At 50.8% G+C, this 57,671-nt stretch carries 57 protein-coding genes (1 of these 57 only partly in view); 43 read left to right on the forward strand and 14 right to left on the reverse strand.

Going from position 1 to position 57,671, the window contains the following annotated elements; all coding sequences use genetic code 11:
- Nucleotides 1–40 precede the first annotated feature (40 nt).
- Nucleotides 41–436: a winged helix-turn-helix transcriptional regulator gene (locus tag BM200_RS13985; RefSeq protein WP_091186469.1), complete on the reverse strand. Its 396-nt coding sequence runs from the start codon at nt 434–436 to the stop codon at nt 41–43.
- Between the two features lie 145 nt (nt 437–581).
- Between BM200_RS13985 and BM200_RS13990 the strand changes: the two genes are divergently transcribed.
- The 3 genes from BM200_RS13990 (at nt 582) to BM200_RS14000 (ending at nt 3,052) form a co-directional block, all read left to right on the forward strand.
- Complete coding sequence (locus BM200_RS13990; protein WP_091186470.1) at nt 582–2,051, forward strand: methyl-accepting chemotaxis protein; 1,470 nt, start codon at nt 582–584, stop codon at nt 2,049–2,051.
- 174 nt (nt 2,052–2,225) lie between these two features.
- Complete coding sequence (locus BM200_RS13995) at nt 2,226–2,438, forward strand: DUF6199 family natural product biosynthesis protein (RefSeq protein ID WP_091186473.1); 213 nt, start codon at nt 2,226–2,228, stop codon at nt 2,436–2,438.
- A 20-nt stretch (nt 2,439–2,458) separates the two neighbouring features.
- Complete coding sequence (locus BM200_RS14000) at nt 2,459–3,052, forward strand: hypothetical protein (RefSeq protein ID WP_091186475.1); 594 nt, start codon at nt 2,459–2,461, stop codon at nt 3,050–3,052.
- A 42-nt stretch (nt 3,053–3,094) separates the two neighbouring features.
- On the opposite strand, the gene BM200_RS14005 is transcribed toward BM200_RS14000, so the two are convergent.
- Entirely contained in the window at nt 3,095–3,976 is an 882-nt protein-coding gene (locus tag BM200_RS14005) for an ROK family protein (RefSeq protein ID WP_091186477.1), read from the reverse strand.
- Nucleotides 3,977–3,992: 16 nt separating this feature from the next.
- Nucleotides 3,993–4,940, reverse strand: coding sequence for a mannose-6-phosphate isomerase, class I (gene manA / locus BM200_RS14010; RefSeq protein WP_091186480.1), 948 nt, complete (start codon nt 4,938–4,940; stop codon nt 3,993–3,995).
- Between the two features lie 102 nt (nt 4,941–5,042).
- On the opposite strand from manA, the gene BM200_RS14015 reads away from it, so the two are divergent.
- Nucleotides 5,043–6,080, forward strand: a complete 1,038-nt coding sequence (locus BM200_RS14015; RefSeq protein ID WP_091186481.1) for a substrate-binding domain-containing protein — start codon at nt 5,043–5,045, stop codon at nt 6,078–6,080.
- Here the strand turns inward: BM200_RS14015 and BM200_RS14020 are convergent.
- On the reverse strand, nt 6,072–6,467 hold the full coding sequence (locus BM200_RS14020; RefSeq protein WP_091186484.1) for a DUF2500 domain-containing protein: 396 nt from the start codon (nt 6,465–6,467) through the stop codon (nt 6,072–6,074). The two genes, BM200_RS14015 and BM200_RS14020, sit on opposite strands and share 9 nt — an antisense overlap.
- A gap of 186 nt (nt 6,468–6,653) precedes the next feature.
- Here BM200_RS14020 and BM200_RS14025 point away from each other — a divergent pair, with 186 nt between their 5' ends.
- The 3 genes from BM200_RS14025 (at nt 6,654) to BM200_RS14035 (ending at nt 11,482) form a co-directional block, all read left to right on the forward strand.
- The gene (locus BM200_RS14025; protein WP_091186486.1) at nt 6,654–7,250 is read left to right on the forward strand and encodes a TetR/AcrR family transcriptional regulator; all 597 of its coding nucleotides are present in this window, start codon (nt 6,654–6,656) and stop codon (nt 7,248–7,250) included.
- 106 nt (nt 7,251–7,356) lie between these two features.
- On the forward strand, nt 7,357–9,447 hold the full coding sequence (locus BM200_RS14030; RefSeq protein WP_091186489.1) for a YhgE/Pip domain-containing protein: 2,091 nt from the start codon (nt 7,357–7,359) through the stop codon (nt 9,445–9,447).
- 190 nt (nt 9,448–9,637) lie between these two features.
- Nucleotides 9,638–11,482 (forward strand): LTA synthase family protein, encoded by a 1,845-nt coding sequence (locus tag BM200_RS14035; RefSeq protein WP_091187861.1) that lies wholly within the window; start codon nt 9,638–9,640, stop codon nt 11,480–11,482.
- A gap of 45 nt (nt 11,483–11,527) precedes the next feature.
- Here BM200_RS14035 and BM200_RS14040 read toward each other — a convergent pair whose 3' ends face one another.
- Together BM200_RS14040 and BM200_RS14045 are read right to left on the reverse strand one after the other, a co-directional pair.
- The gene (locus BM200_RS14040; RefSeq protein WP_139230783.1) at nt 11,528–11,944 is read right to left on the reverse strand and encodes a hypothetical protein; all 417 of its coding nucleotides are present in this window, start codon (nt 11,942–11,944) and stop codon (nt 11,528–11,530) included.
- A 179-nt stretch (nt 11,945–12,123) separates the two neighbouring features.
- Nucleotides 12,124–12,609 carry a hypothetical protein gene (locus BM200_RS14045; RefSeq protein WP_091186493.1) on the reverse strand — a complete coding sequence of 162 codons (486 nt, stop codon included), beginning with the start codon at nt 12,607–12,609 and terminating at the stop codon, nt 12,124–12,126.
- A 200-nt stretch (nt 12,610–12,809) separates the two neighbouring features.
- Between BM200_RS14045 and BM200_RS14050 the strand changes: the two genes are divergently transcribed.
- Nucleotides 12,810–13,289, forward strand: a complete 480-nt coding sequence (locus BM200_RS14050; RefSeq protein WP_091186496.1) for a nucleoside deaminase — start codon at nt 12,810–12,812, stop codon at nt 13,287–13,289.
- A gap of 172 nt (nt 13,290–13,461) precedes the next feature.
- A complete protein-coding gene (gene yunB, locus BM200_RS14055) occupies nt 13,462–14,595 on the forward strand; it encodes a sporulation protein YunB (RefSeq protein WP_245773024.1) in 1,134 nt (377 codons plus the stop codon).
- Between the two features lie 65 nt (nt 14,596–14,660).
- Here yunB and BM200_RS14060 read toward each other — a convergent pair whose 3' ends face one another.
- Complete coding sequence (locus BM200_RS14060) at nt 14,661–15,707, reverse strand: M23 family metallopeptidase (RefSeq protein WP_245773025.1); 1,047 nt, start codon at nt 15,705–15,707, stop codon at nt 14,661–14,663.
- A 131-nt stretch (nt 15,708–15,838) separates the two neighbouring features.
- Between BM200_RS14060 and lipA the strand changes: the two genes are divergently transcribed.
- A complete protein-coding gene (gene lipA, locus BM200_RS14065; RefSeq protein ID WP_091186498.1) occupies nt 15,839–16,741 on the forward strand; it encodes a lipoyl synthase in 903 nt (300 codons plus the stop codon).
- A 35-nt stretch (nt 16,742–16,776) separates the two neighbouring features.
- Nucleotides 16,777–17,478: a YutD family protein gene (locus tag BM200_RS14070; protein WP_091186501.1), complete on the forward strand. Its 702-nt coding sequence runs from the start codon at nt 16,777–16,779 to the stop codon at nt 17,476–17,478.
- Between the two features lie 68 nt (nt 17,479–17,546).
- On the opposite strand, the gene BM200_RS14075 is transcribed toward BM200_RS14070, so the two are convergent.
- Together BM200_RS14075 and ylbJ are read right to left on the reverse strand one after the other, a co-directional pair.
- A complete protein-coding gene (locus BM200_RS14075; protein ID WP_091186504.1) occupies nt 17,547–18,335 on the reverse strand; it encodes an NAD kinase in 789 nt (262 codons plus the stop codon).
- 85 nt (nt 18,336–18,420) lie between these two features.
- A complete protein-coding gene (gene ylbJ, locus BM200_RS14080) occupies nt 18,421–19,479 on the reverse strand; it encodes a sporulation integral membrane protein YlbJ (protein ID WP_091186506.1) in 1,059 nt (352 codons plus the stop codon).
- A gap of 399 nt (nt 19,480–19,878) precedes the next feature.
- Between ylbJ and BM200_RS14085 the strand changes: the two genes are divergently transcribed.
- Nucleotides 19,879–20,262, forward strand: coding sequence for a globin domain-containing protein (locus BM200_RS14085; protein ID WP_091186508.1), 384 nt, complete (start codon nt 19,879–19,881; stop codon nt 20,260–20,262).
- 14 nt (nt 20,263–20,276) lie between these two features.
- The gene (locus BM200_RS14090) at nt 20,277–20,996 is read left to right on the forward strand and encodes a DUF2225 domain-containing protein (protein ID WP_091186510.1); all 720 of its coding nucleotides are present in this window, start codon (nt 20,277–20,279) and stop codon (nt 20,994–20,996) included.
- 16 nt (nt 20,997–21,012) lie between these two features.
- Here the strand turns inward: BM200_RS14090 and BM200_RS14095 are convergent, their stop codons facing one another.
- Entirely contained in the window at nt 21,013–21,255 is a 243-nt protein-coding gene (locus BM200_RS14095) for a hypothetical protein (RefSeq protein WP_091186512.1), read from the reverse strand.
- Nucleotides 21,252–21,440 (reverse strand): YycC family protein, encoded by a 189-nt coding sequence (locus BM200_RS14100; RefSeq protein ID WP_091186514.1) that lies wholly within the window; start codon nt 21,438–21,440, stop codon nt 21,252–21,254. The genes BM200_RS14095 and BM200_RS14100 overlap by 4 nt, the downstream gene beginning before the upstream one ends.
- 145 nt (nt 21,441–21,585) lie before the next feature.
- On the opposite strand from BM200_RS14100, the gene BM200_RS14105 reads away from it, so the two are divergent.
- From BM200_RS14105 to BM200_RS14240, 28 genes are all read left to right on the forward strand, one after another.
- Nucleotides 21,586–23,370 (forward strand): M3 family oligoendopeptidase, encoded by a 1,785-nt coding sequence (locus BM200_RS14105; protein WP_091186516.1) that lies wholly within the window; start codon nt 21,586–21,588, stop codon nt 23,368–23,370.
- A 132-nt stretch (nt 23,371–23,502) separates the two neighbouring features.
- Nucleotides 23,503–25,320: a cache domain-containing sensor histidine kinase gene (locus BM200_RS14110; protein ID WP_091186519.1), complete on the forward strand. Its 1,818-nt coding sequence runs from the start codon at nt 23,503–23,505 to the stop codon at nt 25,318–25,320.
- Nucleotides 25,321–25,339: 19 nt separating this feature from the next.
- Entirely contained in the window at nt 25,340–26,959 is a 1,620-nt protein-coding gene (locus BM200_RS14115) for a response regulator (RefSeq protein WP_091186521.1), read from the forward strand.
- Between the two features lie 196 nt (nt 26,960–27,155).
- On the forward strand, nt 27,156–28,535 hold the full coding sequence (locus tag BM200_RS14120; protein WP_091186524.1) for an ABC transporter substrate-binding protein: 1,380 nt from the start codon (nt 27,156–27,158) through the stop codon (nt 28,533–28,535).
- 88 nt (nt 28,536–28,623) lie between these two features.
- Nucleotides 28,624–29,517, forward strand: coding sequence for a carbohydrate ABC transporter permease (locus BM200_RS14125; RefSeq protein WP_091186526.1), 894 nt, complete (start codon nt 28,624–28,626; stop codon nt 29,515–29,517).
- Nucleotides 29,514–30,347 carry a carbohydrate ABC transporter permease gene (locus BM200_RS14130; protein ID WP_091186528.1) on the forward strand — a complete coding sequence of 278 codons (834 nt, stop codon included), beginning with the start codon at nt 29,514–29,516 and terminating at the stop codon, nt 30,345–30,347. Before BM200_RS14125 ends, BM200_RS14130 begins: the two co-directional genes overlap by 4 nt.
- Nucleotides 30,344–33,547, forward strand: a complete 3,204-nt coding sequence (locus BM200_RS14135; RefSeq protein WP_091186531.1) for a glycosyl hydrolase — start codon at nt 30,344–30,346, stop codon at nt 33,545–33,547. The genes BM200_RS14130 and BM200_RS14135 overlap by 4 nt, the downstream gene beginning before the upstream one ends.
- Nucleotides 33,547–34,545, forward strand: coding sequence for a glycoside hydrolase family 130 protein (locus tag BM200_RS14140; RefSeq protein ID WP_091186533.1), 999 nt, complete (start codon nt 33,547–33,549; stop codon nt 34,543–34,545). Before BM200_RS14135 ends, BM200_RS14140 begins: the two co-directional genes overlap by 1 nt.
- Nucleotides 34,546–34,799: 254 nt before the next feature.
- Entirely contained in the window at nt 34,800–35,417 is a 618-nt protein-coding gene (locus BM200_RS14145) for a CBS domain-containing protein (protein ID WP_091186535.1), read from the forward strand.
- A 6-nt stretch (nt 35,418–35,423) separates the two neighbouring features.
- The gene (locus tag BM200_RS14150; RefSeq protein WP_091186537.1) at nt 35,424–36,221 is read left to right on the forward strand and encodes a pyruvate, water dikinase regulatory protein; all 798 of its coding nucleotides are present in this window, start codon (nt 35,424–35,426) and stop codon (nt 36,219–36,221) included.
- Nucleotides 36,222–36,297: 76 nt separating this feature from the next.
- Nucleotides 36,298–37,266, forward strand: coding sequence for a class II fructose-bisphosphatase (gene glpX, locus BM200_RS14155; protein ID WP_091186539.1), 969 nt, complete (start codon nt 36,298–36,300; stop codon nt 37,264–37,266).
- 25 nt (nt 37,267–37,291) lie between these two features.
- On the forward strand, nt 37,292–37,699 hold the full coding sequence (gene ndk, locus BM200_RS14160; RefSeq protein WP_091186541.1) for a nucleoside-diphosphate kinase: 408 nt from the start codon (nt 37,292–37,294) through the stop codon (nt 37,697–37,699).
- Complete coding sequence (fsa, locus tag BM200_RS14165; RefSeq protein ID WP_091186544.1) at nt 37,696–38,340, forward strand: fructose-6-phosphate aldolase; 645 nt, start codon at nt 37,696–37,698, stop codon at nt 38,338–38,340. The genes ndk and fsa overlap by 4 nt, the downstream gene beginning before the upstream one ends.
- Nucleotides 38,341–38,558: 218 nt before the next feature.
- Complete coding sequence (locus BM200_RS14170) at nt 38,559–39,314, forward strand: YveK family protein (RefSeq protein ID WP_091186545.1); 756 nt, start codon at nt 38,559–38,561, stop codon at nt 39,312–39,314.
- 88 nt (nt 39,315–39,402) lie between these two features.
- Nucleotides 39,403–40,296 carry a UTP--glucose-1-phosphate uridylyltransferase GalU gene (gene galU, locus BM200_RS14175; RefSeq protein WP_091186548.1) on the forward strand — a complete coding sequence of 298 codons (894 nt, stop codon included), beginning with the start codon at nt 39,403–39,405 and terminating at the stop codon, nt 40,294–40,296.
- A gap of 7 nt (nt 40,297–40,303) precedes the next feature.
- The gene (locus tag BM200_RS14180) at nt 40,304–40,993 is read left to right on the forward strand and encodes a sugar transferase (protein WP_091186550.1); all 690 of its coding nucleotides are present in this window, start codon (nt 40,304–40,306) and stop codon (nt 40,991–40,993) included.
- Between the two features lie 27 nt (nt 40,994–41,020).
- Nucleotides 41,021–42,391, forward strand: coding sequence for a sugar phosphate nucleotidyltransferase (locus BM200_RS14185; protein ID WP_091186553.1), 1,371 nt, complete (start codon nt 41,021–41,023; stop codon nt 42,389–42,391).
- Between the two features lie 38 nt (nt 42,392–42,429).
- Nucleotides 42,430–43,656: a nucleotidyltransferase domain-containing protein gene (locus BM200_RS14190; RefSeq protein WP_091186556.1), complete on the forward strand. Its 1,227-nt coding sequence runs from the start codon at nt 42,430–42,432 to the stop codon at nt 43,654–43,656.
- Between the two features lie 160 nt (nt 43,657–43,816).
- Nucleotides 43,817–44,929 (forward strand): P-loop NTPase family protein, encoded by a 1,113-nt coding sequence (locus BM200_RS14195; RefSeq protein ID WP_139230784.1) that lies wholly within the window; start codon nt 43,817–43,819, stop codon nt 44,927–44,929.
- The gene (locus BM200_RS14200) at nt 44,916–46,160 is read left to right on the forward strand and encodes a TadA family conjugal transfer-associated ATPase (protein ID WP_091186560.1); all 1,245 of its coding nucleotides are present in this window, start codon (nt 44,916–44,918) and stop codon (nt 46,158–46,160) included. Before BM200_RS14195 ends, BM200_RS14200 begins: the two co-directional genes overlap by 14 nt.
- Nucleotides 46,151–47,011, forward strand: a complete 861-nt coding sequence (locus BM200_RS14205) for a type II secretion system F family protein (RefSeq protein ID WP_091186563.1) — start codon at nt 46,151–46,153, stop codon at nt 47,009–47,011. The genes BM200_RS14200 and BM200_RS14205 overlap by 10 nt, the downstream gene beginning before the upstream one ends.
- A 10-nt stretch (nt 47,012–47,021) precedes the next feature.
- Nucleotides 47,022–47,870 (forward strand): type II secretion system F family protein, encoded by an 849-nt coding sequence (locus BM200_RS14210; RefSeq protein ID WP_091186566.1) that lies wholly within the window; start codon nt 47,022–47,024, stop codon nt 47,868–47,870.
- Between the two features lie 35 nt (nt 47,871–47,905).
- The gene (locus BM200_RS14215; protein ID WP_091186569.1) at nt 47,906–48,097 is read left to right on the forward strand and encodes a Flp1 family type IVb pilin; all 192 of its coding nucleotides are present in this window, start codon (nt 47,906–47,908) and stop codon (nt 48,095–48,097) included.
- Nucleotides 48,066–48,791 carry a TadE/TadG family type IV pilus assembly protein gene (locus BM200_RS14220; protein ID WP_091186571.1) on the forward strand — a complete coding sequence of 242 codons (726 nt, stop codon included), beginning with the start codon at nt 48,066–48,068 and terminating at the stop codon, nt 48,789–48,791. Before BM200_RS14215 ends, BM200_RS14220 begins: the two co-directional genes overlap by 32 nt.
- Entirely contained in the window at nt 48,788–50,998 is a 2,211-nt protein-coding gene (locus BM200_RS14225; RefSeq protein WP_091186574.1) for a hypothetical protein, read from the forward strand. Before BM200_RS14220 ends, BM200_RS14225 begins: the two co-directional genes overlap by 4 nt.
- Complete coding sequence (locus BM200_RS14230; RefSeq protein WP_175532871.1) at nt 50,964–51,947, forward strand: TadE/TadG family type IV pilus assembly protein; 984 nt, start codon at nt 50,964–50,966, stop codon at nt 51,945–51,947. The genes BM200_RS14225 and BM200_RS14230 overlap by 35 nt, the downstream gene beginning before the upstream one ends.
- Nucleotides 51,944–52,459, forward strand: a complete 516-nt coding sequence (locus BM200_RS14235) for an A24 family peptidase (RefSeq protein ID WP_091186579.1) — start codon at nt 51,944–51,946, stop codon at nt 52,457–52,459. Before BM200_RS14230 ends, BM200_RS14235 begins: the two co-directional genes overlap by 4 nt.
- An 18-nt stretch (nt 52,460–52,477) precedes the next feature.
- Nucleotides 52,478–53,980 carry a DUF6382 domain-containing protein gene (locus BM200_RS14240; RefSeq protein ID WP_091186581.1) on the forward strand — a complete coding sequence of 501 codons (1,503 nt, stop codon included), beginning with the start codon at nt 52,478–52,480 and terminating at the stop codon, nt 53,978–53,980.
- A gap of 9 nt (nt 53,981–53,989) precedes the next feature.
- On the opposite strand, the gene BM200_RS14245 is transcribed toward BM200_RS14240, so the two are convergent.
- From BM200_RS14245 to BM200_RS14255, 3 genes are all read right to left on the reverse strand, one after another.
- Nucleotides 53,990–54,907 carry a TIGR01777 family oxidoreductase gene (locus BM200_RS14245; RefSeq protein ID WP_091187865.1) on the reverse strand — a complete coding sequence of 306 codons (918 nt, stop codon included), beginning with the start codon at nt 54,905–54,907 and terminating at the stop codon, nt 53,990–53,992.
- Between the two features lie 17 nt (nt 54,908–54,924).
- Entirely contained in the window at nt 54,925–55,422 is a 498-nt protein-coding gene (locus tag BM200_RS14250; RefSeq protein ID WP_091186583.1) for a hypothetical protein, read from the reverse strand.
- Nucleotides 55,423–55,783: 361 nt separating this feature from the next.
- On the reverse strand, nt 55,784–56,221 hold the full coding sequence (locus BM200_RS14255) for a DUF2621 domain-containing protein (protein WP_091186585.1): 438 nt from the start codon (nt 56,219–56,221) through the stop codon (nt 55,784–55,786).
- Nucleotides 56,222–56,321: 100 nt separating this feature from the next.
- On the opposite strand from BM200_RS14255, the gene BM200_RS14260 reads away from it, so the two are divergent.
- Together BM200_RS14260 and purU are read left to right on the forward strand one after the other, a co-directional pair.
- A complete protein-coding gene (locus tag BM200_RS14260) occupies nt 56,322–57,452 on the forward strand; it encodes a deoxyribonuclease IV (protein WP_091186587.1) in 1,131 nt (376 codons plus the stop codon).
- Between the two features lie 47 nt (nt 57,453–57,499).
- Nucleotides 57,500–57,671: the start of a formyltetrahydrofolate deformylase gene (gene purU / locus BM200_RS14265; protein ID WP_041613315.1), read on the forward strand. The gene runs 707 nt beyond the window's last position; only the first 172 of its 879 coding nucleotides appear in the window; it begins with the start codon at nt 57,500–57,502; the stop codon falls past the right edge of the window.

Consider the following 57,671-nt stretch of genomic DNA (forward strand, 5'->3'; position numbering starts at 1 on the left):
CCATGCGGAGTCTGCCGGTTTCTTCAGGCCTTATGGCCGCTTATTTCTCTGCTGCTTGGAGCGCCATTACATCTGTATGAGAGGTTCTGCCGAGCACCTCTTCGCCATAATGCTTGCCCCAGTTGTACATCAGCTTCAGGATGGGAACTAGGCTTTCTCCATGCGGAGTCAGCTTATATTCTACCTTTGGGGGAACAACCGGATATACGGTCCGCTCGACAAGCTGATCCTCTTCCAGCTCGCGGAGCTGGTTGGTCAGAATCTTTTGCGTAATATGGGGAATGAGCCTCTGAAGCTCGCTGAATCTCTTCGTACCGTCGATGCCCAGATGCCAGAGGATAATGAGCTTCCACTTGCCTCCGATTAACGCGAGCGTTAATTCTTTCTCGCAGTTAATCTGATCAATCTCAATTCGGGAACGAATATCTTTCGCCAAAGCTTAAGCACCTCCACCTTGCAGTCATGTCACAATAGAGTACAGGATTATCGGTTTCATGTCTATGAAAGATGATGTCGAATTTTATCGGTTTGTGGTATTATCAAAATTATTGCCTATATTATGGTAAAAAGGTGGAGAATTGATGGATTATACGGAGACCCTGCACCGAAGAAACAAACTTCTGGTAAATATTATTTGGGTGATGCTGCTCTTAGGCGTGGCCGTTGATTTTCTGACTGGCGCCGGAACGGATTCGATTATTGTTCTTGCGATCGTAGGTACATTAACCTGCGGCGCAACGACCACTCTAGTCTATAAACAGTGGCTTATCCGGTATATTATGTACTTCATTTCAACGATCGTGACCGTACTTACCTTGTTATTACTGTTAACCGGTCCGATTATTACGACTTATTTTCTTGTATATGTCAATTTGGCGATTATGACGCTTTACGGCAATTCCAAGGCCATCGGCTACTCCGGCCTAATGGGGGTTCTTCTTACGGTTTATTGCTACGTAAGTCCAGATAAAACCGAGATTTTCGGAAATAACGCCCCAACAACGATGTTTATGTATTTTGCCATGGTTGCTGTCCCGCTCTATGCGTCTACCAAATTCAGCGAGCGGCTGCAGCATAACATTATCGAGCAGGGTGAACAAGCCAAGCAGGAGAATAACAGATCGCTTGAACTGGTCAGCCAGGTCTCTTCATCGGCAGCATTACTCAATACGTTCAGCACGACCTTGAAATCCAATATGACAACGGCCGGTTCGATTTCGAAGGAAGTTACCTCAGCTTTCACAGAGATAACTTCGAGCATGGAGGCTCAAACCTCCGGCATGACGGACATGAGTGATTCAATCCGGCATATTGAAGCTTCCGTATCGTCGCTTGCGGGCCGCTCTGCCGAAATGAAGGAGTTATCGGCAAGCTCTGCCCTGCTGACGAAAACCGGAAGCGAAGGGACAGCAGCGCTTGAGCATGAGATGAAACGGGTGAATGAAACGATCGATACCTCCGTACAGCTCATGAACGAATTAGGCGAGCAAAACGCCAGTATCAGCGAAATTGTGGCGACCATTAAGCATATCTCCACTCAGACTAATCTGCTGGCATTGAATGCGGCTATTGAGGCGGCACGTGCCGGCGAGCACGGCAAAGGCTTTGCAGTTGTATCTCATGAGATCCGCAAGCTGGCGGAGACGTCCCAGCAGTCGACGGAGCAGATCGAACAGATCCTGGAGAGCATCCGTACGAAGACGATCCGGGCAGCGGAGCAGGTGCTCGAGGGGCAGCAATCCGTTGTTGGCAGTACAGTTGCAGCCCGTAAGGTGGCTGATGTCATGCGGGCATTGTCGGATGATGCCAATAAGCTGGAGAGCCATTCGGGCGAGGTGGATTATTCGGCCGAGCAGCTACAGGAGCAGTATACGAGAATTACCGACCAGATTGTATCCATTGCCGGTTCAACGGAGCAGAATATGGCGGCCATCCAGGAGATGGCAGCCAGCATGACGACGCAGGACAGCCGGATGATCGAGATCGTCGAGAGCTTCCTGCAGCTGGACAAGCTGACCTCCGATCTGAACAGGATGACGGAACGGAAATAATAAGGAAGAGATGATGAAAGTGATTGAAATATTAATATAAATATCAAAATTATAGTATTTCTATTTTTCCCATAGTCGATTATATTGAAAGTTGATTCAGGCCTTCCCCGTACTGTATAAGATTCGGAGAGGGCCTCATTTATTTAAGCCAATGAACAAGATGGAGATGATAACATGGCTGTTTTCATTTCGCTTATTTTCATTATTGCAGGAGTTCTGGGCTGGTTCTTCCCGTCTTTAAGCTGGCATTTGAAGCATGGCTGGGCCGTAGACGGCAAGTCCGAACCAAGTGACAATTATATATTTCTAAGCCGCTTTGGAGCGATACTTGTGCTGGGCTGGGGGCTTTATATTCTAATTACCGGGGACTTGGGCAAGCTCAGTTAGAAGAAGGGGAGAGGGATCAGATGAGACGATTGCCAATGGAGCGGCCGACGGACCACTACGACGCCCGTTTGTTCAAGATTGATGAGCAGATCTGCGCTTTGCTGGAAGAACGAAGAGAGATTTCTAATCATAACCCCGGGTATCCGCCTTTCAAGAGCATCGAGAGCTGGGCCGACCGTTATCATTTGTACCCGGATTTATTGAAGTCCTTATTTGGCATGTTAATGAACGAAGAGGGTTATCTGCCGGCGGTTGAACCGACAGGCTTCCGCAAGCATCTGCCCGTACTCCGTTGCGTGGAGCAGGATAACCAGGTTTACACCTTAACCGGCATTAGACAATATGAGAACGCCAGTGTTGTCAATCTGAGTATCCATGGGGACTTCCGGGATGAAGCCCAGCGTAATCATACTCATCTTGAATTGGAGCTTGATGAAGGCTATCGCAGCCATATTGATCAAGGAGCCAGCACGGGAGGCAATGCGGCGTACGGCTTTGTTGTTTCCCCCGCTCTTCCGGACGATCTTAACGGCATAACCTTCGTGTTCAGAGAATACGAAAGGCCGTTAAAAAGAAAACCGACAGGCATGGAAATTGTTTTTCGGTTTGAATAAAAAAGGGCCTTCCCGAGTTTGGATCTCGGGAAGGCCCTTCTATTATTTCTGCTGCTCGAGTGCGTCGATTCCAAGGGCGACGGATCCGCATAGACCCGCGTTATCGCCGAGTCCCGGCGGCACGATGTACGAATCAATGCCTTCACGCAGCGCTTCATGGGAAGCGTACCCGTTCAGGTTCTTTTGAACCTCCGCACGGATAAGCGGGAATAATTGCTCCTGATGCATAACGCCGCCGCCGAGAATGACTTTCTTTGGCGACAGCAGCAGAACAGCGCTGGATATGGCTTGGCCAAGATAGAAAGCCTCCATCTCCCATGCCGGATGATCCTTCGTCAGCTCGTCACCTTTCACGCCCCAGCGTTGTCCAAGCGCTGGACCTGCTGCCATTCCTTCCAGGCAGTCGCCATGATAAGGGCAGCAGCCGGCAAATGTATCCTCCGGATGCCTGCGGGTGAGAACATGACCGCCTTCCGGATGAAGCAGACCGTGGACAAGCTTGCCTTCCGTATAGACGCCAACGCCGATACCCGTGCCAACCGTGTAATAAAGGGCGCTGTTTAACCCTTTTGCAGCTCCCCATTTGGCCTCGCCAAATGCTGCAGCATTTACGTCGGTATCCCAGCCGTAAGGTACAGGAAGCTCGCGCTTCATTGTCCCGAGGAAATCGAATCCGGACCAGCCTGGCTTAGGTGTTGTTGTAACAAAGCCATAGGCTGGGCTTGATGGATCAATATCGATTGGTCCAAAGGTGCCGATTCCGATGGCTTCAACCTGTTTATCGCGGAAGTAATTCAATACCTCGCGAAGAGTAGATTCGGGATGCTCGGTTGGCAGGCTGATACGCTCTTCTATCTCGCCATGTTCGTTGCCGATCCCGCATACAAACTTTGTTCCGCCTGCTTCAATTGCTCCAATACGCAAGTACGCCGCCTCCTATTTACTCATGTGAAATAATAAGCTCAAGCTGGCCGCGGAGCGAGAATGCCCCGAAGCCCAGCGGAAGAATGAAATGGTCGCCTTTGGTCAGCGGGTAGCTGCCTGTGGAATTCTCCAATTCGCCAGATCCGTCAATAACGCTGCAGATGATGAATGTAGCCGGTTCAGGGAATGACGTTTCCCCGTTGGTGTTCCATTTTTGCACCGTGAAAAAGCTGTTGGATACAAACGTTGTAACCTCGGTTCCGCCAAGCGTCTCCGAAGAGAAGGTAGTCTCTGCCCCAACATGAGGCACTGTCGTTACTTCAATGCCTTTGTCCAGATGAAGCTCGCGTTTGGCTCCTTTATCGTCCGTGCGGTCGTAATCATAGATCCGGTAGGTCGTATCCGAGCTTTGCTGCGTCTCCAGCACTTGAATGCCTTTGCCCAATGCATGGAGAGTACCGCTAGGGACGTAGAAGAAATCGCCCGGTTTTACGGTTACCTTGGTCAACAGTTTATCCCACTCGCCTGCGTCAACCATTTGCTTGAACTGCTCTTTGGAAGCCGCATGATGACCGTAAATAATCTCGGCACCTGGCTCGCAGCCAAGAATGTACCAGCATTCCGTCTTGCCAAGCTCGCCGTTCTCGTTAACCTGCGCATAGGCATCGTCAGGATGCACCTGAACGGACAGATCATCCGAGGCGTCGAGGATTTTGGTCAACAGCGGAAACTTAACTGCCGAAGAGCCGAATAATTGCGGCTGCTGATCCCACAGCTCGCCAAGCTTAAGTCCTTTATAAGGGCCGTAATGAACAATGCTTTGGCCATTCGGATGAGCCGACACGGCCCAGCATTCGCCGGTGCGGTCAGATGGAATATCGTAATTGAACTGCTCTCTTAATTGCTTGCCGCCCCAAATTCGTTCTTGAAATACAGGTTCCAGAAAAATCGGTTGATTCGCCAATCTATATCCCTCCAAGTAATCGAATGCAACTTTACTAAACTTGACAAAATAAATATTTGTAAAGTAAATTGATTATAACATAGGAACAGAGGAAGTTGAACAATGCCGCGACCAAAAAAAATATCAATGCAGACGATCGCCGACAAGCTGGGCATTTCCCGTAATGCCGTCTCGTTGGCGCTGTCCAATAAAAAAGGAATCGGAGAAGAACTGAGACAGCTGGTGATTCGGACGGCTCAGGAGGTTGGCTATTTGGCTGACACCGCTCAGGCTTCATTCAGCGCTCCAATTCTGGTGCTGGTACCTGATCGGGTTATGAGCCATGAAGATAACGAGCATTTTTTGTTTTATCATGATTTGATATGGGGACTTGACCGCCAATTGCAGGAGGAAGGGTATAGCGCGGTTATTGTACGGATCAGTCTTGCCCAGGAGCAGGAACGGATCCTCCCGGAGCTGGTTCAGCATATTGATTACCGGGGCATTATTGCGTTTGGCATATTAGAGAGAGACTATATTGTTAAAGTACGGCAGACGATTACGAAGCCGATGCTGCTGTTTGATTCGTACTACCGGGAGATTGATGCGTCCGCGGTCACTTCGGCAAATATTGAAGGGGCATGTGTCGCGGTCAATTCCTTAATTGAAGCCGGCCATCAGCGGATTGGCTGCATTGCGCCGGTTAATTTGACGACCAGCCATGAGGAACGGTGGTTTGGTTACACGAAAGCGATGCTGCAAAATAAACTCCAGCCTGATTTCGCTTTATGCCTGCTCGAGTCGGAAGGCTTTAGCCGGACGCAGGAGGAATTAGCGGCTTATTGTGACCGGTTCGTGGAAGGTAAGTATCCGACGGCAGTCTTTTGCGGGAATGACCGGATTGCTCTGCTCTTCATGAAGGAGCTGGAGACGAGGGGGCTCCAGGTACCCGGTGACGTATCGGTAATCGGATTTGATGGTCTTGCGATGTCTGCCGAAGCGAACCCTCCGTTAACGACAATGGCTGTTAATAAAAAAGCGCTGTGCACTGCAGCAGTAGAAGTGCTCGGCCAAATGCTCCGGCAGCCCGAGAGTTCTGCTGTGCGCTGCAGTGCTGCGCCTGTTCTTCGTATGGGAGGCTCCGTTAAAGGTTTAAGATGATACGCTATTACGCTCGAAAGCAACAATCCACTCGCCTTGCGTTGCAGCATAACCGGTATCGCCTTCTACAACAAGGCCATACAAGTTCTTCACATCCAGAAACTCCTGACGCTGACCATCAACAAACTCTAAGGTTATATAGTAGTAGGTGTGAGAGGAATGGCTGATTTGGCCATCATGGTTGTGGGAGCTTTGCTGGACGTCCAGACGTTTAGATACGACGCGTGCGAAAGTCGACTCCTTTGGTGAGGTCGCATTTTTTACATATCTGACGCTGCGAAATACAATTGTCCCGATGACAATTACGAATCCGATTACAATAATGATGGGAATAATCGTAATCATAAGATCAAATCCCATTGGCTCTCCAAAGTTGTCGTTCAACATTCTTGCTCCTCCGATGCTTCCATGATATGGATATAATGTACGTTGATTGTACGCATGGAAGAGAAGAAAAGTTGCACTTGATCTTCTGTTATCTGTTGTGTTATAAATGGGATATGACTGAGTGACCGAAATTGATTTTTGGTCATTTTTGAAAGGTTCATGAAAAGAACGAGAGGAGATTGGCTCATGTCCATTGACCGCAAAGCGTTAATATTGAAAGCAGCGACGCAGTCGTTTGCGCAATTCGGCTATAAAGCGACCACAATGGATCTGGTGTCCAAGATCGCAAGCGTAGGCAAAGGCACGATCTATACTTTTTTCAAGACGAAGGAAGAGCTGTTCGAAGCGATTCTGAACAAGGCTGAAGTTGATCTGAAGGAAGCCATGAACTGCGGATTTGCCAAAGACGGCAGCCAAAGCTCATTTATTCATAGTGTGTTCAACCTGCTTGATTCTATCCTCGAGTTTCGTTCGGATCATGAGCTGTTCGTCAAGCTGGCTCAAGAGGTTCGGGATATCGGTACTGCTCAGGCGCTGGAAGGCATTCGCCGGATGGAGCTGTTTGGACTTGAGTTTCTAAAGCAAAAGCTGGATCTTGCCATCGAGAAAGGTGAGGTCAGGGATTGCGATACGACGATTACGTCCTATATGATCTTCCGCCTGTATCTTGGACTGGCAACGGAATGGAACAAGTCGCATAGCGAGCCATTGACCAAGGAGCAGATTAAGGAGAACATCGCGCTGCTCATAACGCAAGGCATTGTGAAGGAACCCAGAACGTAACGTAAAAATCCCAGCCTGAAAGGGCTGTTTTTTTGGTCCAAAATGACCAGAATACGAATTTAGTCAGTTATTCAAATTACTCAAATGAAAAAAGGATGTGCGAAATATGAGGCCGATTCAAGTTTTTTTCAAAGACCTGAAAACTCTGGCGACCAAAAGAATGCTGCTGCTTTCTTTTATTGGTGTTGCCCTGCTCCCGATGCTGTACAGCAGTATACTGATCGACGGCTCGATGGACCCTTACGGGCAGACGAGCAAGCTTCCCGTTGCGGTCGTTAACCTTGACAAGGGCGCCGATTATGAAGGGAAGACGATGAATGTCGGGGAAGATTTCGTTGATGAATTGAAGAAAAGCGATAACTTCAAATGGGACTTTGTAAGTGAAGCTCAGGCGAAGGAAGGCATGGAACATAACGATTATTACATGACGATTACCGTGCCAAGCAATTTCTCGGAAAATGCAGCGACTTTGACGCAGGATAACCCGGTTCAAGCGGAGCTTATCTTTGAGCCGAACAGCCAGTATAACTTTGTTGCCGGGCAGATCGGCAACAGCGCAATGAAGGAGTTAAGATCGAAGCTTAACTCGCAAATTACGGAAGCCTATACGCGAAGCATGTTTGAACAGGTGGGAACCATCTCCGATGGCCTTGGGCAAGCGGGGGAGGGCGCAACCGAATTGAAGGACGGCGCGGGCAAGCTGGAGGATGGCTTAACGACGCTGAAAGAAAACTTGAACAAGCTGGCGAGCGGTACTACCGAGCTGAGCGGCGGTGTTTCCAAGCTGTATGACGGGGCAGCAAGCCTAAATCAAGGAACGAATCAATTATCGTCGGGTGCAGCAAGTCTTGCTGATGGACTTGGTCAATTATCAGCTGCCGGGCAGCAACTGGAAGACGGTGCTTCGCAGTCCAAAGCTGGAGCAGCCAAGCTGACTGAAGGATTGAAGGCTTCAAAGGCCGGTCTGGCTGAGCTCAAGCAGGGACTCACGGCTTCTTCCGCGGCAAGCGGCCAAGTGGCTGATGGTGCCGATCAGGTGGCGAAAGGGCTCGAGCAGCTGATGGCAGCAACGCCGGAGCTGCAGGATAATGAAACGCTGAAGCAGCTGCTTGCGGCAAGCAAGCAGGTAGCAGCTGGCAGCGCGCAGCTCAAGGATGGGCAGGAACAGCTGCTTGCAGGCAGCAGCAAGCTGGCACAGGGTCAGGAGCAGTTATTCACCGGCGCGACGCAGCTAACCCAAGGCCAAGAAAAGCTGACAGCCGGCCTTGAGATCTTTGGCGGGAAGCTGAAGGAAGCCGGGGCAGGTGCAGAGCAGCTGGCCGCTGGGGCAAAAGCAGCAAATAGCGGTGCTGCCCAATTGAAGGATGGACTTGGCAAGCTGTCTGGCGGTGTAGCTGGAATTGCCGACGGCTCGCAGCAGCTGGACCAAGGTGCGGGGCAGCTGAAGGACGGCTCGCAGCAGCTTGTGAACGGCTCGGGCGAGCTGGCTGCAAAGCTTAATGATGCAGCAGCCGAAACAGGCAGCATTAAAGATGGCGACGACATCGTTAATATGTTTGCTGAACCCGTTGTCGTGAAAGAAAATACCGACCATAAGCTTGACCGTTATGGACTTGGCATTGCTCCATATTTCTTGTCGCTGGCGTTATTCATGGGGGCACTGGTGTATACAACGGTGTTCTCGGTCCGCGATTCCTATACGTTGGGAGCATCGCCGATGGGCCGATTCTTAAGCCGTACATTGACGTATGTGACGATTAGTCTTCTGCAGTCCTTGATTGCAGATGCGGTTCTCCTGTATGTTCTGAAGATTGAAGTAACGAGCGTTCCGCTCTTTGTCTTCTTTACCATTCTGACAAGTCTTGCTTATACCTTTATTATTCAAGCACTGGTCACCTGGCTGGATAATCCGGGCCGGTTCCTGGTTATTCTGCTGATGATCTTCCAGTTGACGTCCAGTGCGGGCACATTCCCGCTTGAGCTGCTGCCGGATTGGATGCAGAAGCTGAATCCTTGGCTGCCGATGACGCATGCGATTACCGGCTTCAAGGCAATTATCGCAAGCGGAGATTATGCGCTGATGCGGGAGCAGATGCTCGTCCTTGGCGCTTTTGCTATCGTGTTCCTGGCATTTACTTTCTTGTACTTCAAACGTCAGTCGAAGAAGCCTGCCGATAACATTCTGCCGGCAGCGTAAGCTGGGAGGCTATCTAGTAATTGACATGGAACATGCAACCACGTGCTCTTTTCTCTTGCTAGCAAATCGGTTAGTATAAATAGAATAGTAGAGGATGATCGAAGTGGCCGTCATTTGACGGCTTCTTTTTTTCGTAAGGAGAGTGAATACATTGATATCGTTCTACAATGATGACTACCGGCGTTCGCCGATGATCGGGGTTTGGCTGCTTTTGCTGATCAAATCCGTCTTGTTCCGGTTCTTCCTGTTTGGAGAGGTGCAGGGGATTGGTCTTCTGGCCGATGCAGCTGCTTGGCTGGGATTGCTGCTTATCGTGGAGCTTATTACAGCGGCAAGATGGAGAGGGATTGCCTATTGGGCGGTTAACCTGATCGTCTCTGTATTGCTGTTTGCATCCACCATCTATTTCAGCTATTACGGATCTGTGCCGACATATACGGCATTGAAGGCACTTGATCAAGTGAATCAAATTCAGGACAGCGTGGAGTCGCTTATTAAGAGCGTCTATTATATTTATTTTCTGGACCTTGCCATTCTAGCAATCTTGTATATCGTTCGTTTGGTCAGAGGAACCCGTGTTCCGGGACGGAAAAGATTTGGCCAGCTGCGCATCGTCCTTGGCGGCCTGCTGGTGTGCATCGCCGTATCAGGTACCCTGGTTTATGCGGGAAATGATATTCCGAACGAACTGGAGCAAGCCGAAGGGCTTGGCTTTATCGGGTATCAGGCTGCTGCTGCCTGGGAGAACCAAAGCGAGAAAGCGATGGCAAGCAGCGGCGACATCGAGCAGACAAAAGTCGAGATTGAAGCACTGATGTCTTCTTATTCTTATCAGGATCAACAAGGAAAGACGCCGATTCAGTTCGGAAGCGCTCAGGGAAAAAATGTGATCGTTGTTCAGATGGAAGCTTTTCAGAACTTTCCGATTCATCTGACCGTTGGCGGAATGGAGCTGACGCCGGTGCTTAACAAGCTGGCTGACGAGAGCTATTACTTCCCTCATATTTATCAGCAGATTGGCCAAGGCAATACCTCGGATGCGGAGTTTATGTCAAACACCTCAATTTATCCGACGGGTGAGATTGCGATGTCGACGGGCTTCGCCAACCGCGAGCTGCCGAGCATGCCGCGCATGCTGGAGAGTAAAGGTTATGAGGCGAATACGTTTCATGTAAATGACGTAACGTTCTGGGACCGGGACAAGCTGTATCCGGCGCTTGGTTTTAAGCATTATTATGATAAACCGTTCTACACGAATGACCACTTTAATGAATTTGGCGCATCGGATGAAGAGCTGTACCGGGTTGCGGTGGACAAGCTGCAGGCGCTGCATGAACAGAACAAGCCGTTTTATGCCCAGATGGTGACCGTATCCAGCCACTTCCCGTTTGAGGTGCCGAAGGACCGGACGGATTTGAACTTGCCTGCGTCCCTGGAGGGGACGCAGCTCGGCAATTATTTAGAGGCTGTTCATTATACGGACTATGCGCTTGGTACGCTGATCGATCGCCTGAAGGCGAATGGCATGTGGGACGATACGGTGCTTGTTGCTTATGGCGACCACTTCGGCCTGCAGCCGGAAAAAGCGAGTGCAGAGGAGATCAGCCAGCAGCTTGGCATCCATTATGATGACCGGCTCAGCCGCTTCAATATTCCATTGATTATGCACGTTCCGGGTCAAAGCAGCGGACAGGTGGTTGACCAGCCGGGCGGGCAGCTTGATATTATGCCAACCCTCGCGAACCTGCTTGGCGTTAAGCCGGCAGATGAAGGCGTTGTTGCATTTGGGCATGACCTTCTGAACATTGACCATAACGTATTCGGAATGCGTTACTACCTGCCGACAGGTAGCTTTTTCAATAACGATATCTTGTTCGTTCCGGGCAAGGGCTTCGACGACGGCACAGCCTACTCGATCAAGACGATGGAGCCTGTCCAGAATTTCTCGCAGTACCGCAATGATTACGACTATATCATGAAGCTGATGAGTCTCTCGGACCAATACGTCCGCCAATTGCCTAAGAGGGCTCCGTAAATTGTAGGTCATTATAATGACGGATATGGCTATATCGTAGTATCGTCATGTCGGAAATGGATCTCCTTCGGTCGCTGCTGCTTGCACTTTGCCTTGAACAATGTTCCGGGTGAAGCAAAGTGCGAGCAAAGGCGAGCGTTTAATGCTTTCTGAAAGAAAGCTACTTCGAAAGCATAGACTTTCCTCAGGAGTTCCATTTCCTCTATTCCTCCCTACAATTTTATTTTTAAAAAGCAGCAAAGGGCAGCCATTCATTTGGCTGCCCTTGTTTTTTAAGGGAATGAGAGAATTCCGATTGACGATTCCCAGGATAATAAAGATAAAACCAACAAACTGGAACATAGAAGACCTCCATTTCTTAAGATGACAATAACCATCCTGCAATTGATCTAATGATAATTCAATATGGGATAAATTGGAACGAACAAAAATGGGCAGCCCCAAGTTAACGGGGCTGCCCATTTCTGCTTACTCTCCATTTTCGGAGTGCGAGGATTGAAGGAAATGTATCTCCTGGAAGAGTGAAACGCTCGCCTTTGAAATCGTGGGATAACTATTAAAGTTAAATTCAAAAACCCACGATTTCAACAGCGACTGGAAGGAGATACATTTCCGTAATGACGGCATACACGACGTCATCTTTACCCGAGCTCCCGACGAAAACCTTCCTCCGCCATATACTCCTCAACTTCCTTATGCGTCTCAAACGCCATTTCGAGGTTCATTCCGGAGTAAACGTACCACATATCATCTTCCCACTTCACGATCAGGCTTTGATTTTCCTCATTGGTCCATAGCTGATCCTTCTTTTTACGGTTACGCGACGGTTTTGCCGCAGGCTCTTCCTCGCGCACCGACAGCGAGTCGATGGATTGGCGGAGCAGCGTGCGAAGCTGAATCTCGCTATAGTCGCGGATATTGATCATCCCTTTGTCATCCTGGCTGAAGTTACGCAGCAGCCCGGCATAAACGAAGCCATTGCCGTTCGGATGCAGATGGTACACGACATTTTTCCGGTCATACAGGCTGTTCTCGAACTGGAAGTTCACTCGTCCCAGGGATACATCGGTGCGCTGAAGCTCCGGGAACGATTCAATAATGGCAAGCTTTTCTTCAAAAGTTAACATAACATCCTCCATCGTCAATCCAAAATGTGCTCCGGCTATTATAGCACAAGCATCATCCGCTTACGAAGCAGCTTCCGTAACTGTGCGCTGCAACTAAGAGAAAGACTCCCCATTAGTCGCCGCTACAAAGATGCACCGGGCTCGTTTACTCCTCACGCTAATCTAACTATGATAAGGGGAAACGAAGGGAGCGAGAGAGAATGAAGCATGATCATGCGTATTATTTGAAGTATTGCATCGAGGTGTCCCGCAAGTCGAGAGAAAACGGCAATACGCCGTTTGGAGCGATTCTAGTGAACGAGCAAGGCGAGATTGTCCTGGAGCAGGAGAACGTCGAAATTACGGAAAAACGCTGCACCGGCCATGCCGAAACCGCGCTGATGGAGAAAGCCTCCCATCAATATCCGCATCATGATTTGTGGAACTACACGCTGTACACGACTTTTGAGCCATGCGCAATGTGTTCGGGTGCGATCTATTGGGGCAACGTAGGCAAAGTGGTCTATGCGGCGACGGAGGAAGCATTGCTGAAGATGACAGGCGATCATGAGCAGAATCCGACGTTCAATCTCCCATGCCGGGATATTTTCGATAAAGGACAAAAGCCGATTGAAGTAATTGGACCATTTCCGGAGCTTGAGGAAGAGGTTGTTGCCGTTCATAAAGGTTACTGGAATTAGCTTTCGTCGAAAGGCAGGAATACGGGGGAGGTCGTCTTTTTTGTCCTTGCTTTGCATAAGCATGTAGAGGTAAGGGACAAAGGCTTTGGACTGTTCTTGCGAAGTAAGAATTCCCACAAATGGCCAATATCTTGTCATACGTGTGGCAATTCTTTTCAGGAGGCGATGGAACGTGACGAAATGGGGAAGAAGGGGATGGCTGCTCCGATCGTTTGGCCTGAGCCGGCAGCAACTGTGGTCTAATCGTCCTTTTGCGAAGGTGAAGCGGGTCAGCTGGGGAAGCAAGCTCTCTGCTCCAGGCAGCACGCCAAAGCCATGGGGAACAAGCAAGTGGCGCTCTCCGCGCAAACCAAAACCCGCCAGTAGCTGGGGCGGCATGTGGCAGCCCCGCCAGCGCCCGGTCAGACCGGCGGGAAGAAGCATCAAGACGATGAGTATCAGCTCGGCGGGTAGCGGCAGTGGAGGAACAAGGTTAAAATCGGGCAAGCGTCGGACAAAACTGTGGATTATTGTCACTATTCTCGTCCTGCTTATCGGAACAATTCAATCGCTTGTTTACATTGAGAAGCATCTTCGCCCGCCACTTATGAAGGTCGCACAGCTTCGGATCAAGCAAGTCGCGACGCAGGCTATTAATAAGGCTACAACTAATGAGGTTGTAAATAATGCCGAATTCGAGAAGCTGATTGATTGGAAGATGAACAGCAGCGGCAAAGTATCCGGCTTTATGCTGAACTATGCGGAGCATACGAAGATCCGGTCAGAGACGATCAAGACGGTACAGGCTACGCTTGACGAGCTGAAGGAAATTCCCGAGCATATTCCGGTCGGCAACGCCCTGGGCAGTGCATTGATCTCCACCTACGGTCCGAGGATCCCGGTCAAGTTCGAGCCGGTTGGCGCCGTGAAGGTGGATCTGAATACGCGCCAGACAAACGCGGGCATCAACATGATTCTGATTGAAGTGTATATTCATATTGTGTCCGAGGTGGCGATTATCGTTCCGTTCGAGACCGATCCCCAGATCGTAGAGACGGAAATCCCGATCTCCTATCTGCTTGTTGTGGGCGATGTACCGATGTATTACTACGATAATGAAGGCAAGCCGGTTGGAGAATCTGCCCCGGATGCTCCGAATATTTCACTGCCGATGTCCAAGGGCGAAGGGGTAAGCCAGCCGTCGGACGGAAGCATGCTGAAGGAGCAGCTGGAATCCGAAGATTCCCCTCTGCCTTCCAATAACGGCAGCAATTCGGATAGTAGCGCAGGCAATGCCAATGCAAGAAATGCCGGAGACGGCGGCTAACGAGGGTGGAAAAATAAAAGGGGCATCCCGAAAGGTCACATCGGCCTTTGGGATTGCCCCTTTTATCAATTTGCTCTTAACCGGCGCCGTTCATCCTGCTCCCACCGTCTCAGCAGCGGATAAGGATCGAATGCCCATTCGATAAGACCGCGGTCCCTATACACTCCGTAATGCAGATGAGGAGGGAATTTGCCCTGTGTTCCCGGTTTGCCGTAACCGGAGCTGCCAACCCACCCGATGGTCTGTCCTGGCTTTACGATTGTTCCGATGCCTATCGTTTTATCAAAGCCGGACAAATGAGCGTAATAATGATAATAATTGTTTAGATCCCGAATGCCGATCCGCCAGCCTCCATATGGATTCCAGCCCTTCACTTCTACGACGCCAAAGCAGGTGCTTCGGACGGGAATTCCGTAATTAGCGAAAATATCCGTTCCTTCATGGGTCCGCCGTCCTCCCCAGCCGCGGGCATTACCCCATGTGCTTTTGTACGAATAATTCGTTCCGACCGGTACGGGAAACGCATGATCGAACAGATTGAGGCGGCCGAATGTGGCATAAAGGCTGGAAAACTGCTGAATGCGCTGCACGGCTCTGCTGTTATGGTAGTACTCCCATAAGCCAATTGAAAAATCATCCTCGGTAGAACCGCCATGCTGCAGAAGCCTTGTCGCTACGGAATACAGCAAATCGAAATCGCTTGAACGGTTGGCAAAGCCGTCGCCGTCGCCGTCGCGGCCAATGCCGTTGAACCATTGAATCGAAGCCGGTACGTTATCTGACGAGTCCGGATTAAGTGCGCCGGCCCATTGCTCCTCGTCGATATAAATACCAACGAAACTTCCCAATTGAGGACGGGCTTTTGGACGGGCTTTCGACAGCGTGCGCTCATATTGATCAACGGCAGCAAGGCGGTACCATGGGATGCCGGTCACGTCACTCAGTTGGTCGTAAAGCTGTTGTCTGCTGACGAGCGGATCAACGTCCCCGCTTGATGATTGGGTTTGGGCTGGTTCAGCTTTGCTGATGCTCGGATTCGCATAGCTTGATTGCCCGGTCATAAGCATGGAAGCGACAATTGTAGCTAGGGCAATAGAAAAAGTCTGTTTCAATTGTTCCACCCTTTCGAAAGCTCGAAGCAATATTCGTTATGTTTTGCAAATCATTGGATTTTATCCGAACTATGCTATAATAAACGGTGAGATTCGGCTGTCCAATTGAAAGTGAAAGCAGGGAATTCCAGATGAAATCAAACAAAGAAAAATTGAAAAAGCCGGACTGGCTTAAAATAAAGCTTACAACCGAAGGCAACTACACCGAAATCAAAGATATGATGCGCACCAAGACGCTTCATACCGTCTGTGAGGAAGCACGCTGCCCGAATATTTACGAGTGCTGGGCAAACCGTACGGCAACCTTTATGATACTGGGCGACATTTGTACGCGTGCTTGCCGCTTCTGTGCGGTGAAGACAGGACTTCCGACAGAGCTTGATCTGCAGGAGCCGGAGCGCGTAGCGGAAGCTGCCGAGCAAATGGGGCTGCGCCATTGCGTTGTCACCTCTGTTGCGCGAGATGATCTGGCCGATGGCGGTGCGTCGATCTTTGCAGGCACGATCCGCGCGCTTCGTGAGCGGCTGCCATTCTGCCGGGTAGAAGTGTTGATTCCGGACTTTATGGGGAATGCGGATTCGCTGCAGGTCGTTATGGATGCCAAGCCGGACATTCTGAATCATAACATCGAGACGGTTGAGAGAATGTCGAATCGCGTACGGGCGAAAGCGAAGTACAGACGATCTCTCGAGCTCTTGAAGCGTGCGAAGGAAATGAATCCGAAGATCCCGACGAAATCAAGCATTATGCTTGGCGTTGGCGAAACGTATGAAGAGGTGCTGCAGGCGATGGACGACCTTCGCGCGGTGGATTGCAATATTTTGACGCTTGGTCAATATTTGCAGCCTACGCCAAACCATATGCCGATCGAACGTTATGTGCACCCGGATGAATTCAAAAGCTTGAAGGAAGAAGGCTACAAGCGTGGATTCCGCCATGTCGAGTCGGGACCGCTGGTAAGAAGCTCTTATCATGCGCATGAACAGACCGATTCGGCGGCTGCCGCACAAGAACGCGAGCTTAGCAACGCATAGCTTCTATTGGGGAATTCGAAAGAGGGGAAACGGGATTGATCCAAATTGGCGGCAAAATATATGAACTTATTCATGAAAATCGTAACGGCTGGAATGCGGATGCGTTCAAGGACCGTTACAGCGAAGTATTGGAGCGTTACGATTTTATTATCGGCGACTGGGGTTATAGCCAGCTGCGTTTGAAAGGCTTTTTCCGCGACAATCATATGAAGGCGACGAAGGACAGCGCCTACTCGGGAATGTCGGATTATATTAATGAATACTGCAATTTCGGCTGCCCTTATTTCGTTCTGGAGAAGACAGGCACAATCAAGAAATCAACGGACGATGAAGAAGCCGGCGAGGAGCAGGACGCAGCCCTCAAGCAGGATACTTATGTGCAGGAGAAAATGGATGCGGAGGATGAGCAGGATGCTGCAGCCGCATCGCTTGCTGACGCCGTGCTGGCTGGCGCGGCTGCGGCAGCAAGGGAAAGCGCGGCAGCCGGCAGAGGCAGCGCCCGTAATGCGGAAGACTCGCAGCAGCAGCCTGCCCGGCAGCAGGGCCATCGCGGCGGTAGGGACCAGCACAGAAGAAGCTATCGTCCAAATGGCAAGAAGCCGATAAAATCGTCAGCGAACAAGGATGTAGCCGCTGCATCCGAGCAAGCTGCGGTTCATGCTCAGCCTAGCCAGAAGCCAAGAGACCGCGACAAAAACAAGGAGCACCACAAAGAGCAGGGTAGCCGTCAGTCCTGATGGCAAAAATAGAAAAGGGCTGTCCCAAGGTCGTAAAGACCTTGAGGACAGCCCTTTTTTGATTAGAATCACATATCGACAAACGCATCACGCACGCGGTTCCAGAACGGGAACGGACGGTACCGGGCAAAGCTGACTTTACGCGTAGACACGCTGCAGCGGATGGAACGGATATCGGTCCGTTGAAAGCTCAGATGATCAATGGTCAGCAGCAGGCGCTGTTCCTTCTTGGAAATAATATCACAGTGATGATGCTGCGGCAGCAGGAACGAAGAGCCGAGTGTCCGGTAGACGCGGTTGTTGATGGATGCGATCTCTGCAATTTGCAGCGACTCGATCGAAGGATGAACGATTGCGCCGCCGACACTTTTGTTATAAGCGGTGCTTCCCGAAGGGGTGGAGATGACAATACCGTCCCCGCGGAACATTTCGAACGATTCATCATTTACGCTTAGCTGTACGACCAAAGTCGCATCAACACCCTTTAACGTAAATTCGTTCAAGGCAAGGTAATAGTAATTCTGCTCGTCTGTTTCCACTGCAATCTCTGCTAACGGATAACGGACGAGATGGGGAGTTTCTTCCGCCATCAAGGTGACAAGCATTTCTAATTCATCCGCTTTCCAGTCGGCATAGAAGCCAAGATGACCCGTGTGAATACCAACAAAGGAAACATCGGTTACACGGTCGACATATTTGTGGAAAGCCTGGAGCAGCGTCCCGTCTCCGCCGATGGACACGATAATATCCGGTGTATCGTCATTGCGCGTAAGACCGCGCTCTGCCGCCAGCTGATGGAATTGCTCCGCTAATGATTTCGATAATTGATCGCCACGATCGATGACTGCATATTTCAAGAAATTTAAACCCCTTCCGGCCAATTGCATATTACTAATGATGATATAGGAATATGGCTTCAAATTCAACGCTGAGCCTAAAAGTTTAAGGAGCCAGCCATCCCCATAACAAGTAAACAAGCACGACAGAGATAAAGGCATGCGCCAGCCTAGCCACCATAAGCGGTATATAACGCAGATCCGTGCGGCTTAACAAGCTCAGCACTTGAGCGTGTACGGAAAGTCCCCCCCAGGACAGGATCCATGCGGCAACGGCAGCCTGGTGCATTAGTCCGGTGTCTGCTTCGCCTGCGGCCCTGGCTCCGAGAGTTACTTCGAATAAACCGAAAATAGTTGCATCGGCAAGCTTTGCAGGCAGTCCAACTGCGCCAAACAATAACCGCAGTCCTTCGGCTAACGCCTCAACGATGCCTGCACGGGTCAGAAGCTCCATGACCACGGAGAAAAAAACGACAAGACCGCCTACCACAATCATGAGGCGAAGCGCGGATTGAATGCTGTCCTGCAGCAGCTTGCCAAGATTTCTGCCGTCGAGAAGCCTGGCTTCATGCATCGCTTTTGTTGCTTCGACCAGCCGTGAGGTCCGTCGCTGCTGCAATCGTCTAGGGGATTCGGAGACCGGCTCGTGGCGGTCGTGGAAGCGCATGAGAAGACCGATAATGAAGGCCCCGCCATAATGGGCGGCTGCAAGAACCGGCGCTAATGCGGCGTTATGGAAAAAGCCGACCGACACCGCTCCGATCAGGAAGATCGGATCCGATGTTGTCGTGAAGGCAACGAGCCGTTCTCCTTCCGCGCGTTTGACAAGCCCTTGCTCCCACAGCTGGGCTGTAAGTCTTGCGCCAACCGGATAGCCGGATACATAGCCCATCGTTACGACAAAGCTTCCGATGCCGGGAAGCCGGAATAACGGTCTCATCAGCGGATCAAGCAGCTTGCCGAAGAAGTGAACAATACCGAAGCCGAGGAGCAGCTCGGAAATGACGAAGAAAGGGAATAAGGCCGGGAACAAGACCTGCCACCATATCGATAATCCCCGCAGAGCCGATTCCAGCGTTTGCGTTGGGAACACGGCCATCAACAGGACGATAAGCAGGGCGACGAGACCGGTTAACGAAGCCGGCCGGGTAAGCGTTCGGAGCATGGATGCGTCCTCCTTTGGACATGCGGGGAGCAGAATGTACAACCCCTACAAGAGGTATATGAAGAAAGGTGGACAGCCATCACTTCAGGACGGTTTTTCGGGCAAAAAATATTTTTCATAATTCTAAGAAAACGCTTGCAAAAAGGGCTGGACGGTCCGTTTTTTTATGTTACAATGGAGGTACCTTTGAAGGCTTGGAGTGATGATGATGAGTATAATCGCTGGCATTCTGGTCTGCGCATTCGTGTATGTCATCCGAGAATCATTGACAGCACCGGGAGAAGAGGACTACGAAGGTTAATCGTTTCGGCTAATTCATAACAATCCCGCATTGGTGACGATGCGGGTTTTTTTTGTGATATAATACTAAATACCTACATTATGGAGATGAAATTGACGATGAATAGGAATATAAGCCTTTATGAAGCAATTGGCGGAGCTGAGACTTTAAGACGAATTGTTGAGTCTTTTTACCCTAAGGTACAGGCGCATGAGCTGCTCGGTCCACTATTTCCGGAAAATATCATCCCCGTTATGGAGAAGCAGATTATGTTTTTGACGCAGTTTTTTGGAGGACCTGCGCTGTTTTCCGACGAATACGGCCATCCAATGATGCGGGCGCGGCATATGCCTTTTCCGATAACACCGAAGCACGCTGAAGCTTGGCTCGATTGCATGAAGCGGGCGCTGCAGGAAGTTTCCGGACTGGATGAAGAGCTGCAAGCGTACATTATTGAAAGACTATCAGGTCCTGCCCACCATTTTGTGAACACACCCGAATAGGAGATGGGATTGGTATGGAGCCGCTCTATCAGATAAAGATGAATTGCATTTGCTGTGAGACCATCTTTACGACATCAAGAGTCCGCCCAAGCTTTAAAAAAGCGGTGTCAGTAGATTCTGATTTTTGCGGTTATTACCGGTCGGAAGCGAATCCGGATTTTTATGTGGTCCGGGTCTGTCCGACTTGCGGATTTGCAACAACAGAGAATGGTGTAGGCCGGCTTTCCGAGCGGCAAAAGAAAGATTATCACGAGCAGATTGGTTCACGCTGGAAGAAGTGCGATTATGGCGGTGAACGGGATGCAGCCGCAGCGATGAAGGTGTACAAGCTGGCCTTATTAACCTCGCAAGCTATTGAAGAGAAGCACCGGGTGATCGCAGGGATTCTGCATCACATCGCATGGTTATACCGTTATGAAGGCAATCAGCAGGAAGAGCAGCGGTTTTTGCGGTTCGCCATGCAGGCATATATCAAGGTATATGAGGAAGAAGGATCGCAATTAAATAATGCGAAGCTGATGTATATTATCGGGGAGCTTAACCGGCGTACAGGTGAATTGACGGAAGCGGTCAAATGGTTCTCGCGTATCGTCAGCGACAAGCGCATTATGGATGAAGCCATGATTCGGCGGAGCCGGGAGCAATGGCAGCTTATCCGTGAACAGCTGGAGCGGGGACAGCCGGTATCGCCGGCCGCCCAGACGGGAGATTCTCCCGTGCAGACGACGGCTTAACAGGCTTGTCCGCTCGTTAATGTCTCAGCTTGCGAAGCGGCTGATCCGTCAGCATATAGTCATGGTCCATATCAAGGACCGTGACTTTATTATGACAGCAAGGAAAAACAAGGAGCTTTTTCTTGCCATGCTGGATCTCTTCGATCTCACGGATGCGAAGCGGGATCAGAACATTCTCGCTGCTGCAGAAGGGGCAGCTTGAAACGTACACATCCTTCATAATGATGTCGTACGGCCATGTTTTCTCAAACGGGATCATGAGGAGGACTCCTCAGAATCAGCGGATTTAGACGGCGTACCCGCCTCTGCTTCCGCTTTTGCCAGTTCAGTCAGCTTTTGCAATAATATATGTTTAGGCATATGCATCAAATGCTCGAGTGGCACGCCAAGCTGCTTGGACAGCTTGATTGCTGTTTCGGGTGAAATTTGCAACGGTTGTGACATGGTGTTATTCCTCCAATCTGGATATAATTAAGTTATACACCGCTGAAGCAAGATTGCGCAAATTTATTTGTCGATCTTTTTGTGGCGGTTTTTTTCTTTTGCAGGCTTACATAGCCAAAATATGGTGAAGGAGAGGGACGGCGGAATGACGACAGGGAATTATCCGATGAAATGGGATTTGGAGACGTTTTATGAAGGAGGCTCGACTTCGGCCGCTTTCGCTGATGAGCTGAATGGCATCGAGAAGGATGTTGCCGAGCTGGACCGTTTGTTGTCTGAGGGTTCATCAGAAACAAATTTTAAAATTGCTGAGACGACAGCGATTATTCAGTCTGTGCTGATTCGTCTGCGTCAATCGGAATCATTCGTAGAATGCCTGCAGGCACAAAATATGAAAGACTCGGCTGCCAATGGCCTCAGCGACCGGGTCAAAACGATCAGCGCCAAGCTGCTCGGAGCATTAACGCGTTACGATAATGAGCTTCGTCAGATCAGCGACGACAAGTGGGCGGCTTTAATGGCGGATGAATCTCTGGCGGCTGTCGCATTTAGCTTGTCCGAACGCCGCGAGCTGGCCAAAGAGAAGCTTGCTCCTGAGCTTGAAGCGCTCGCCGGCGACCTGGCCGTTGACGGTTATCATGGCTGGGGAGCTCTTTATGACCTGATCGTATCGAGAGCAAAGTTCACAGATATCGGCGAGAATGGCGAAGAGAAGGTGTTGTCCGCAGGTCAGATGTTCAACCGTCTCTCGGACGGCGACCGTTCGGTCCGTGTCCGCGCGTTTGGCGAGTGGGAGCGTGAGTGGGGCGATGCCGCGGAGCTGTGCGCGGATTCGCTTAACCGTCTGGCTGGCTTCCGTCTGAAGCTGTATGATAAGCGGGGCTGGGAATCGGTACTCAAAGAACCTTTGCAAATTAACCGGATGACCGAAGCCACCTTTAACGCCATGTGGTCGGCTATCAACGAAGGCAAGCCGAAGCTTGTCCGTTATTTGGAGCGCAAGGCGAAACTGCTTGGCCTTGAGAAGCTGGATTGGCATGATGTCAGCGCACCGCTGGGCTCCTCCGCACGCACGATCAGCTTCGACGAAGGTGCGAAGTTTATCGTGGAGCAGTTCCGCAAATTCAGTCCGGATATGGCCGATTTCTCCGAGATGGCGTTCAGGGATGGCTGGATCGAGGCGGAAGACCGTGCGGGCAAACGCCCTGGCGGCTTCTGTACCTCATTCCCGAAAAGCCGTCAAACGCGGATTTTCATGACTTACTCAGGCACATCGGACAATGTGTCGACGCTTGCCCATGAGCTTGGCCATGCGTACCATCAATATGTGATGGACGATCTGCCGGCGTTGTCGCAGGAATATGCAATGAACGTTGCGGAGACAGCTTCGACGTTTGCAGAGCTGATTGTATCGGATTCGGCGATGAAGACGGCTGTGGATCAGGAAGAGAAGCTGGGCCTGCTCGAGGATAAAATCCAGAACGCGGTAGCATTCTTCATGAACATTCATGCGAGGGTATTGTTCGAGACAAGGTTCTATGACGAGCGGAAAAAAGGCGTTGTTCCGGTAGAGAAGCTGAACAATATCATGGTTGAAGCGCAACGTGAGGCGTTCAGCGGGGCGCTTGGCGAAGTGCATCCGCATTTCTGGGCGTCGAAGCTGCACTTCTATATTACAAGCGTGCCGTTCTATAATTTCCCGTATACGTTTGGCTACTTGTTCAGCGCTGGCATCTATGCCCGCGCGCAGCAGGAAGGGCCGGCATTTGCCGAGCGTTATGTGCAGCTATTGCGTGACACGGGCCGAATGACGGTAGAAGAGCTGGCGCAGAAGCATCTTGGCGTCAACCTCGAAGAAGCTGATTTCTGGCGCGAAGCCGTCGAGCTTACGACGAAGGATATCGACTTGTTCCTGGAGCTCACGGAGTAAGCAACAGGTTATAGCGGTTCAAGGCGTATCATCTATGCGGATGATACGCCTTTTTATTTGGCTATTGCTAGATTTCGAATGATCGATTATGTTGATATCAAAACGGATCGAAGGACCTAGGGGGAAACTGGCATGAGGCAATTGACTCGATCAATCTCCAGCCTTAGCGTTTTCAATAAATTTTTCTACGGCGTAATTGTTATTGTACTCCTTATTCTTGCCCTCAGCTTGTTCGCTTCTTATACCTATTCTCAGAACATTTATGAAAAACAGGCCTCCGAAAATGCTTCCCGGCTAGTAAAGGGGATCGATGAAGGCTTCAAGTCGAACCTTGACCAAGTGGATCGGATTATCATGTCCATTTATAACGACCTGGACTCGGAAAATTCAAACTTCCTCTCGTCGACCGAATATAGCGGCCTGACAGATGAATACCGTACTCTGCAATTAACCCAGACCTTCTATCAACGGCTGCTCAATCTCCGGCCGGATTTTAATAGTATCTATATCTACGTCTCCCCTAGCAAACAGATCTCCTATGCGGTGAACGGAATCGTTGACCCCGATTATAATCCGCAGCAGGATGACTGGTTTGTTCAGACCGTTGCGGCAGGCGGCAGCACGATCATTTCCGCGCCGCATGATCCTTTCCAATTGCACGATGCCGAGAAGGTCATCTCCTTCTCTCGTATTCTGAAGCGTTTCGATACAAACAAAGATGATTCTTACGGCGTTATTCTGATTGATCTGTCTATGGATGCGATTCAATCAATCGTGGACAAAGCTGATTTGAGCTCTGAAACCGGTGTCATGATTCTGGACGGTGGCGGGGAGACATTGTTCGCGGATGGTCCGCTAAGCAGCGGGGAGGGGTTAAGTGAAGAAGCGCGGAGCAAGGTGGCATCCTCGCCTCAAGGCATGCTGAACTTGCGGGTCGACGGGAAGAAATATTTGCTGACCTACGGCACGATCGGTATTACGGGCTGGAAGTCGCTTACGCTGACTCCTTTCTCCGAAATTCAGAAGGACAGGGACAAGCTGCTGCTGTTCAGCCTTGCTTTGGCCGCGGTAGCCCTCTTAATCACAATCGTGATTGCTTATCTGTTTTCCAAGCGGCTGTTCAAGCCGATTCACACGTTGAAGCAAGGGATCGTACAAGTGAAGCAGGGCAATTTCAACATTGACCTGGAGCCGCCAACGAGTGATGAGCTTGGACAGGTCGTATTCAGCTTTAACTCCATGGTCAAGACGATCAAACAGTTGATCGAGGAGAAATACGAAGAGGCACTCGCTAGGCAGGATGCTGAATTCCGATATCTTCAATCGCAGATGAATCCCCACTTTATGTTCAACACGCTGCAGACCATCAACGGAATGGCAATCGTAAATGAAGTGCCGGAGATCAGCGCCGCTTCCAGCAATCTTGCAAGAATGCTCCGGTACAATATCGATATGAAGCAGCGAACCGTAACGATCCGCGAAGAGCTGGAGAACGCGGTATGCTACCTGCAAATTCAGAAAATCAGGTTCCGGGAATATCTTGATTACGAATTAAGCCTCGATGAGGATATCTATGACTGCACGATTATCAAGCTTATCCTCCAGCCCATTCTGGAGAACGCGATTGTTCACGGCATTGAACCAAAGGGAGACAACGGCAGCATCCGGCTGTCTGGCTCCCGTTTGGAGGATAGCGTGCGTATCCAGGTTTTGGATAACGGAATTGGCATGACGAATGAGCAATTGGAGCGCCTGATGCGCAGCTTACGAGAGGATAGGGAACTCGGTGAGGAATCCTTTTCCGAAGAAAAGTACCGTCATAATCGGGTTGGCTTGAAGAACATTCATAAACGAATTCAGATTATTTATGGCCATGAGTACGGCATTACGGTCGAAAGCTCGCCGGGCGAATGGACACGGGTGATCATTGATCTGCCGGTAACCGGCTAAAAGGAGGCAATCGATTGCGATGATTAGAGCGCTTATTGTAGATGACGAGGAATGGACGCGGATAAGCCTGTGTAAGCAGGCGGATTGGAAGGCCCTTGGCATTGAGCTGGCGGGAGAAGCGAGAAACGGCATCTCCGCGATGGAGCTGATCCGCGAGCGCAAGCCGCATATCGTTATTACCGATATCCGAATGCCTGCGATGGATGGTATCCAGTTAATGGAACTGCTGCACGCCGAATTTCCCCATGTGCTGATTATCGTGATCAGCGGCTACTCCGACTTCGAATATGCGCGCAAGGCGCTCAGCTTTGGAGCGTTCGAATATATACTGAAGCCGATCGAGACAGAGCCTTTAATGTCAGCGCTGGAGCGCGCCGTTGATAAACTCCTTCATGAAAGGGAAAGGCAGGCAGATTATGTAGATTTGTACCGGAAGGCGAACTTGAGCGAGCTGCTCTCAAAGGAGAAGGTTCTGACCCGGCTCGTTACGAGTACAGCTTCCGATTCCAAGGAGATTGAGAATGCTTTGCGCAGGCATGACATTCTGCTGGATTGGCCGAGAACGGCTGTATTGGCAATCGAGGTGGCGAATTTCGGAGAAATATCTGCCCGGCGGTACAAGCAGGATAAGGATCTGGCCCACTTTGTGCTGGCCAACGTTATTGGCGAACTGTTTCGCAAATATCCGAGAACAATCCTATTCAGAAATATCGGAAAAGACAATGAACTGATCCTGCTAAAAGGCCTGGACGAGGAAGAGGATCAGACCAATATGGCTTCCCTTTATGAAGATTGCCGGTTAATCATTGATACGGTGAAGCAGGCAACGCAGTTTGAGCTCAACATCGGCATCGGCCGCGAATTTACGGAATTGACGGATATTCATCGTTCTTATGTCCAGGCGTGTGAGGCCGTCCAGAATGCAGAGCTGGTGCATGCAAGCCGGGTAACCCATTTCGACGAAGTGAGCAGCCGGAACGAATATTATATTTACCCGAACGACAAGGAGAAGGCGCTTCTATATTATGTCGGCAATCAGTACAAAGGGCAGGCTGTAGCACTTGTGGCGGGGCTGTTCGAGGAGATGAAGAGGAATGCTGCCTTGCACCCGCAGAGTATACGGAGTACGGCACTTGGGCTTATCTTTGCAATTAATCAGGCATTAAGCCCCTATCAGGCATCGATTAACGGGCTTGGGATCGGGAATGCAGAGAATACAATCAGGAGCACGCGGCTTACGGTTGATGAGCTGAGCGCGGATGTTCAGCGAATTGTAATAGCGGCAATTGATTACCTTTCTTCGCGGAAGAAGACAGGCTCTTACAGAGGCGTGGAAGAGATTGTGGAATACTTGGGTACGCATTTCCATGAAGAGATTACGCTGGGCGGTGTTGCAGAACGCTATTTCCTCAATCCCGCATACTTGTCGCGTATTTTCAAGAACGAGACGGGCCAGACGTTTAATGATTATGTGAATACCCTTCGGCTGGAAGCTGCAACGAGATTGCTCAAGGACCCAACGCTCAAAATGAGCGCTGTCTCGGAGATGACCGGTTATATGAGCGAGAAGTATTTTTTCAAAAAATTCAAGGAGCATTACGGCTGCACGCCAACCGAATACCGAAATCGCAAGGCCTGAGTTTTGGCGGCGGCTGAGCGGCCGGGATTCCTTCGCCAAGAAGGGATCTTTTTTTTATTCCGCATGCTCCAGTAAAAAAAGTGCACCTCAACTAGTAAAATGCGTGGACTGATTACGGAGCGATGTCCATCTATAATGAGGAACATAAAGCAGCGGCCGCAAATAGCCGCGTGTTAAATACAAAGGAGGGTCATGCATGTTACACGTCAAAAAACCGCTTATGCTTTCCCTGGCACTCGCCATGCTCGCTTTACCTGTCGCGGCATGCGGCAACAACGACAATGGCAATTCGAAACCCAGCCAATCTCCATCGGCAAACACGGCCAGCAACGCGCCGGCCAGCAATGCTTCCGATCCGAAGGAAGAGCAAGAGCCCGTCACCTTAAGCTATCTGACATGGAACTACGCGACGATGGGCAAATCGACCGATGCGTGGATCAAAGGCTTGAAGGATAAATACAACATTACGATTAACATGCAGAATGTACCAAGCGATAACTATCCGGCTGCGTTCAAGACGAAGTACGCGGCGAACGACATGCCTGATCTTGTAATGACGCATGGCATCGACCGCAACCTGTTTATGAGCTTCGAGAAGGTGGCAATCAAACCGGAGGACTTTGTTGATCTGTCCGATCTGCCTGAAATCGCAGACTTCATGCCATCCGTCATTACTGACCGCAAAGAGAATACATCGGGCAAGCTCTACTATGTGCCGGTAACCTCTAACGCACTGGGCGTGTTGTACAACAAGAAGACGTTTACGGACAAAGGTATTACAATCCCAACGAATATCGATGAGTTTACGGCTGTGGCTGATAAGTTCAAGGCGGCAGGCATCCCGCCAATCGAAGCGGCCTTCAAGTCGCTAACTCAGGTGCAGATTATTCCATTCATTGCGTTTGGCCAATACGTGAACGCGAAGGACATGGAGATCCGCAAGAAGCTCGCCGATGGTTCCATGAAGTATAGCGAGATCAAGGAGGATATGACGAAGGTATTGCAGCTTCAGCAAGAATGGAGAGACAAAGGGTACTACCAGGAGGGCATTCTGGGCACGGATCCGAACGTAGCGGCCGAACAGGTCGCGCTTGGCAAAACCGCGATGTTCATTACAGGCACCTGGCAGTTCACGAACATGAAGAACGCAAGTCCGGAAGCGGAAATCGGATATTTCCCTCTGCCGCTTAACGCTGCTGGCGAGAAGACCGTAGTGCCTACAAGCGCCGATAACGGCATGATGATAAGCGCGAATTCCAAGCATGTGGATGCGGCAAAGCTTGCCATGCAGTATTACTTGAGCCCGGAGATTCAGGCACTTGTCGTTGATGATCTGAAAGGTATTCCGACGAGCTCGAAGGTGCAGACAAACGATCCATTCCTGAAGGACGTACAGGATGCGATGGCTGCAGGTATTGTACAGCCGGATTGGCTTGGGTCGAACGGCTATTATTTCCCTTCCGGCTCGACGTTCAACATCGCGCAGAACCTGCAGTCTCTTGTTGCCGACGGAACAACGATTGATCAGTTCATCAGCGATCTGGATGACGCGAATGCTAAAGCGCTAAGTAAATAATACAACAAGCTCCAGGGTGAAAACCGGCGCGTGAGATTAAGAGCGCGCCGGTTTTCCTATACCCGGGGAGAGAAAGGCAGTAGGAGAGATGCAAACAAACCTTCGGCAAAAATGGAAAATAAACGGCATATGGCTCCTATTCGTGCTCCCGGCGTTGCTGTTCTACCTGATTTTCCTGCTCCTTCCGACGTTAAGCGCAACTTATTATTCGCTTACGGATTGGGACGGCGTTACGAGCACGTTTATTGGATTAGACAACTTTCGCGCGATGTTCCAGGATCGCCTGATTCTGGCATCCTTCCGAAACACGCTGCAGTACACGGTATCGATCACGATAGTACAGAATGGCTTAGGGCTGCTTGCCGCACTGCTTCTCGTTCGTGCTTTTCGGGGCGTCAATGCCCTGCGGACGATGTTCTTTATGCCTCATATTTTCAGCGGACTCGTCATGGGTTACGTATGGGGATTCATCCTGGAGCCGAATATCGGTGCCTTGAATAACGTACTCGAATTTCTTCATCTGGACGCTTTGAAGATGAGCTGGCTTGGCGATCCTTCCGTGGCGAGATGGATGATCGTCTTCGTGTCCAGCTGGCAGAATCTCGGTTTTTCGATGGTGATCTATATTGCAGGCTTGCAGGGCGTGCCACGAGATTTGTATGAATACAGCGATGTAGAAGGTGCCTCGAGATGGAGAAAATTCGCGAGCATCACGTTTCCGCTTATCGCTCCTTCGTTCACGATTAACATGATTCTGTGCCTGATCGGCAATTTGAAATTATTTGACCAGATTTACTCGCTTACAGGCGGAGGCCCGGGATTTGCGACGGAATCCATCGCTTCAACTATCTATAAGGTTGGCTTCTACAATGGCATCGAGTGGGGATACGGATCAGCTCTGTCGATTGTCCTGTTCCTCTGCATTCTGCTCTTATCGGTTACGATGGTTACCCTTCTTCGCAGAAGGGAGGTAGAGATGTGAGAAGCTATTTGTCCCGTACAACAGCGATCATCGGCATGGGTCTCTTGTGGCTTGCTGCCCTCATCGAGATTTATCCGATTATACTTGTCGTATTCAGCGCGGTGAAGAGCAAGCCGGAGCTGGCTGTTAATCCGTTTGGATTTCCAAAGGAAATTACATTCCAGTTTTTTGCGACAGCGTACGATACGATGCATTATTTCAGATCAGTCAGCAATACCGTTCTAATCGCTTGTGTATCTGTCGTGCTTAGTGCCGCGATGACTTCCATGGCCGCTTACGCAATCGTCAGGCGGAAGAACCGATTCCATTCGTTCCTGTACATGCTTTTTCTGGCGGGAATGATTATTCCGTTCCAGATGACGATGATTCCGCTGTACAAAATGATGGTCGACCTCGGTCTATATAACTCTTACCACGGCATCATGATGATTTATTTAGCGTTAACCGCTCCATTTTCCGTGTTTTTGCTTGTTGGCTTTATCAAGAGCGTACCGCGTGAGCTGGAGGAAGCAGCTCTCATCGATGGCTGCGGAATCTTCCAGACGTTCTTCCGCATCGTCTTGCCTTTACTCAAGCCGGCGCTAACGACGCTATGCGTGCTTAATCTGTTCTCGGTCTGGAACGATTTCCTCATGCCGGTGCTGTTCCTGCCCGATGACAAGAAGATGACCATTACCGTGCAAATATCGAAATTCCAAGGGATGTACAGTAACGACTGGTCGCTGTTGTTTGCAGGAATCTGCATGATTGTGCTTCCGATGGTTGTGATCTACTTACTGGCACAACGGTTTATCATAAACGGAATTACGGCAGGAGCGATTAAGGGATGATGAACAACAGACGCATGGAAAAGTTTAAGGAGCCGTTGAACGAACATCGGCCTATCGCCTTCTGGGTGTGGAACGATGACCTAACACCGGAGCGTGCCCGGCAGCAGCTCAGAGAACTGGCTTCCCACGGCTTTGGGGGAGCGTTTGCTCACCCGAGACCAGGGCTGACCATTGAATATTTGTCCGAGGCCTGGTTCGAGCTGTGGAGAGCGGCATTGGATGAAGCAAAGGCTCTTGGCCTGCAGCTGTCCATTTACGACGAGAATTCGTATCCTTCCGGCTTTGCAGGAGGACATGTGCCTTCTGAATTGCCGGATTGCCTCGCGAACTGTGTGCATTACACAAGCTACGGCCGGGATCAGCTCGCCGAACTCGGGAGGCATCAGTCGCTGATGCTAACTATCCCTGGTCATCCGATTCGCGCCTTCGCCATGCTTCATGCTGCGGAGCAAGACAGCTGGATCATAGCGCGCGATGTGACGCTGCTTCCCGTTTCGGAATGGGAGCAGCATGGCGATTTCTTCTGGCTGTTCGAGCTTGGAACACCTGAAGCAAACGGCTGGCTTGGCGGTTTCGCTTATGCGGATGTGCTGCGGCCGGAGGTTACGCGCCGCTTCCTGGAGACGACGCATGAGGCTTACCGCGAACGGTTCGGGGAACACTTCGGCAGCGTTATTCCGGCGCTATTTACGGACGAACCGGAAATTTCGCCAGGCAACCTGTTTCAAGACGGGGCGACGTTCCTGCCCTTTACGTATTGGTTTGCAGGCGAGTTCGAGAAGCGCAATGGCTATTCGTTATTCGACTATTTGCCTTGTCTTTTCGAGGAGGCCATATACCCTTTAAAACCAAAGGATCCGCGTCTCGTGCGTTACGATTACTATTGCACGCTGCAGGCGTTATGGACGGACAATTCGGTCCGCCCGATCTCGGAATGGTGCGAGCGCAACAACTTGGCTTATACCGGCCACTATGTGGAGCATAACTGGCCGCATCCGTTTAACCGGTCTTCACCTTCTGTCATGTCGATGTATGAATACATGCATTGGCCGGCTATCGATATGCTGAGGTCCGAGATGCACCGTCCGGATCGCAAGTCGCCGGATAACTCGGCGCATATGCTTGTCTGCATCCGTGAAGCGCAGAGCGCCGCTAATCAATTTGATCGGGACCGCGTGTTATGCGAAGCCTTTGGTGCAGGCGGGTGGGATTCCTCGTTTGAGGATTACAAACGGATCGGAGATTGGCTGTATGCACATGGAATCAATGCCTTAACGCCGCATTTCACACAATCGTCCATCATAGGTGCGCGCAAGCGGGACCATCCGCAATCCTTTGATTGGCGCCAGCCGTGGTGGGAAGAATGGAAGACGCTTGCGGACTATTTTGCTAGAGTGTCATCGATTCTCGCTGAGGGGAAGACCCGTAACCGCATTCTAGTCCTGAATCCGACGACGTCCTCGTATTTGTTCGCGCCAAAGGACTTGGAGTCAAATGATGCCTACAAACTTGGAGTCGAGAGGACACGGGAACTGACGCAGTGGCTGGCTGATCGCGGCTGGGATTTCGACTTTGGAGACGAAACGATTATAGAACGGCATGGATCGGCCGAAGGCGGCAAGTTTGTGATCGCGAATCGGGCGTATGAGGCGGTTATTGTGCCCCCGGCGATGTTGAACATGAAACGCACTACCGTTTCCTTGCTTGAGCAGTTTATGAATATGAACGGATTAACGTTATCCTATGGGGCGATACCGGAAAGGCTGGATGGCGAAGCTTGGCATTCCGAGCAGTTAACCGGACATTTGGGCTGGCTGCAGGCGGACAGCCTCCAAGCACTGGATAATGGTATAAGAAGCCGGCTTTGTCCAACGCTGCTGTGGCGGTCTGGTCGTGCGGAGCATCCCCGGCTCGCTCATCTGCGAAGAGAATTGGACGATGGCAGCATGACGCTGTTTTTTGCGAACAGCTCTATACACGAATTTGAGGATGAGTTGCTCCTTCGGCATGGAGGTCGTATTGAGGTGTTGGATCCTTTCCGTGGAGAGATTACCTCAACCGGGAACGTGACAGAAGACGCGGAAGGACAAAGGCTTACCGCCATACATGTCCGATTACCCGGCTCTGGCTCATTGCTGCTTCGGGTTTATACGGAGGAAGCTGGTTATGCCGAGCCTATCGTCAGCGGCTCTGAAGCTGCTAATTCTAAGTTCACCCATCAACAATTAGAAGGAACTCAACTTATCATAGAGCCTGAAGAAGATAATATCATGCCTATTCTCTATTGCGATTTGACCGTTGGGACGAATACTTATGCTGGAATCAGCGCGCTTCAAGCGGGCCGGTTAGCGTTCGAGCATCACGGGTTTCCATCCAATCCGTGGGATAATGGCATACAGTTCAAGAGACGGCTGCTTGACCGGGAAGAGGATTTTGACAAGCGGACGGGCATCATCGTGGAATACCGCTTCCGCATCGGGTCAAAAGGATTGCCGGATCAGTTAGCTCTAATAGTAGAACGTCCCGAGCTTTACCGTATTTCCGTAAATGGGCTGAAGGTCGAGATCAGGTCCGGCAACAGCAGACTTGATGTGCATATGGGGCAGGCGGATATATCGGCATTGGTGAGGGAAGGAGAGAATGTCATCCAGCTTGAAGGGCGGCCATTTTCTATTCATATGGAGATCGAAGCGGTGTACTTGACGGGCAAATTCAGCGTAATTGATGCTGACGGCCAATGGATTATCGACAGACCATCGACACTGGGAATTGGCTCGTGGAAAAATCAAGGACATCCATTCTATGGCTCGGCGGTCAATTATCGCAAGATAGTGAATGTACCTGCATCGGCTCTTCAGACGACTATTCGTATGAAGGAATGGCGGGGGAGTATTGTAACGGTGCATGTTAACGGAGAAGTTGCGGGAATGCTCGGTCTGGACCGAAGTCAGGAGCTTGATATAACCGACCGGGTCATCCCGGGTGCGGACAACGAGATTATGGTCAGACTGGCGGGCGGTTTCAGGAACCTGCTTGGACCCCATTTCGATCCTTCCAAACCGCGAAATGTTGCCTGGCCTTCCTTCTGGAAGCGCACGCCGGCTTATGGTCCGCCGCTGGCGGAAGGATTTGATTTGATCGATTATGGATTGATGATGGACTTCGAGGTGGAAGTCGCAACGAAGGAGACGATCGAGTAATGTATATACCCGCAGCAGAGCTATTCAAATCCAGCTCTTTTATTCATCGGCACGCGAGCAATCCGATTCTCAGTGCCGGCAATGTTCCGTATCCGACGGCACTGACGTTTAATGCCGGCGTGACCAAGTTCAATGGGAAATACGTGATGGTATTCCGTAACGATTATGGCTCCGTGGAAGAACAAAGTCTTGCCCCTCATTCGACGACCGATCTTGGCATTGCCTACAGCTCCGATGGCATCCGCTGGGAAGTCGGAACGAAGCCAATCTTTAGGCTGCACGATGAAGAGATTATTCGGGCTTATGATCCGAGACTCACGGTTCTGGACGGCCGCTGCTATATGTGCTTTGCAGTTGATACAAAGCATGGCATAAGGGGTGGTATCGCTGTAACGGACGATTTCGAGCGGTTCGAAATTCTGAGCCTGTCTACGCCGGATCTTCGCAACATGGTATTGTTTCCGGAGAAGATCGGGGGGAAATATGTGCGGCTGGAGAGACCGTTTACCATCTACAGCCGTGGAGGCGTAGACCGGTTTGATACATGGGTCTCCGAATCACCGGATCTGAAGCATTGGGGCGGCTCGGAATTATTGCTGGCGGTTGAGCATGTTCCATTCGCCAACGACAAGGTGGGACCGGCAGCGCCTCCCATATGGACGAGCCGGGGCTGGCTTACAACGTTCCACGCTGTTGATATCGATCAGGCAAGAGGCAAGAACGGCTGGGAGCCCTCCTGGAAGAAACGGTATACAGCGGGTATTATGCTGCTCGATCTCCATCATCCAAGCCGAATCGTTGGCATGAGCAGAACGCCTCTCCTGTCGCCGGAAGCGAGCTATGAGGTGGAGGGAGGCTTCCGCAACGACGTGATTTTCCCCGGCGGGATGATTCTAGAAGAAACAGGCGAGGTCAAAATCTATTATGGTGCCGCTGACACCACCGTATGTCTAGCAACGGCCGATGTGAATGATCTCGTTCAGCTGTGCCTGGAATAATAGGCCTAATATTGAAGAAGAAGAGAAGACAGCTTCTCCGATAACATCGGGGAGGCTGTCTTTCATATTGTCTCATGTATGATGGCTTATCGCCCATAAATAGAGCACAATTAAAACATGAGCGAACATATATTGTGTCTTAAATATATATGTGTTATATTATTTCCGAATAATGATGGATATATAGGTAAATATGTGTAATAAAAAGGATGAGAGGGTGAATCGTTATCCAGCTATCGAATCGCCAGCTAGAACTGCTAGAGCTAGTTAAAAAGCATGCGCCCATTACAGGGGAACAGCTTGCGGAATATATGGGCGTCAGCCGTCCGACGCTGCGGTCGGACTTGTCGCTGCTTGTGATGCTGAACCTTCTGGATGCGAAGCCGAAGGTTGGGTATTTTCTCGGCGAAGCTTACCGTGCAACCGATGATACGGCAGCGCGGCAGCGCTTCGACAATATCAAGGTACAGGAGATTCAAGGGGTTCCGGTCAATATCCCGGAGATGTTGTCCGTCCATGATGCGGTCATCACGTTGTTCACCGAAAACGCCAATACGCTGCTGGTCGTTAATGAACAGAAGAAGCTCGCAGGTATCGTGACGCCAAAGGATCTGCTCAAAATGACGCTCGGAAACGCCGGTGCCGTGTCCGTTCCGGTCAGCATGGTCATGACGCGTTACCCGAATATCGTCACGCTTGTTCCTGAAGAATCCGTTTCGGATGCGATTCGAAAGATGATGCTCCATCAAGTTGACTGCCTGCCGGTCATTGTACCTGGAGAAGGCGGACCGGATATTAGCGGATGGGTATCGAAATCGAACATTATCCGGCTTATGTCGGATATTGCAACAGCTGCGGAACTGGGGGATTAGGAGCATATGTCAGAGCAAATCATCTACGTTTGTTCAGATGCGGTAGGGGAGACCGCGGAGGCCGTCGCGAAAGCGACACTGCGGCAATTCGCATCCGATCATGTCAAAATTAAACGGTTTGGCCATGTGAAGACCGAAGAGGAAGTTATCCAGATTGTCGCGGAAGCGGCCAGAACCGGAGGCTTTATCAGCTATACGCTTGTTCAGCCGGAGCTGCGCGAGCTGATGAAGGAGGAGTCCTTCCGCTGGGGAGTAAGAGCGGTCGATGTGATGGGCCCGATGATGCAGGCGTTTGTAGATACGTTCGGCAGCTCGCCGAAGCGCAAGCCGGGACTGCTTCATTCTATCGATGATGATTATTACCGCCGGATGGATGCTATTGAATTTGCGGTCAAATATGACGACGGCAAAGACGCCCGAGGGCTGATGCAGGCCCAGGTCGTCCTGATTGGCGTATCACGCACCTCCAAGACACCGCTGAGCATCTTCCTGTCCCATAAAGGCATTAAGACGGCAAATCTGCCGTTAATGCCGGAGGTAAGACCGCCTGCGGAGCTGGTGCCGGCACCTGGCAGACTTATTGTCGGGCTTACGATGCAGCCGGAGCATTTGCTGCACATTCGGACCGAGCGCCTTAAGACGCTTGGTCTCCCGGAGTCCGCGCAATATGCTTCAAAGGAGCGCATTATGGAAGAGCTGGCCTATGCATCCAGCGTGATGGAGGCATTAGGCTGCCCGGTTATAGATGTTACGAATCGGGCGATTGAAGAGACAGCAGGACTTATTATTGAGCAATTATCTTGATTATCCATAACAAAAAAAGCGCCGCCAACGTATTTATTGCATAAAAATGGCAATACGTATGAGAGGATGCCCAATTATGTTAGAACGCGAATTGTCTTTAGAGCTTGTTCGAGTCACGGAACTTGCGGCGCTTGCCGCCTCCCCTTGGATGGGCCGGGGAGACAAGAACAGCGCCGACGGCGCAGCAACCGAAGCGATGCGGAGCATGTTTGATACGGTATCAATCCGTGGTACGGTAGTAATAGGTGAAGGCGAGATGGATGAAGCACCGATGCTTTACATCGGTGAACAGGTTGGCAGCATGTTAGGGCCGGAGGTCGATGTGGCAGTAGATCCGCTCGAAGGGACGGAGATTGTTGCCAGAGGCCTGAACAATGCGATGGCTGTACTTGCCGTTGCGGGAAAAGGCCAGCTCCTTCACGCGCCAGACATGTATATGGAGAAATTGGCGGTTGGTCCGGAATTGGCGGGCAAGCTGTCGCTGAAGGACCCGATACGCATTACGCTGGAAAAGGCGGCACTTGCGTTAGATAAGCCGATCACGGACCTGACTGTTATGATCCTGGACCGCGAACGCCATGCGGATATGACCCGCGAGCTGAGAGAAGCAGGTGTCCGCATCAAGTTTTTATCGGATGGGGACGTTGCGGGAGCGCTTGCGCCTTCTTTTCCGGAAGCGGGCATCGATCTGTATGTAGGCTCGGGCGGGGCGCCAGAAGGCGTGCTTGCGGCAGCCGCGCTTAAATGCCTGGGCGGCGAGATTCAAGGCAGGCTGATGCCTGAAAGCGAGGAGCAGTTTGAACGCTGCGTGTCTATGGGGCTGACGGATCCTCGCAAAATATTGGCGATTAACGACATGGTAGGCACCGGAGACGTGATCTTCGCAGCAACCGGCGTAACGCCCGGTGAATTCCTCGGCGGAGTTCGGTATATGCCGGACCAGCGGGCGGAGACCCATTCGATGGTGATGCGGGCGCAGACCCGTACCGTGCGGTACGTGAAGTCGCTGCATCATCTGCCGAACAAACCTCTTTTGCGCAAATAAACTAGGAATGAAAGAAGGAATGGGAATGGAACGAACCTTTGTCATGGTAAAGCCCGATGGTGTGAAACGTGGATTAATTGGCAGCATAGTAGCAAGATTCGAGCACAAAGGCTTTAAGCTCATACAGGCGAGGCTGATCGAGATCGATACGCCTTTGGCAGAGCGCCATTACAGCGAACACGCGGAGAAGCCGTTCTTCGGCGAACTTGTCGAGTTCATTACTTCCGGTCCTTCTTTCGCCATGGTCTGGGAAGGCCCTGGCGCGGTTAAAAATGCCCGTGCGTTAATCGGTCGAACGAACCCGTCGGATGCTGATGCCGGTACAATTCGCGGAGATTTTGCGCTAAGCGTGGAGAGCAATATCGTGCACGGCTCCGATTCTGTAGAAAGCGCGGAACGCGAGATTCAGATGTTTTTTGGCGGGCAACTATGAAGTTTTTCCTGGATACGGCCAATATCGAGGAAATAAAACGGATTGCAAGGCTGGGCCTTGTCGACGGAGTAACGACCAATCCTTCTCTGATCGCGAAGGAAGGACGCGATTTCAAAGAAGTGATTCAGGAAATTGCCGGCTTTGTCCATGGTCCGATCAGTGCGGAGGTTATTGGGACATCGTCGGATGAGATGCTGATCGAAGCCTTTGATATTGCAGAATGGGCTCCAAACATTGTGGTTAAGCTGCCGATGACCGAAGACGGTTTGTATGCGACGCGTGCCTTATCGGAGAAAGGCATTAAGACGAATGTCACGCTTATCTTTACGGCTGCTCAAGGCTTGATGGCTGCCAAAGCCGGTGCAACCTATATTAGTCCTTTTGTCGGACGTCTGGATGATATTGGTTCGGACGGTATGGAACTAATCAAGGATCTCCGGACGATTCTTCACAATTACGGGATGCATGCGGAAATCATTGCGGCAAGCATCCGCCATATCGGCCATGTCGAGCAGGCTGCACTGGCCGGGGCTCATATCGCCACGATTCCAGGCTCTCTTCTTCCGTCCCTCTGGAAGCATCCTCTCACCGATGCAGGAATTGCGAAATTCCTGAGTGATTGGAGCGATAGAAAGCTATAAGCCAGCTTATTCATCTAGTATTTAACCTCATGCATCGGGAAACCGCTTGCATGAGGTTTTTCTTTTTTTCAGTCTAAACCTATCATTACAAACTGTATCGGGGTTATGAAAATAAATGAAAAAAGCATTGACACGATACGTTTCGTATCTTAAAGTATTAATACATAAGAGATACGATATGTATCACAAGACCTAGTATTGCTGCAGGAGGGAAGCGCGTGGAGCTAAAGCAGTATGTCCATATTGTGTGGAAGAAATGGTGGTTAGTTGCTGCCGTCGTCATTGTCGCTGTTATTGCAACAGGAATTAAAAGCTTCTTTTTTACCACCCCGATCTATCAAGCGAAAGCTACTCTCATCGTCAATCAATCTCCGCAGCAAGCAGGCGTAGAAACACTGAATCTTGGATTATTGCAATCCAACGTCATGTTGATCAATTCCTATAAAAAAATCGTTGAATCTGCATTCATAATGGATAAAGTGGTGGAGCAGAATGCAAGCCTGGGAGTAACCTCGGATCAGCTATCCTCCAAAGTCACGGTCACCTCCGCGGATGACTCGCAAGTCATGGAAATTATGTACACAGGCTCCTCCTATAAACAAGCGGCTCAAATCGTAAACGCGGTCTCCGGAGTATTCCAAGCGCAAATCCCCAACATCATGCAGGTCGATAATGTCACTATCCTAGACAAGGCCAACGAGAACGATAAGCCTGTGCCGGTTAATAACAGTCCAATTCTAAATATAATAATCAGTTTTATCGTATCGCTCATGCTGGCCGTCGGCATCATTTTCCTGCTGGATTATTTGGATGACACCATAAAGAGCGAATCCGAAATGCTGCAGACTCTAGATGTGCCAGTACTCGCCATGATTAATAAGATCAATAAGCATGATCTTGGTACGGACAATAAACCGTCCATTATGATGAAAAAGGACCTTAATGAAACGAAATTCGCCACTATTAATCAGTGATGCTTCTACGGTTTGGCAGCCCTAGGCGTTTAGTCGGGGCTTGTAATTTATAGAGAAACTATATTGGATAGGTGAGGGTGAGAGTGTAATGAACAAGGTGAAAAAGGCTATTATTCCTGCCGCCGGACTCGGAACCCGGTTCCTGCCGGCAACAAAAGCGATGCCAAAAGAAATGCTGCCCATCGTCGACAAGCCAACCATTCAGTACATTGTGGAAGAAGCGATTGCATCTGGTATCGAGGACATTATCATCGTCACAGGTAAAGGAAAGAGAGCCATTGAAGATCATTTCGACCATGCCTTCGAGCTGGAGCACAATCTGTTCAGCAAAGGCAAGTTTGAACTGCTGGATGAGGTTCGCCGCTCCTCGAACGTTGATATCCATTATATCCGGCAAAAAGAAGCAAGAGGATTAGGCCATGCCGTCTGGTGCGCTCGTAATTTTATCGGCAATGAACCGTTTGCTGTTCTTCTTGGCGATGACATTGTACAGTCGCCGGTCCCTTGCGTGAGGCAATTAATTGAGCAATACGAGCGGACAGACCGCTCTGTTATCGGTGTGCAGACCGTCAGAGACGATCAGACGGACCGGTATGGAATTGTAGACCCTCTTGAAAAACTCGACCGGCTTTACCAGGTAAAGCGATTTGTAGAAAAACCAAATAAAGGGCAGGCCCCTTCCAATCTGGCCATTATGGGACGGTATATTCTTACTCCGGAAATTTTTGATTTCCTCGAGCATCAAGAGGAAGGTGCCGGGGGAGAAATTCAACTGACGGATGCCATTCAGAAGTTAAATGAGTATCAAGGTGTTTATGCCTACGATTTCGAAGGGATCCGTTATGATGTCGGCGAGAAGCTTGGCTTCATCACGACTACGATTGATTTTGCCCTGCGAAATGATGAATTGCGAATTCCTCTGCTTGCCGCTATGGAAGAAATGATGACGCGCGAGCAGTCCAATAAGATCAGGTTGAGGTGATAGTAATATGGCTCCGACTCCTCAGCGCAATGATCTCGAAACGTCCTTTGATGCTGCAACCCTATATACTGCTTACAAGCGTCGGTCTCTTCGTCTTTATTTAATGGGCAAGCGCGGATTTGACCTGATTGCCGCTATGGCAGGGCTCATTCTGCTCACCCCGCTTTTTCTTCTTGTTGCTTTATTAATCAAGCTGGAGAGCCCGAAAGGCTCTGTCTTTTTCTATCAAAACCGGGTAGGGCGTAACGAACAGACCTTTAAAATGTTCAAATTTCGTTCCATGGTTGATAACGCGGAGGAGATGCTTGAGAGCCTGCTGAGTCACAATGAAATCGAAGGCGCCATGTTCAAGATGAAGAAGGATCCCCGAATTACAAAGGTAGGCAAATTTATCCGCAAAACGAGCATTGATGAGCTTCCCCAATTGTGGAACGTCATCCGCGGCGATATGTCGCTTGTAGGTCCTCGTCCGGCCTTGCCCCGTGAGGTACAGGAGTACAGCAGCTACGACAAGCTTCGCCTTAAGGTGCAGCCGGGCTGCACGGGCCTATGGCAGGTCAGCGGACGCAACGAGCTCAGCTTTAATGAAATGGTAGAGCTGGACTTGAAGTATATCGAGGAGCGGGGATTTCTGCTTGATCTGAAGCTGGTTCTGCTCACCGTAAAGGTCATGTTCGGCTCCAAAAACGCTTATTAGAGAGAGAGCGAAATGGAGGAGTCTGGAATGAAGCTTGTACTGTTATCCGGCGGCTCGGGGAAGAGGCTATGGCCTCTTTCCAATGATGCACGCTCGAAGCAATTTCTGAAGGTGCTCGAGGATGAGCAACACCAGCTTGTATCCATGGTGCAGCGGGTATGGGGGCAAATTGCGGAGCGGGGACTTGCTGATTGCAGCTATATTGCTACCGGCAAATCACAAATTGAGATGATGCATAATCAGATCGGCCGCCATGTTCCTTTAATTATTGAGCCCGAGCGCAGGGATACGTTTGCGGCGATTGCTTTAACTGCCGCTTATCTCTATTCGGAGCAAGAGACGAGTCTGGATGAAGTGATTGCGATTCTGCCGGTTGATCCTTATGTCGAAAGCCGTTTTTTTGACGAAGTGAAGCAGTTGGAGACGGTGCTGAGGGATTCGGATGCCAACCTGGCATTAATCGGAGTGAGACCTACTTATCCCTCCTCGAAATATGGTTACATTGTACCTTCGGTACACTCGGGAGAGTCCGGTTACCGCAAGGTGAACCGATTTGAAGAGAAACCATCGGAGGAACGTGCGGCTCAGCTGATTGAGCAGCATGATGCGCTCTGGAACTGCGGCGTATTTGCGTTCAAGCTTGGTTTTCTTATCGGGCTGTTGGAGGAGAAGGGGCTGCCTCGCCATTATAAGGAGTTAGTCCGGTCGTATCATACCCTTCCTAAGGTCAGCTTCGACTACGAAGTGGTCGAGCGGACGGAACAGATCATAGTCCGTCCGTATGAAGGTTACTGGAAGGACCTTGGTACCTGGAATACGTTGACGGAAGAGATGGGCAATCATCTGATCGGCAAAGGCATGATCAGCGAGGACAGTATAAATACCAATCTTATTAATGAAATTGATATCCCGGTCTCCATTCTCGGTTTGTCCAATGTGGTTGTAGCTGTCAGCCCCGACGGGATTCTGGTCGCGGACAAAAGCGCCAGTCCGAGGGTGAAGGACTTTATCAACTATAATCAGGGTCCGATGTTCGAAGAGCGGAGCTGGGGCTGGGCACGGATTCTGGATGATCAGCGTTACGATGACGGCCGCGCTGTTGTGACGAAGCGGGTAGGGATACTCGAGGGACGCAACATCAGTTATCAGCTGCATATTAACCGGGAAGAAGTATGGACGATCGTAAAAGGTGAGGGCGAGTTCATACAAAACGGCAATTATATGCGGGTGAAGGCAGGCAATGTGCTTCATATCCCGATGAAGACGCTGCACAGTATCCGGGCGGTGTCCGAGCTTGAAATTATCATCGTACAGTCAGGCAACGGGGAAGAGGACAGCCGGATTGTAGAGCTTTACAATACCTGGGAAGAAGTCGAGGAGCATTGTACAAATATGTAGGCAAATAAACAAAGGCGCATTCGTCTCCTAAGGAGGCAATGCGCCTTTCTATCCTGGTTAACTCGCAGAAATATGATAAATGGCAGGGTGCTGAGGCGATTAACAGCAAGGGGAGAATAATGATGATCCGTTCTGAGGTGCTTAATGTAAGCTCTTTTTCAAATGAACTGCAGTTCTTGCTGCGGCTGCTGCGCAGTGATTATAAGCTGGAAGTGGAAGAAGCCGTGCAGCTTGCAGAGGAAATTGACTGGCAGCTGTTTCTTCGGTTTGCCGTTTATCATCAGACCCATCCTGTCTTGTATCCTTTGCTCGTGCAGTTAAATGCCAAGCTGCAGTGGACGCCGGATCACGTGATGTCCAGGCTAAGAGATCTTTGTTCACGGAATACACTCCTCATGCACCAATTGCACGAGGAGATGGGGCGTATTAACGGAATGATGGAAAAACAAGGCATTCGTCCGCTGTTTCTCAAGGGGCCGGTTCTTGCCGCTCTGCTGTATGGAGACTTGTCCGGACGTACCTCCGGTAATTTGGATATTCTGGTTGCCAGACAGGATTGGGATAGGAGTGTGCAGCAATTGCTGTCTGCCGGGTATATGATGGCGAAGCAGTATGGAGTGGATAATGTATTAAATTATACCGAGCGAAATACCCATCATCTCGTCTATATCCATCCGGATAAAAACATAGAAGTAGAGCTTCATTGGAAACTCAATCCGAATACGGAAATGGAGCCTTCTTTCGCAGAGTTGTGGGCGCGCAGGCAAGCCAGCTCCTTCCCAAAATCCATATATACGCTGGGCAATGAAGATTTGCTGGTGTATTTAATTTTGCACGGAACGAGGCATGGCTGGTCATCCCTTAAGTGGCTTCTTGATATTGACAGGATGATGGGCCGGTTTCTGAATTGGAACCGGGCAAATCAGTTATTCGAGGAGAGCGGGAGCAGGCAGTTTGGAGGAGAGGCTTTTTTGTTAGCAACGCAATTGCTCGGAACCTTGCTGCCGGAGGAAGCACATGTAATGACACTGGAGCCAAAGGCCAGGCGGCTGGCGCATATGGTTCTTCCTTTTATCCGTGAGGAGCTGAGCTTGTACCCGAAGCCCGAGCGCAAGGAAATTGCGGTTCTCTTCAACCGTTATTTGCTGGCGACGATGAACTGCAGGCAAAAGCTGCTTTATATCATGTACAAGCTTTATCCGAGCTCTAAAGATTTCTGGCGGCAAGTGAAGCGGCAGACGCCCAAGGAGAAGGCCTCCTCATGAAAAAATCTAGTTGACGCGCATTTGGATGAAGTGGTAATATTTGTACATTACAAATTGAATCGGCAAATGTACGGAAGCACCGTAGAAGGCCGCAGGTAAACTGCGCCTTTTATGGTGCTTTTTTTGCGTTTGCCGGATGAAGAAAGGCAGGAGCAGGCAGGTGAGGCATCAATTAGTGATTGCAGTCAAGGAGCGGGATTATGTGAAACGGCTTGCCGATTATGTTCGGGATAGTCCATTCAGCGAGCAGTGGCAGCTGACGGCATTTACTCATGCGGAGGCATTTGTGCAATTTTTGAAGTCCGGTTATCCGGTTCACGGGATCTCCGCACAGCCAAGCATGCTGGAGGCCGCTGCTGAAGTATTGCCGGAGGGGGTCCCGGTTGCAGCGCTGGTCACGGCTCTGGGGCAGTTCCCGGACTATCACGAATTGCTTCAATTCCAATCGCTCCCGGCGCTGCTGCAAGGAATGGCTTCCCTGATGGTACCGGCTTCACAGCAGGCTGCAAGAGAGCAGGCTGCCCAAGTGATAACCGTCTATTCGGCATCCGGAGGTGTCGGGAAAACAACGTTGGCCAGACAGCTCATACAAACAGCCTCGAGTAACGGTGAGCGCGTATTTTATTTGAATCTGGAACGCTGGAATACCGTTGATGCCTGGCTGGAAGCCGGAGCAGCTCTCGGGGATGAAGGCTTATCTCAGCTGCTTTATACGCTGCAGTCGCATCCTGACAAGGTCAACGATTGGCTTGCACGGCACTGTAAGCGGCATGCGCTGTTACGCGCGGATTATATTCTGCCGTGCTCAAATCCGGAAGACCGGATGACACTTCATGCCGCTGATGCTGAAGCTATTATTCGAGCGATTGCCGCAACGGGTCACTATGATCGCATTGTGATCGATCTGGATGAAGGGCTTGATGAGCTGCATTTGGCGGTATTGGAGCAGAGCAATCAGATTATTTGGCTTGTGACGGAGGATCCGGCTATTCAGCGCAAAAGCCAGTTAGCCTTTCAATACGGCAGGCAGCGGTTTGGGGAGAGGTTCAGGTCTCTGGATCACCGCCTACTTATGGTTGTAAACCGCAGTGATGGCCAGTTCCATACAGGACGCAGCACATTTAAGCCGGCTTTTGCCGTGCTTCCTGATACAGGTACTGCCGGCAGAGGGGCTTCATCTGCTCTGGCATCGCCTCCGTATATGGCGGCTGTTGAGCGGTTGTTCCAGCAGTTGGTGAAGGAGGAAGGAGGAATTACGATTGCTACCGGATGAATCGGTTCTCGAGCTGAAAAACCGGATCAAAGAGCAGCTCGATTACAACGGCTCCGTTACGGACGAGCAGCTTACGGCCATTGTGGAGAAGACCGTATTTGCTTGGAGCAAGAGCTATCCGCTGACCGCAACGGAGCTGGCGTCACTTGTACGGCGGCTGTTTCACTCCTTTAGGGGACTCGATATTTTACAGCCGCTTATGGATGACTCAACGGTTACGGAAGTGATGATTAATAATCACTCGGAGATTTTTGTCGAGCGCAACGGGCATCTTAGCCAACTTCCCGTTGCCTTTGAGAGCAAGGAGCGGCTGGAGGATCTGATTCAGTCGATAGTTGCGAGCGTGAACCGCGTTGTTAATGAATCGTCTCCCATTGTAGATGCGCGACTCAAAGACGGCTCCCGCGTTCATATCGTCCTCCCTCCAGTTGCGCTGCGGGGACCGGCGATGACGATTCGTAAATTTCCGGAGCGGCCGCTGACGATGGACGAGCTGGTCGCGAAAGGGGCTTTAACACGGGAAGCGGCCGTTTTTTTGCAGCTGCTGACGAGGGCGCAATACAACATTTTTATTAGCGGCGGAACAGGGACGGGGAAGACCACCTTTCTGAATGCCTTATCCCAGTACATTCCCCGCGATGAACGTCTTGTTACGATTGAAGATTCCGCGGAGCTTCAAATCCGGAATGTTCCTAACCTCGTATCGCTCGAGACGCGTAATGCGAATACAGAAGGCAAGGGAGAGATTGCGATCCGCGATCTGATCCGCGCTTCACTTCGGATGAGGCCTAACCGGATCATCGTTGGAGAGGTGCGGGGCGGCGAAGCGCTGGATATGCTGGCGGCCATGAACACCGGCCATGCGGGAAGCATGTCCACGGGCCACAGTAATGGCCCGCGGGACATGATGTCTAGGCTCGAGACAATGGTGATGAGTGCGGCGGAGATGCCTGTTCCGGTTATCCGTAAGCAGATCGCGTCAGCGCTGGATATTATAATCCATTTGTCCCGCTTTAGAGACCGTTCCCGCCGCGTTACAGAAATTTGCGAGGTCGTTGGGATGGAAGAGGGAGAGATTGTTGTCCGGCCGCTCTTCCAATTCGAAGAAGAGGGGGAGGAAGACGGAAGAGTGATCGGAACGCTCAAGCGCACGGGTTATAAGCTTCAGCATGCCGACAAGCTGAGCATGGCCGGAATTCATCTTACGGAGGAGGATGTCTTATGCCTGTGATGCGGACAACTCCTCTGGCTGCAAGATTACGTGCAATGCTTGAATGGTGCGGATGGGATTCTTCCTTCCGGGCAGGCGTTCAGCGAAGCTCGCCAAATACGGTGAAGGCATTGCAGGATTATAACCAGTACCGTTTGTCCTACGGGCAGTTCATGGGATCTGCTGCAGCAGGCTGCCTTATTATATTTGCCGCCATTTATCTCGTCTATCATTCGTTTACCGTATCCTTATTGCTCGCTATAGCGGGATTGGCCGCACCAAGATTGTACAAGTCTTCTTTGCTGATCCGCCGGAAGGAGCGGCTGCAGCTGCAATTCAAGGAGGCGCTGTATTCGCTTGCTTCCTCCCTTGCAGCAGGCCGTTCGGTGGAGAACGCATTTCTTGCTGCGATTGATGATTTAAAAATGCTGTACCCGGATCCAAATACGGAGCTGCTGCTGGAATTTCAGATTATCAGGCACCGCCTGGATAATGCCGAACCGCTTGAGCAGGCGCTGCGCAGCTTGGCGAGGCGTGCCCATCTTGACGATATAACACAATTTGCGGATGTGTTTGCGGTATGCAAACGATCCGGCGGTGATCTGGTCGAGGTGATGAAACGAACCTCGCAGACGATAGGGGAGAAGCTTGAGGTCAAACAGGAAATCTCCGTCCTGCTTGCGCAGAAACGTTTTGAAGCCCGGATCATGATAGCCGTTCCCTTTGCCTTCCTTGGCTTCTTGAGTGCATTTGCCCCTGATTATATGAAGCCGCTGTACGGAGGAGCCGGCTATGTGCTGCTGACCATTGGCCTGGCTGTACTCGCTTTTTGTTTTTGGCTGATTCATCGAATTATGCAAATTCGCGTTTAGGAGGAGTGGAATGGCTGTTCTTGTACTGCTGCTGGCTCTGTTCTGGGCGCTGCTCATAGGCAAAGACGGTCTGGCGCAGCTTCAGAAGAGGGAAAAGCCGGATTGGAAGGGGCTATTATTGATCAAACCTTTTGACCTGCTGCTTGAACGCAGCAAGTTTTATGAGTATCTGCAGCTTCCGCTAAGCAGTTATCACTCGAAGCAGATTTTACTGAAGGGAACGGACTGGCAGCTCAATCAAACGAGGCTGCATATTGCGGAAACCACGGGCTATGGTTATGCCGTTCTGGCCGGCTGCTCTCTGCTTGCTGTTCTCGCAAAGGAACCGGTCCTGATAGGCATGGGAGTACTGCTTGGTGTGCTGCTTCCCGTGCGTCCTTTTATGGAAGCCGGGCGGATGGTCGAGCGGAGAAAGCAGGCGATAATCTCCGAGCTGCCGGAAGCGTTGAGCAAGCTGATGCTGCTTGTTGGCGCAGGAGAGCCGGTGCTGCAAGCCTTCTCCCGCTGCCTGGAAGGCAAGGATCCGGCCGTTCAGCCTTTATATAAAGAATGGGAGAGGGTAGTCATTTCCCTAAGGAATGGTGAATCTTTCAGTACGGCAATTGAGCGGTTTAACCGATGCTGTGCCGTGCAGGAGGTATCTATTTTTACAACGGTTATGCTGCTTAATTACCGCAGGGGCGGCGATCAATTTGTTCTTGCGTTACGGGAAATATCCTACTCGCTGTGGGAGAAACGCAAAGCCGTTGCCCGTTCCCTCGGCGAGGAGGCTTCCTCCAAGCTTGTGTTTCCGCTGGTAGGCATATTGCTGGTGTTAATGGTATTTGTAGCTGCGCCGGCGATGCTGCTCATGTCTTGATCTTAACATTTAACGAAAAGAGAGGATGTTTACAAATGTTAAAAAAATTAGGAAATGCGGCTCGTTCATTCTGGCGTTCAGAAAGCGGCCTTGGGACGCTCGAGGTTATCCTGATCATTGCGGTTGTTATCATTATTGCTCTCCTGTTCAAAGACTGGATTATTCAGCTTATCGAGAAATTAATGGGCAAAGCAGATGATGAAGCGGATAAAATCTTCTCCAACTAACCGCACGCGCCGCTGGCTGCTATGGCTTCGTCATACAGAAGGAAGCTTTACGCTGGAATCGACTCTGGTATTCCCGATCCTATTTCTGCTTATTCTGATGTTTCTATTGTTCAGCATGTATATCTATCAAAAGGTTGTTCTCTATTATTCCGCTTCCGAGACGGCTGAGCGGGCATCGTTCAGCTGGGATAACAGCCACCGGAACGCCCGTAACGGCATGCTGACAACAGGTCAAAATGACGGCTTGTACTGGAGGGTCAGCGGAGATTATATGCTGGGCTCCTTATTTGGTATAACGGCTAACCAGACGGATATTACCCTGGAAATACCCGGTTCACAGAGCGCTGACGAGCTTGAGCTGGCGGGAACCAAGCTGCGTCAAGCAGCAGCTTGGCTGACAGGGGATGCCGGGCTGCCCTTTCAAGGGAATATCGCTTATGCGAACAGCCTGCTGAAGCGGGAAGTAGCTGTAAAGCTGAAGCAGCCGGTGTCGCTTGCTCCGCTTGAGCTTACGCTTGGACTATCCGAGCCCAAAACGGCTGCAGCAGCCACTATCGTTGATCCGGTGCAATTTATCCGGGATGTCGATATGGTCAGGTACTACACGGCCAAATTTAACAATGGAACGTCGAAGCAGCAAGCCGCAAAAGCACTTCAGGCATATAGCGGCGGCGGGAAAGCAGGCAAACCGTGAACAAATCAGCAGCTTCACAGGGCTCTATAACGATATTTTCAGCGGTTGTATTGTCGGGGCTGCTTCTTTTCTCCGCCGTGCTGATCGATTATGCAAGAATGGCCGTTCTACACAAGGTAACCGAGGATGCTGCCAGATCCGGCGTCCGTTCTGCACTCTCTGCCTATGATGAGAGGCTGTATGAACGGTACGGGCTGTTTGGACGGGGCGGAACGGAAAGTAATGAGATCTTTGAAAAGACCGTACAAACGAATCTGGGGCAAATCGGGCAGCAGCATCAGGATTCGTTTAAGCTGGTACAGGCGGAGCTTGAATCGGCCCATACGGACGATGCAGAGGTATTGGGGAAGCATGATGTGTTTGCCCGGCAGGTGCTGGAAGAAATGAAATACAAAGCTCCGGTGGATTTTACTCTGGAACTGGCATCGAAGTTCGCGCCGCTCTCCGGGGCAATGAAAGAAGCAACCGTCACCGTCAATATGCTTGAAGAGCTACGGAAGCTGTACGACAAGCGGGAGGGGCAGCTCGCGATTGCCTTACAGCTGCAGCGGCAGGCAGCGGAAACGGTTGGAGGTATTGCTGGACTTATTCCAACCAAAGCACTAGAGCTTGCAACGGGAACCGAGCATGCCGCACGGTTTGCCGGGGACTATGCCCAATATGCCGGTTGGGTGCTTACTGACCAGCGTTTGGCTGAACAAGGAAAGAAACCGAAGTATTCGGATCAAATCGAGGGATATGAAGGAAAGGCAAGAGGCTGGACAGATGAGATGTCCCGCGAGCTCGCTGCGGCAAAAAAGCACCATGACAAGCTGCAATTGGAAGCGGTAAAAGCCCTAGAGGCAGCCAAACAGGTAAATGCAGAAATGCTGCGCATCAAACAGGAGGCTGCTAGTGCTCCTTCCAATAGCGGTTATGACCGGGTAACCGGCAAAAATGTCGCAGGTGCTGACACAGCCCCTATTGATGCTGCACCACAGAATGATATGCAGGAGCTCAGAAAGACGGCTGATGAGCTTATTTTGCCGGACGGCTGGTTTACGGATTATAGCTTGGAGATTGCAGATCAAGCTTCTGTCTTTGCCTCACTGCAAATGGAAGCGGGAGGTTTTATTACAAATCTGACAGCCGGCCTTGCTTCTCCCAATTCTAACAATGAGCAGATCAAGGAGGGCGCTGTCAATCTCCGCATTGCCTACGAGCAATATGAAGGGGCTTATGTACGCAAAGGCTCGAGCCTTGATGAGAGGGAACAGAAGCTGACGGATAAAGAACTGAAGAAAGAGCGGCAGGCGCAGGAGGCCAAAGCAGGAGAATTATGGTCTCAGGCCCGTCGGCTGCTTCACGGCATGACATCGGTCCCTCAGACTGATGAGCATTTGCAGGTCATTCAGGATATAGAAAAACGGTATAAGAATAACCTTTTATTTAATCAGGAAGCAGCTGAGGCGGAAGCGGCAGGCCTTGCCTTTGCGCAGGATGCCCATGAGGAAGCGAAAGAAGCGACATCCGTAATGAGCGGGTTATTTGGCGGAATCGCCGATATGCTGGAGCAGACAAGAGACTCCGTCTATTTATCGGAGTATACGATATCGCATTATGCTGCCTTTGCGCCGCAGAACCTTAGGGCACTGCTCACAAGCGGCAATACAAACGAGCTTGCCCATGCCATCGCGTTCAGCAATCAAGAAGCGGAGTACGTGATTTACGGGTTCCATAGTCCAACCGCGAACTTGGCCGCTGCTTATGGTGAATTAATTGGAGTCAGGATGGCGGTGCGGACGATGGAGGGATTATCAGCCTGCAGAGCTGCTGCCCATCCTCTATTGATTTTGTCATGCTCGGTCGTCTATGGTCTGGAAAAAACAATGGAGGATATGGCGGCTTTCACCGAGCGCGGCGCGGCTCCGTTATCCAAATATATGAATGCGGACGTGTCTTACACGGATTATCTGAGATTGTTTATGCTGGTCCACGGAGGTGCTAAACGTCCGTCAACATTAGCCCGGATGATTGCCGTGATTGAGCATAATGGCGGTGTCACATTATCCAAGGTTCCGACAGCCTTGACAGGAGAGGTGAAGACATCAGCCGAGCTGTGGTTTTTGCCGGGTGTAATGGATGTTGTCCTGCATTTTGGATCCTTGCAAGGAAAGGTTGTTGGCGGCAGATATGAAACAACTCAAACGATTGGCTGGTCTTATTAAACGGAGGGGAAGCGACTGGGGCAGAAGAGAGCATGGCAGTATGGTGCTGGAGGCAGCGCTTGTCATGCCTCTGCTCCTCATCGTCCTGCTGCTGTTCATTATGATGATCCGCCTATGTGCTGTTCAAATGGCCCTTCAATCAGCTGCTTCCCAGACGGTCAGGCAAGTCGCCACTCATATACGCCCGGCTGATCTTGCTTTTCAGAAAGCTTCCTCATCTATTCCTGCTCTCCCTAATCTGGGTTCATTCGGCCTGCCTCTGCCGGACTGGGGAGGAGACCTTGCAAAGGAAGCTGCCGGTTGGCTGCCGGCACCCGCAGGAGTATTGGCTTCCGCAGCACTCGAAGGGAACTGGCAGCCGGTAACAGATGCGGCAGCGACCGAGCTTGGACGAACGGCTGTCGAGCCGCAACTCCAACAATTCGCGGATGAGGCCGTACTGCAAAAGGAGCATCTAAGTTTGTCGCATCTTTCCCTTCCGGATCTGAAGGAAAAGCAGCAGCCTTTTTTGACGATTGTAGCCGAATATGAGTTTCCTTTCTCCTTGCCATTTATAAACAGGAAGATTGTATTAAGAGAACAGGCCTCCGAGCGGGTGTGGGTCAGTGATGCCGCACCTGCAAGGGAGGATTCGGCTGAGGCAGATGTAACGCCGATTCAAATCGTTTCCATTCAGCCGGTTCCATTGCATCCCGGTAATAAAGCGACAGTTACGGCTTTAACCTCGCCAGGCGCCTCGGCATCGCTCACCGTCAATTACAAAAGCGGTACGAGCATTGCGAAACATCTTGGCAGCGCAACGGCGGATGCGAATGGGTATGTACAGTGGACCTGGCTTGTATCCGGCAATACGACACCGGGGACCTGGGAATTAACAGCAACCTCGGCTTCGGGCGAAACGGTATCTATGCATTTTAATGTGACCAAGAAGGAGGATTCGGCATCTTGACCATACAGCTCGTGGCTGCAGCATTGCTGTTATTGGCCGCTCTATATACGGATTTGAAATCGATGACTATCCCTAACCTGCTTACGGTTCCTTTTCTGGCAGGAGGATGGTTATATGCCTTGTTTGCAGGCGGAGGTCACGGTCTCGTGCTCGCCATCGGCGGAGCGGCTGCGGGATTTGTACCGCTGCTTATCCTTCATCTGGCCAAGGGGATTGGTGCCGGGGATGTAAAGCTGTTTGCAGCGCTGGGAGCCTGGGTCGGTGCGATGGCTGTCCTTCAATTAATGATGTACGCCATTTTGTATGCGGGTCTGGTGGGACTTGTGCTGCTGTTCATTAACCGGCCATTTTCCAGAAGGATGATGGCAGGAATAACCGCTTTTATTTCCATGCGGTACGGTACTTGGTCGGGGGCATCGTCATGGTTAGCATGGGCAAAGAGCGGACGCACCTTTCCGTTTATGCTCGCGGTACTACCGGGAGCTGTTACCTTATGGATGATATCGGTTTAATAGGAAGGGGGAACTTTCATGAGGCAACCGTTTAGGATTGATTTTTCCATGAACCGCGGACATGAGATGCTTGTCGACCGGAAGGACGGTATTCGAAGAGAGGAGCTGGACGAGCTTGAATTGCAGATGCTGCAGTCCGGCAAAATCCCTCATCTCCTGCCGGTGGAATGGCTAGAGATTGATGGTCGTGTCACTTTCCGTTATGTGCTTTCAGGCCGTAAAATGCTGCTTCACCGCCTGCAGGTTCAGCCGCTTACGATGGAGCAATTTTATGCGTTATTGCTTGGCATTGTAGAAGCATTTGATGAATGCAAGCATTATATGCTGCGTCCCGAAGGCTGCCTGCTCGACGATCAATATTTGTTTGTGGGAGAGCAGCTTAATGATATTGCTGTTGCTTACGTCCCTTTAAAAGAAGGCGGGGCAGGGGATTTGCTGTCGCTTGTCGTGAGGTGGACGGCCTATATTCAAGATATTGACGGTGCTGGCCTTCAGCGTATTCTGCAGCCGCTTAACAGCAGCAAATGGCCGTTGGCCGAGCTCAGGTCCGTCCTGCTTGGGCTGATCGGTGACGCGTTTATTCAAGCCTCTCCAAAGCAAGCTCAGGAACGCGTTCACATTCATTTTCCGGCTGCTGCTCCGGCATGGGATGCGGAGAGCATAGATTCAAAGGCAGCAGGCTGCGAGACTATACCTAAGCTTGCTGCCGCAAGCGCAACTCATCAAGAAATCCCGCTTGTAGAGCTGGATGAGCAGGATCCTGAAGCACCGCGGAAAAAAATATGGATCGCAGCTGCTGTTCTTGCTATAGCCGTTGCGTGTGTATGGAAATATATTTATTTGCCGTCGCATTCCCGCAGCAGCTTGTACATCAGCTTGGGTTTGACCTTCATGGGCATGGCTGCTTTCTATATGGTTTGGTCGCGCAGGCTTCCGTCCGTGCTGTTGGCCAAAGAAAGTGACGGTGACGAAGATGAGGAGTTTGTTCCTGAATCACAGCCGCTTGGCATGTGGCCGCGTTATGAAGAGGAGGGTGATAAAGAGATGGTCGAGCCGGCTGCAGCGTCAAAGCCAGCTAAACGCCCGGAAGTGGGGTTGTATGCCTATGCCGGAAATACGGCTGATCTCCGCAGCAAGCAGATGACGCCAACTGCGGCAGAAGCAACGGTGCTGCTGACGGAACGGGGAGATGATGTGTCCGGTAAGACGGCAGAACCGGCTTTATACCGGGAGTGGGCAGGCGGCGGGACCTGGATCGACTGGCACGATGAGAAGTTTACGATTGGACGATTAGGCGAGCAGGTCAGTTATGAGGAAGAAGCACATGGGATCTCAAGGCTGCATCTGGAATTGGAGAGGGATGGCGGCTCTTATAGGGTGAAGGATTTGGGTTCCCGAAACGGCAGCATGCTGAATGGGCAGACGATGATTCCATACAAATCATATCCTTTTATAGTGGGAGATAAGCTCCAGCTGGCCGGCAGCAGCGGGCCAAAATACGAGCTGAAGCCGAGAGCTTGACTCTCGGCTTCAGCTTTTTTCTATATTAGCCCGACTCAATTGCTTCATGGCACTTTCAATAGTCGGGTATTTGAAGGTAAAGCCATGCTCCAGAGCTTTGCGAGGCAAGGCACGCTGGCCTTCGAGGAGCAGGGAGGACATCTCACCCAGCACGGCTTTCATAAGAAAAGCCGGAGCCGGCAGCCAATGCGGCCGACCAAATGCTTTGCTGAGTGCCTGTCCGAACTGATCATTGGTAACAGGCTCTGGAGCAGAGCCGTTAACCGGACCTTGAATTTCCGGGTGATCGATACAAAACAGAATAAGCCGGACCATGTCCTCCAGGTGGATCCAAGACAGCCATTGCGAGCCGCTTCCAAGCCTGCCTCCGGCAAATAACCGATGAGGCAGAGCCATAAGAGGAAAGGCGCCGCCTGTCCGGTTAAGTACAACGCCTACCCGCAGCTTAACGAGCCGTTCAACCGGTATGGTATCGGCTGCTTTTTCCCAATGCTCCACAACGCTGGACAAGAAGTCGGTGACCTTTAGCGGACTGTCTTCATCAAAAGTCGCTGTAAGCGAGCTGCCGTACGCAGAAATACCGGAGGCATTAATGACCGCCTCCGGCTTCTGGTCCAGTTGTTCTACAAGCCTGGCGATACGTGCCGCGCCATCGGTCCGGGAGTGAAGAACACGCTGTTTGGATGCAGCTGTCCACCGCTGGTTAATGCTTTCGCCGGCCAGGTTCACGATGACATTTGCGCCTTCAAGCTTGTCCGGCGCTGCAGCAAGCTCATTCCAACTCACCTGGTGTAACCTGGCATTGGCCGATGGTGATGAGGATGTCTCTTTTCTGGATATGATCCATACCTCATCTCCCCGTTCAAGCAGAGCTTTCACCAATGCCCGGCCGACAAAGCCGGTTCCTCCCGTTACCGCAACACGCATCATTCATCCGTCCTTCATTAGGATTTGGCTTCGAGCTTCTTCAGGAAGTATTGCGTCACATCTCCGCTGGTCTTCTCGGTATATTCGAATTGAACCTTTGTATCGGACGGGATGCTGTTAATCTCATCCGTCAAGTCGTCTGTAAATTGCAGAACCATAGGTCCTTCCGGCAGGTCGATCTCGACCGAGGTTGTATCGGCTTGTCCAACAAATACGCCTTCGCTTGTCTTAACCGCACTTTCTTCCGGTGCCGTGCTTGCTTCGGCCTCCGGCGATGCAGTTCCCGGATCCATTACGCCGTTGTTTCCTTCGGCATCGCCCGAGACATTGTCTGATGTATTATTGCTGTTTGTCTCCGGCGCGGCATTGGATGGTTGTTCAACGGACGAGCCTTGCTCGCTATTGTTTGAATTTGCGTTGTCCGAGCCGCACGCAGATGCGGTCATCATAACGGCGAGTAATACGGCGCTGGCCGCGATTAAGCTGCTCTTCTTTTTAGATTTCATAGTTGTCATAGGAGCACCTCCTGAAAGAATTGTGAAGCAATTCTGCTTCGAAAGCATGAGCTTAAAGAATTGTGAAGCAATTCTGCTTCGTAAGCATGAGCTTAAAGAATTGTGAAGCAATTCTGCTTCGAAAGCATGAGCTTAAAGAATTGTGAAGCAATTCTGCTTCGTAAGCATGAGCTTAAGAATTGTGAAGCAATTCTGCTTCGCAAGCATTAGCTGAAAGAATGGTGAAGCCATTCTGCTTTGTGAGCTAATGCTTATATTAACGAAATAATCCGTTTAAGGTTCCAATAGATTTGTACACACTATTCCTAGAGATTAAAACAATAGGCTGCCGTCAAAGTGCAGCAGCCTGTTGCTCTTCCAACTATTTATTGAGCAAATGCCGGTAGGGAGTGTAGTCGATTCCCTTGCGTTCCAGGAAGGAAACAAGGCTTCGATAGTCACGCTTAGGCGTTGCGCGTATGTATCCTTCAATGCAGTGGTCCTTCGTTACCTCTGAAGCTCCGTTGTCTATGGCGACCTGACCGATCTTCGCTGCAATGGAATGCTTGGCGATATCCCGGAATGCGGACGGAACAGGAGAGACCAGTTCGTCCAGAAAACTTTTTGAATCGTCGGTCCACATGCTGCGGCTTCGTTCGACCCAATAGTTTTGCCAGTCAAGCTTCGATTTGCCGTCCCTCTGAGGCAGCACCTTCAAAAACTTGCGGAACATGAAGAAACCGCCGATGGCCATTGCGCCGACCATTACGACTGCCCAGAAAACAATGAAAAACATAAACCAATCGGGAGCAGATTTCATACTGTACCTTCACCTCAGGAAGAATTATACCGTATTCCTAGATTTATTTCGACATTCCTTGTAAAATAAGGGTTGATCAACCGAAAGGGGCGTTTTGAAGATGTTAAAAATCGGTTCCCATGTATCTTTTTCGGACAAGGGGCTGCTTACTGCGGCCAAAGAAGCTGTATCCTATGGTTCAAGCTCGTTTATGATTTATACCGGCGCACCGCAGAATACCCGGAGAAAGCCAATTGAAACTTTATATATTGAAGAAGGCAAAGCGATGATGGACAAGGCCGGCATCAATGAGATTGTCGTGCACGCGCCATATATCATTAATTTGGGCTCTTACAAGGACGACACGTTTGAGCTCGCTGTCCGCTTCCTGCAGGAGGAAATCCGCCGTACCGATTATATCGGGGTCCGGAATATCGTGCTGCACCCGGGCGCTTATACGGATAAAGATGCTGAATACGGTATTGCCCGTATTGCCGAAGGCCTGAATGAAGTGCTCGAAGGAACAAAGGACACGAATGTGAACATCGCACTTGAGACGATGGCCGGCAAAGGAACGGAAATCGGCCGCAGCTTCGAGGAGATTGCGTCGATTATCGATAAAGTGCAAAATAATGAGCGTTTGACGGTATGTATGGACACTTGCCATATGCATGATGCAGGTTATGACCTCATCAATGATCTTGACGGTGTGCTTCAAAAGTTCGATCAGACCGTAGGTCTTGACCGAGTTGCGGTAGTCCATGTCAATGACAGCAAGAACCCTGTCGGAGCGGGCAAAGACCGCCATGCTCCTGTTGGTGCAGGCTGGCTTGGCCATGAGGCGATCCGTACGATCGTCCACCATGAGGCGCTTGCGGGCCGTCCGTTTATTTTGGAAACACCATGGATAGGGAAGGATGACAAGAAGCAGTTCCCGATGTACGAAGCGGAAATTGCACTGCTCCGCGGTAATGCGATGGATCGCTTTGGCGAGTCGTTCTTCGACCATGTCGAGCGTCTGCATCATTTCTACGGCAAGCAGGAGATCGATCCCCGCGCATTCGTGCTGTCGACCTGGGATGTTTTGAAGAATGATGCCAAGGCGAAAAAAGCAGATCCGCGCGAGCCGATGGAGCGTTTGTTCGATCTGCTGTCGGAAAGCGATGCGCTTCCGGGCGATCTGACCGAAGAGCAAATCAACCAACGGATTACGGCATGGTTCGCCGGCAAGCAATTGCTTAAAACGGTGTAATCATGCTTTAAGATAACCATTGTAAAAGGAAGGAAGTTTTAACGTTTATGTCTTCATCTACTACTGAGTCGCGCAGCGGACGCGCGCGCATGCTGATCTCGTGCCCGGACAGACCGGGTATCGTGGCGGCCGTTTCGCATTTCTTGTACGAGCATGGTGCGAACATTGTACAATCGGACCAATACACGATGGATCCGGAAGGCGGCATGTTTTTTATCC

Origin of the sequence: Paenibacillus catalpae, from assembly GCF_900112695.1 — a bacterium.
In the GTDB taxonomy this organism is placed as follows: Bacteria; Bacillota; Bacilli; order Paenibacillales; family Paenibacillaceae; genus Pristimantibacillus; species Pristimantibacillus catalpae.

Coding starts and splice junctions, on each gene's coding strand:
- BM200_RS14015 (WP_091186481.1), top strand. CDS start 5,043: ATGCCGCGACCAAAAAAAATATCAATGCAGACGATCGCCGACAAGCTG.
- BM200_RS14255 (WP_091186585.1), bottom strand. CDS start 56,221: ATGAAATCTGCTCCCGATTGGTTTATGTTTTTCATTGTTTTCTGGGCA.
- BM200_RS14085 (WP_091186508.1), top strand. CDS start 19,879: ATGAATAGGAATATAAGCCTTTATGAAGCAATTGGCGGAGCTGAGACT.
- BM200_RS14220 (WP_091186571.1), top strand. CDS start 48,066: ATGATGAAGCGGATAAAATCTTCTCCAACTAACCGCACGCGCCGCTGG.
- BM200_RS14120 (WP_091186524.1), top strand. CDS start 27,156: ATGTTACACGTCAAAAAACCGCTTATGCTTTCCCTGGCACTCGCCATG.
- BM200_RS13990 (WP_091186470.1), top strand. CDS start 582: ATGGATTATACGGAGACCCTGCACCGAAGAAACAAACTTCTGGTAAAT.
- BM200_RS14100 (WP_091186514.1), bottom strand. CDS start 21,440: ATGTCACAACCGTTGCAAATTTCACCCGAAACAGCAATCAAGCTGTCC.
- BM200_RS14140 (WP_091186533.1), top strand. CDS start 33,547: ATGTATATACCCGCAGCAGAGCTATTCAAATCCAGCTCTTTTATTCAT.
- BM200_RS14030 (WP_091186489.1), top strand. CDS start 7,357: ATGAGGCCGATTCAAGTTTTTTTCAAAGACCTGAAAACTCTGGCGACC.
- BM200_RS14240 (WP_091186581.1), top strand. CDS start 52,478: ATGAGGCAACCGTTTAGGATTGATTTTTCCATGAACCGCGGACATGAG.
- BM200_RS14135 (WP_091186531.1), top strand. CDS start 30,344: ATGATGAACAACAGACGCATGGAAAAGTTTAAGGAGCCGTTGAACGAA.
- BM200_RS14045 (WP_091186493.1), bottom strand. CDS start 12,609: ATGTTAACTTTTGAAGAAAAGCTTGCCATTATTGAATCGTTCCCGGAG.
- BM200_RS14230 (WP_175532871.1), top strand. CDS start 50,964: ATGAAACAACTCAAACGATTGGCTGGTCTTATTAAACGGAGGGGAAGC.
- BM200_RS14245 (WP_091187865.1), bottom strand. CDS start 54,907: ATGCGTGTTGCGGTAACGGGAGGAACCGGCTTTGTCGGCCGGGCATTG.
- BM200_RS14105 (WP_091186516.1), top strand. CDS start 21,586: ATGACGACAGGGAATTATCCGATGAAATGGGATTTGGAGACGTTTTAT.
- BM200_RS14150 (WP_091186537.1), top strand. CDS start 35,424: ATGTCAGAGCAAATCATCTACGTTTGTTCAGATGCGGTAGGGGAGACC.
- BM200_RS14250 (WP_091186583.1), bottom strand. CDS start 55,422: ATGACAACTATGAAATCTAAAAAGAAGAGCAGCTTAATCGCGGCCAGC.
- ndk (WP_091186541.1), top strand. CDS start 37,292: ATGGAACGAACCTTTGTCATGGTAAAGCCCGATGGTGTGAAACGTGGA.
- BM200_RS14000 (WP_091186475.1), top strand. CDS start 2,459: ATGAGACGATTGCCAATGGAGCGGCCGACGGACCACTACGACGCCCGT.
- BM200_RS14215 (WP_091186569.1), top strand. CDS start 47,906: ATGTTAAAAAAATTAGGAAATGCGGCTCGTTCATTCTGGCGTTCAGAA.
- BM200_RS14090 (WP_091186510.1), top strand. CDS start 20,277: ATGGAGCCGCTCTATCAGATAAAGATGAATTGCATTTGCTGTGAGACC.
- glpX (WP_091186539.1), top strand. CDS start 36,298: ATGTTAGAACGCGAATTGTCTTTAGAGCTTGTTCGAGTCACGGAACTT.
- BM200_RS14020 (WP_091186484.1), bottom strand. CDS start 6,467: ATGTTGAACGACAACTTTGGAGAGCCAATGGGATTTGATCTTATGATT.
- fsa (WP_091186544.1), top strand. CDS start 37,696: ATGAAGTTTTTCCTGGATACGGCCAATATCGAGGAAATAAAACGGATT.
- BM200_RS14260 (WP_091186587.1), top strand. CDS start 56,322: ATGTTAAAAATCGGTTCCCATGTATCTTTTTCGGACAAGGGGCTGCTT.
- BM200_RS14185 (WP_091186553.1), top strand. CDS start 41,021: ATGAAGCTTGTACTGTTATCCGGCGGCTCGGGGAAGAGGCTATGGCCT.
- BM200_RS14035 (WP_091187861.1), top strand. CDS start 9,638: ATGATCGGGGTTTGGCTGCTTTTGCTGATCAAATCCGTCTTGTTCCGG.
- BM200_RS14180 (WP_091186550.1), top strand. CDS start 40,304: ATGGCTCCGACTCCTCAGCGCAATGATCTCGAAACGTCCTTTGATGCT.
- BM200_RS14210 (WP_091186566.1), top strand. CDS start 47,022: ATGGCTGTTCTTGTACTGCTGCTGGCTCTGTTCTGGGCGCTGCTCATA.
- BM200_RS14125 (WP_091186526.1), top strand. CDS start 28,624: ATGCAAACAAACCTTCGGCAAAAATGGAAAATAAACGGCATATGGCTC.
- BM200_RS14040 (WP_139230783.1), bottom strand. CDS start 11,944: ATGGGCAGCCCCGTTAACTTGGGGCTGCCCATTTTTGTTCGTTCCAAT.
- BM200_RS14050 (WP_091186496.1), top strand. CDS start 12,810: ATGAAGCATGATCATGCGTATTATTTGAAGTATTGCATCGAGGTGTCC.
- ylbJ (WP_091186506.1), bottom strand. CDS start 19,479: ATGCTCCGAACGCTTACCCGGCCGGCTTCGTTAACCGGTCTCGTCGCC.
- BM200_RS14115 (WP_091186521.1), top strand. CDS start 25,340: ATGATTAGAGCGCTTATTGTAGATGACGAGGAATGGACGCGGATAAGC.
- BM200_RS13995 (WP_091186473.1), top strand. CDS start 2,226: ATGGCTGTTTTCATTTCGCTTATTTTCATTATTGCAGGAGTTCTGGGC.
- lipA (WP_091186498.1), top strand. CDS start 15,839: ATGAAATCAAACAAAGAAAAATTGAAAAAGCCGGACTGGCTTAAAATA.
- BM200_RS14110 (WP_091186519.1), top strand. CDS start 23,503: ATGAGGCAATTGACTCGATCAATCTCCAGCCTTAGCGTTTTCAATAAA.
- BM200_RS14025 (WP_091186486.1), top strand. CDS start 6,654: ATGTCCATTGACCGCAAAGCGTTAATATTGAAAGCAGCGACGCAGTCG.
- galU (WP_091186548.1), top strand. CDS start 39,403: ATGAACAAGGTGAAAAAGGCTATTATTCCTGCCGCCGGACTCGGAACC.
- BM200_RS14205 (WP_091186563.1), top strand. CDS start 46,151: ATGCCTGTGATGCGGACAACTCCTCTGGCTGCAAGATTACGTGCAATG.
- BM200_RS14095 (WP_091186512.1), bottom strand. CDS start 21,255: ATGATCCCGTTTGAGAAAACATGGCCGTACGACATCATTATGAAGGAT.
- BM200_RS14190 (WP_091186556.1), top strand. CDS start 42,430: ATGCGCCTTTCTATCCTGGTTAACTCGCAGAAATATGATAAATGGCAG.